We start from the raw sequence: 42,067 nt of genomic DNA, 5'->3' as shown, positions 1-42,067 counted from the left end.
CCCACGCCCGGGCCGCCGCGCTGGGCCGGGCCGAGCGGCACGGCGTGACCGTCGCCGCCGCGCGCGCCGCCGCCGAAGGCATCCGCTTCGGGAAGTGCGCCGAGGAGCAGGACGGCCCCGGCAGCCGTGAGTGCGGCACGGTGACGGTGCCGCTCGACTACGCGCAGCCCGACGGCAAGAAGATCAAGCTGACCGTCAGCCGCACGCGGGCGACCGGCAAGCACGGCAAAGACGACAAGGATGACAAGCGGCGGGTCCCGCGGCAGGGCTCGCTCGTCTTCAATCCGGGTGGCCCTGGCGTCTCCGGCATGCACTTCCCGCTGGTCGGCCTGCTCCCCGAGTGGAAGCGCATCGCGGCGGCGTACGACCTCATCGGCTACGCCCCACGCGGAGTGGGCCGCTCCGCGCCGCTGTCCTGCCAGGACCCGAAGCGGCTCCTCAACGGTCCGTCGCAGTCGCCGGCGAACCCTTCGGAGTCGTACAAGAAGAAGCGCATCGCGCAGGCGAAGGCGTACGCGCGCGGCTGTCTGAAGCGTTCCGGCAGCGGGCTGCGGCACTTCACATCGCTCAACAACGCGCGCGACCTGGACGTTCTGCGCGCCGCGCTCGGCGAGCGGAGGCTGACCTTCATGGGCGCCTCGTACGGCACGTACATCGGGGCCCTGTACGCGACGCTGTTCCCCTCGCACGTACGCCGGATGGTCTTCGACTCGGCCGTGAACCCGGACCCGGAGCGGATCTGGTACCGGAACAACCTCGATCAGTCGCGCGCCTTCGAGGGGCGTTGGGCGGACTTCCGCGTGTGGGTGGCCAAGCACGACAAGGTGTACGGGCTCGGCAGCACGCCCGAGGAGGTGCTGCGCAGCTACGAGAAGGTGCGGGCGCGGCTCGCCGCCGAGCCGGCGGGCGGGAAGGTCGGGCCGGGGGAACTGCAGAGCGCGTATCTGCAGGCCGGTTACTACGACGACTACTGGCCGCGGCGCGCGGAGGCGCTCTCCGCGTATCTGAAGGGCGATCCGAAGCCGTTGATCCAGCAGGCGGGGCCACAACCGGAGGCGGTGGCCGAGCAGGAGAACGGCGACGCCGCCTACACGGCCGTCGAGTGCAATGACGCGCCCTGGCCGACGGACTGGCGTACCTGGGACCGTGACAACACGCGGCTCGCGCGCGTGGCGCCCTTCGAGACGTGGGCCAACGTCTGGATGAACCTGCCGTGCGCGTACTGGCAGTTGCCGCGGCAGCAGCCCCTCGACGTACGAACGTCACCCGGCGAGCTGCCGCCGACGCTGATCCTGGCCGCCGAGCGGGACGCGGCCACGCCGTACAAGGGGGCGCTGGAGCTGCGGCGACGGCTGTCCGGCTCGGTGCTGGTGACCGAGCGGGCGGCGGGCGCGCACGGGATCGGGGGCGGGGCGAACCCGTGCGTCAACGGCCACCTCGACGCGTATCTGCTGGAGGGCAGGCTTCCGGCGCGGGGCGAAGAGTGCGGGCCGCATCCCGAGCCGAAGCCCGTCTCGCCGGGCGACCGCTTCCGGCCGAGGGCCGCCCAACATGCGAGCTAGTCCTGGCGTCCTGTCGTCAAGCCCAGGTCAGGCCAGCCCCGCGACCAGCTCGCCGATGTCCTTGCGACGGCCCGTGTAGAACGGGACCTCCTCGCGGACGTGCATCCGGGCCTCGGAGGCGCGCAGGTGGCGCATGAGGTCGACGATGCGGTACAGCTCGTCGGCCTCGAAGGCGAGGATCCACTCGTAGTCGCCGAGGGAGAACGAGGCGACTGTGTTGGCGCGCACGTCCGGGTAGCCGCGGGCCATCTTGCCGTGGTCGGCGAGCATGCGGCGGCGGTCCTCGTCGGGCAGCAGGTACCAGTCGTAGGAGCGCACGAAGGGGTAGACGCTGATGTAGTTGCGCGGCGTCTCGTCGGCGAGGAACGCCGGGATGTGCGAGCGGTTGAACTCCGCGGGGCGGTGCAGCGCCATGTTCGACCAGACCGGCTCCAGGGCGCGGCCCAGCTTCGTACGGCGGAAGAGGTTGTACGCCTCCTGGAGCTGGTCGGCGGTCTCCGCGTGCCACCAGATCATGAGGTCGGCGTCGGCGCGCAGTCCGGACACGTCGTACGTGCCGCGGATCGTGACGTCCTTGGCGGTGAGCTGGTCGAAGAGCTCCTGGACCTCGTCCGCGTAGCCGGCGCGGTCCTCGGGGAGGACGTCTCGCAGCTTGAAGACGGACCACAGGGTGTAGCGGATGACCTCGTTCAGGTCCTTGGCCAGCTTGCCCTTGTTCGGGATCTTGGCCGGGCCGGTGGTGGGGGCGTCGTCACTCATGGGGCTATTCTCCCGCTCCGCCGTGCGGACTCTGCACCGGGTTCTTGATCAGTTCGTCCAGTCCGCCGCGGTCGCCGCTCAGCTGGTCCACGGTGGCGTACGCGCTCGCGATGCACGCCGGGATACCCACTCCGTCGTACGCCGCTCCGCACACGGCGAGGCCCGGCAGCTTGCCGACGTGCTCCCGGATGCGGCTCACGCGCGCGTGGTGCCCGACGGGGTACTGGGGCAGGCCGTCGGTCCAGCGCGTGACGCTCGCCGCGACGGGTGCGGCGTCGAGCCCGGTGGCTTCCCGCAGGTCGTGCCTCGAGACGTCGACGAGTTCGCCGTCCTCGCGTCCGAGAATCTCGGTCTCTCCGTATCGCCCCACGGACGTGCGCAGGACCAGCAGGTCCGGGTTCTCCTCGTCGATCCACCCCCACTTCTGGGAAGCGAACGTGGACGCCTTGATGGTCCGCCCGTCAACAGGCGGCACCAGAAAACCGCTCCCTTCAGGGAGGCGGATTTCATCGCGTCGGTAGGCGAGCGTGACGAGCGCCATGGAGGCGTACTCGACACCGGCCAGCTCAGCCGCGGCAGCGGGCGCTTCGTCCCGCAGCAACGCGGCAGCCGCGCCGGCGGGAACGGCGACGACAACGCCGTCGGCATGGAGCACACGCCCTCCTGCGACGATGCGCCAGGCCGTGGGCAGCCCTTCGCCGCGCGGCCGCGCCTCTGCCGGCCCGCCCGCGGTCGCCGCCACCGAGGCCTCACCAGATCGCCCAGCCGCCTCCCCCGCGGCCCTGCGCAGCTCCGTCACCCGCGCCCCGGTGACGATCTCGCCGCCCCGCGCCCGTATCAACTCCGCTACCGCGAGCGGCAGTTGGCCGACGCCGCCCTCGATGCCCATGAAGACGGGGCCGGTCTGCTGGGCGGCAGCCGCACGGGCCTGGATTCCCCGGACCGCCTCCGTCAACGACGTGTGCGTACGAGCCGCCTCGAAGAGCTGGGGGACGGCCGAGCGCATGGAGATGCGGTAGGCGTCGCCCGCGTAGACGCCGCCCAGGAGCGGCTCGATCAGGCGGTCCACCACCTCGCGGCCCAGGCGGGCCGCCACGTACTCCCCCACCGCCACGTCGTCGCCGATCTCCGTGCGCGGCAGGTCGGCGTCGCGCTCGATGCGGTGGACGCCCTCCTCGGAGAGCAGTCCGGCGAGGGCGGACGCGGTGCCGGGCACACCCATGACGTGGCCCTTGGGCATGGGCCGCAGCGCGCCCCGCGTCCAGATCGACGCGCTCGCCGTCGCGGGCGGCCGGAGCCGGGCGTCGAGGCCCACCTCGCGGGCGAGCGCCACCGCCTCAGGGCGCCGGGCCAGCATCGACTCGGCGCCGAAGTCGACCCGCGCACCCGCGATCTCGCCGGGGAGCAGCTTGCCGCCGAGCCGGTCCGAGGCCTCCAGGACGGTCACCCGCGCACCGCTGTCCAGCAGCCGGTGCGCGGCGGCCAGACCGGCGATGCCGCCCCCGATGACGACGACGTGACCGGGTCCCGTACGAGTGTCTGCGTGCATGTCTCCACTGTCCCACTCCCCACTGACATCCCTTCGCCCCCCTTCGGGCCCTCCTTCGGCCCGCGGTGTCCATGACGAGTCCGGACCGTGACCTGTTCGGGACCGGATACGTCCAACGTCCCGCCCTGCTCCGGCGTCGAAGGAGCGTCAGTCATCACGACACTCTCGGGGGTATGCCGGCATGCAGACGCGTGGCACCACATCCAGGCACCGATCCATACGGTCCGTACGACCTGTCCAGACTCTCGCGGCGCTGTTGCTGGCCGCCGCCCTCGCGCTCGCGGGGTGCAGCGGTGCGGACGAGGCCGGCGGCTTTGAGTCCGGCAGCGGCGACAAAGCCGCCGCCCGCACCGAGGAGAGCGGGGCCGGCCACCAGGACAGCAGCAGCGACGGCAAGGGCCAACAGGCCGCCGCGCCGCCGAAGTTGAGCGCCACCCACATCATCCGTACCGCGTCCCTGACCGTGCAGGTCAAGGACGTACCCAAGGCGCTCGCCGAGGCCCGTACCGCCGTCGAGAACGCGGGCGGCATCGTCGGCAACGAGACCACCGACCGCGACTCCAAGGGCCGCGAGCGCTCGCGGGTCGTCCTGCGGGTGCCCACGGACCGGTACGAGGAGGTGCTCGAGGAGCTGGAGGGCGCCGGCAAGCTGATCGACCGGACGGCGAAGGCGGAGGACGTCACGGACCAGGTCGTCGACGTGGAGAGCCGCATCACGACGCAGCGCGCCAGCGTGATCCGGATCCGTGAGCTGATGGACCAGGCGACCAAGCTCAGCGATGTGGTCACGCTGGAAGGCGAGTTGAGCAGCCGTCAGGCCGACCTGGAGTCGCTGCTGGCCCAGCAGGCATCCCTGAAGGACCGTACGAGCCTGGCCACGATCACCCTGTCGCTGTCCGAGACGCCGGTGAAGGCGGCGGAGGACGAGGACCCGGGGCTCGCGGACGCGCTCGGGGGTGGCTGGGACGCGTTCGTCGCCACGTTCCACTGGATCGCGATGGCGTTCGCCGCGGTGCTCCCCTTCGTGGTGGGCGCGGCGCTGCTCCTGCTGCTGTGGATGCGTTTCCTGCGACACCGGCTGCCGCGCCGCCCGGCCACGGCAGGTGCGGGCGCGGGTACGGCGACGGCCGGCATGTCCCTGCCGGTCGCCCGGCCGGCGCCGGGTGAGGACGGCAAGGAGGACTGACAGGACTGAAATGCCGCACCCCCGTAGCGTGTTCGTATGAGCATGAGCCGTACGAGAGAACGCCTGGTGGTCGTCGGAGGGGACGCGGCGGGCATGTCCGCCGCGTCCCAGGCGCGCCGTATGAAGGGCCCCGACGAACTGGAGATCATCGCGTTCGAGCGCGGCCACTTCAGCTCGTACTCCGCATGCGGCATCCCGTACTGGGTGGGCGGCGACGTCGCGGACCGGGACCAGCTGATCGCGCGCAGCCCCGAGGAGCACCGGGAGCGCGGGATCGACCTGCGGATGCGTACGGAGGTGACGGCGCTGGATGTCGCGGGCGGCCGGGTCCGCGCCCGTGACCTGGAGGCCGGGGCCGAGGCGTGGACGTCGTACGACAAGCTCGTGATCGCGACGGGCGCCCGGCCGATCCGTCCGCCGCTGCCCGGCATCGACGCCCCGGGAGTGCACGGCGTGCAGACCCTCGACGACGGCCAGGCCTTGATCGACACGCTGGCCCGTACGTCCGGCCGGCGCGCGGTGGTGGTCGGCGCCGGCTACATCGGCGTGGAGATGGCCGAGGCGCTGATCAACCGCGGGTACGAGGTGACGGTGGTCAACCGCGGCAAGGAGCCGATGTCCACACTCGACCCCGACATGGGCCGGCTGGTGCACGAGGCCATGGAGGGCCTGGGCATCACGATGGTGAACGACGCCGAGGTCACCAAGATCCTCACCGGCGAGGACGGCCGGGTCCGCGCGGTCGCCACGGAGGACGCCGAGTACCCGGCGGACGTGGTGGTGCTCGGCATCGGCGTACGCCCGGAAACGACGCTCGCGCAGGCGGCGGGGCTGCCGCTGGGCGACCACGAGGGGCTGCTGACCGACCAGGCCATGCGGGTACGCGGCTACGAGAACATCTGGGCCGGCGGCGACTGCGTGGAGGTCCTCGACCTGGTCTCCGGCCGCGAACGGCACATCGCACTGGGCACGCACGCCAACAAACACGGCCAGGTGATCGGCGCGAACGCCGGCGGCGGCTACGCCACGTTCTCCGGCGTCGTCGGCACGGCGGTCAGCAAGGTCTGCGACCTGGAGATCGCCCGCACAGGCCTCCGCGAAAAGGACGCACGCAGGGCAGGCCTCCAGTACGAGAAGGTCACCATCGAGTCCACCAGCCGCTCCGGCTACTACCCGGGCGCCGCCCCGATGACGGTGAAGATGCTCGCCGAACGACGCACCGGCCGCCTGCTGGGCGTCCAGATCGTCGGCCGCGAGGGCGCGGGCAAACGAGTGGACATCGCAGCGGTAGCCCTGACGGCAGGCATGACGGTAGAACAACTGACATCCCTGGACCTGGGCTACGCGCCCCCGTTCTCTCCGGTCTGGGACCCGGTACAGGTGGCGGCCCGCAAGGCGGTAGGAGCAGTATTCGGCCGAGGGTAATCGTCTATCCGGGGGCCCACTGGAGGCGCCCCTTCAGGGACGCGGGGAACTGCGCGACCAGCCACAACGCACCCGCAGCTCAGATACAACCTCTGCTCAAACGAACCCCCTGCTCAACCAGCGGAGCGTACGCGTGGCCCTCCGCGCCGGCCACGCGCACGCGCTCACGGCCCAGGGCACCGAAGACGCCTGGGGGAGTCAGGGCTCCGGAGCCCCGACGACGTCTCAGGCACCCTGAGCCGCTCCAGGGGTGGTTCCGTTGATCTTCTCTATGGCCTGCCGAGCCTGCTCGCCAGGCGACCGCGGCAACGACGAGACCGGCGACACCTGCGGAGGCTGCGGCGCCGACTGGGGCCGCGCGTGCGAGCCGGGCTGGCGGCTGCGCAGCCGGTGGCTGGCCGCCTCGTCGAGGGTCACGGGGCGCTGCATGCTGGCGGCGAGCCGACCGGCTTCCTGGCCGAGCGCGGCCACGTCCTCCCACGACAGTCTGAGCACGAGGGCTACTTCCGCCTCGCCGTCCGGCGTGGCGATCATCGGCGGAGTGACTCGGTCGTTCATTGACCTGTTCCTCACGTGTTGCTGGGATCACGGCGGTTGCCGAAACATACGCAGACGCCCGCGCTCCCGTTCAGACCCGTTCAGAGCGGCCCGGTCGCGGGCAGAAGTTCCTTGTGGTCATCCCCGTCCATGATGTGAACCCGGCTCGCCGCACACCGTTCGTGACGTACGCGCTGATCGGTGCCAACGTCCTTGTCTTCCTGGCCACGCCGGGCGTGGCCGCCTCGCTGGTCGGCGAGAGCAGTCTCACGCAGCTGTGCCAGCTGCAGGCGTTCCTGGACCAGTGGGCAGCGGTGCCGCGCGAGATGATCCACGACCGGACGCCGGCCGTCGTGCCCACCGGCGACGTGGCCATGGGCCCACAGGGACCGGGCTGTGTGGTGGGCCCGCCCGACTACGACAAGTCGCCCCCGCTGTCGGTGTTCACCGCGATGTTCCTGCACGGCAGCTGGCTGCATCTGCTCGGCAACATGCTCTTCCTGCTGATCTTCGGAAACAACATCGAGGACCGCCTCGGCCACGTGCGCTACCTGCTGTTCTACGTGGCCTGCGGCTACGCGGCGGCGTACGCCTTCGCCCTCGTCAACGCCACCTCCGGCGACCCGCTGATCGGCGCGTCCGGTGCGATCGCCGGTGTCCTGGGCGCGTACCTGGTCCTCTATCCGAAGGCCCGGGTCTGGGTCCTCGTACCGTTCCTGATCTTCCTGCCGCTGCGGCTGCCCGCCTGGCTGGTACTGGGCTTCTGGTTCGGCCTCCAGGCGGTGTACTCGTCCGGCGTCGGCGTCTCCGAGGCCGGCACCGTCGCATACGTCGCCCATGTCGTCGGCTTCGTGGCAGGCATGCTCCTCGCCTGGCCCCTGCGCCCGGGCACCCCACCGCCACCGGAGCCGCGTGGCCTGCTGTTCGGCAGGCGGGCGCGGCCGGGACAGACTTGGAACCGGCGGTACTAAGCGGGTCCGGGGAAGTGCGGGTGCGTTCCCGCGTCGTTCGGTGCGTGCTCTGGGGGTCCCCCCGGCCGAAGGCTGGGGGAGTGCCGGACGAAGGCCCTCGATGGGGGTGCCCCCGGTCGAACGAAGTTGAGACTGGGGGAGGAGCTACTTGGGCCTTTGGCCGGTGCGGCGAGTGGGGGCACCTCCCACGCCCTTAAGGCAGTGGGGGCGCGTGCCGGGCGGCGTGGGGGCGTGCCTGAACTTCCCCGGGGTCGCTTAGCCGACAGTCCGCGTGTGGACGTACTCCGTGAGCCGGGTCAGCGCGTCCGGGTCCGTGCTCGGCAGGACGCCGTGGCCGAGGTTGAAGATGTGGCCCTCCAGGCCCGCGGCGGCGTCGAGGATCTCCTGCGTCTTGGTCTCGACGGCCTCGGTGGTGGAGAAGAGGACCGCCGGGTCGAGGTTGCCCTGGAGCGCCTTGCCCGGGCCGACGCGGCGCGCGGCCTCGTCGAGCGGGACGCGCCAGTCGACGCCGACGACGTCCGCGCCGGCCTCGCCCAGCAGGCCCAGCAGTTCACCGGTGCCGACCCCGAAGTGGATGCGCGGAACCCCGTACGACCGCACAGCCTCGAAGACCTTCGTGGAGGCGGGCATGACGGAGCGCCGGTAGTCGGCCGGTGCCAGGGCGCCGACCCACGAGTCGAAGAGCTGCACGGCCGAGGCGCCCGCCTCGATCTGCACCTTCAGGAAGGCGGCCGTGATCTCCGCGAGCCGGTCGAGGAGTTCGGCCCACAGCTGCGGATCGCCGTACATGAGGGCCTTGGTGTGCTCGTGGTTGCGGGACGGGCCGCCCTCCACGAGGTAGCTGGCGAGCGTGAACGGGGCGCCGGCGAAGCCGATGAGCGGGGTCTCGCCGAGCTCGGCGGTGAGCAGACCGATGGCCTCGGTGACGTACGCGACGTCCTCGGGCGTCAGGTCGCGCAGCTGCGCGAGGTCCGCGCGGGAGCGGATCGGCTTCTCGACGACCGGGCCGACGCCCGGCTTGATGTCGAGGTCGACGCCGATGGCCTTGAGGGGGACGACGATGTCGCTGAAGTAGATCGCCGCGTCCACGTTGTGCCTGCGCACCGGCTGCAGCGTGATCTCCGCGACCAGCTCGGGCCGCATGCACGACTCGAGCATGGGGATGCCCTCGCGCACCTTGCGGTACTCGGGCAGCGAACGCCCGGCCTGCCGCATGAACCACACCGGCGTATGCGGCACGGGTTCACGCCTGCACGCCTTGAGGAAGGTGGAGTCGTACGCGGCTGTCGGCTGCTGCTTGCCCATGGGGCGGTCGTTGGCGCTCACGCCAAAAAGTCTCGCACGCCGCACGGGGCGCCCCGTACCGCCCACGGCCACACCCCGTCACGGTCACAAACACAGCGAAACCGAGCCGTTCCCGCCCAACCGCCGGAGGCACGGGTGTCTCTCCCTGCGCGAAGCCGTCGTTCCCCTTAATCTTCCCCGCATGGCTGCGGCTCAAGGACGACTGTCGGACGGCACTGGCGGGATGGACGACGCCAAGGAAGCCGAGGAAGGGGAGCGGAAGGGCGCGGACGCGGCTCCGCTGCCCTTCCGCACGGCCGTCGACGCGTTCGGCACGGCCCGGCTGCGGCCGGAGATCGAGATCGAGCCGACCCCGCCACCGCAGCGGCTCGCCCCGTTCGCGTACGCGCTGGAGGCCGCGGTCGTCGACGGCGACGACGACCTGGCGGACGGCCGGCTCATCCTCCTCCACGACCCCGCCGGACACGAGGCCTGGCAGGGATCGTTCCGTCTGGTCACGCTCGTACGCGCGGAACTGGAACCGGAGATGGCCGCCGACCCACTGCTCCCCGACGTCTGCTGGTCCTGGCTGACCGGCGCGCTCCAGGCCCGCGGCCTGTCGTACGGCGAACCCAGCGGCACCGTCACCCGCGCGAGCTCCCACTACTTCGGCGGCCTCTCGGAACGCCGGCCCAACTCCCAGATCGAGATCCGCGCCTCCTGGACCCCCCGCGAGGGCCTCGGCGGCGTCCCGGACACGGCCTCCCACCTCGCCGCCTGGTGCGACCTGCTGTGCCAGATCGCGGGCCTGCCGCCGGTCACCCCGGGTGACCCCTCGGTCGTGACCCTCCCTCAGCGCCGCGGCCCCCAGCCCCGCTGAGCAATCCCTTTATCCATACGACCACTTTCAGCCGCGTAACGAAGCGGAGTGAACTCGTTCGATCTTCGGGCGATCGATAGCCCGTCCGAATTGCACGAATTATTACTCACCAAATCGTGATCATTCTCTAAAGGCAGACGGGTTTAGTGCCGAAGACCTCTGTGACCTTGAAAGCACGGTTCCCCCCGGCTCCCTCCCCAGAGCCGGCCCCGTCCCGCACCCCCCACCCCCAGGAGGCCTGGTGTCCGTTCTCCTCGAGCAGCCCGCAAGCCTGGTCGCCTATCGCCCGAACAAGCCCACCGCGATGGTGGTCGTGGCCGACCCGCGCGTGCGCTCCACCGTCACCCGCCATCTGTGGGCCCTCGGAGTACGCGATGTGATCGAGGCCTCGTCCGTCGCGGAGGCTCGTCCTCGCATCGGCAACCCCCGTGACATCTGCGTCGCGGAAGTCCATCTGCCGGATGGTTCCGGCCTCACCCTCCTCTCCGAAACCCGAGCCGCCGGCTGGCCCAACGGCCTGGCCCTCTCCGCCGCCGACGACATCGGCGCCGTACGCAACGCCCTGGCGGGCGGCGTGAAGGGATACGTCGTCACCGGTACGCGTACGAACATCGGACTCCCCACCCGCCCCGGCGTCGCCCCCATCGGTTCGGCCGCCGCCGCCCGTATGCATCGCCGCCACCCGGGTTCCCCGAGCCACCCGGGCGGCTACCGCGAACTGTCCGGCCGCGAGGTCGAGGTGCTCCGGCTGGTGGCGGAGGGTCAGTCGAACAAGGCCATCGGTGTCTCGATGGGCCTGTCCGCCCTGACCGTCAAGAGCCACCTCGCCCGTATCGCCCGCAAGCTCGGCACGGGCGACCGTGCCGGCATGGTGGCGGTGGCCCTGCGCACCGGCATCATCCACTGACCCGACTGCTTTACACCCTTCAGACGCCCGTCGACGGAACGTTCCGTCGACGGGCGTCGTGCATGTCCCCGACGCTGCTGCCCCTTGGTCGATCAGCGGCGTCGCAGTGACGGGTCGAGCAGCGCGGGCGGAGTGTCGTACTTCTCGTGCGGGGCGAGGTCGGTGCCGGGAGTGACGATGGCGTCGATCGCGTCGAGTACGTCGGCGGAGAGCACAGTGTCCGCGGCGGCGAGCTGTGAGTGCAGGTGGGCCGGCGTGCGGGGGCCGATGAGCGCGCTGGTCACGGCCGGGTGCGCGGTCACGAAACCGAGTGCGAGCTGGATCAGGGTCAGGCCGGCCTCGTCGGCGACCTTGGCCAGCTGCTCGACGGCGTCGAGCCGGGCCCGGTTGGCGGGGATGGCGGTGTCGAAGCGTTGCGGCATGAACGCGGAGCGGCTGGTGGTGATCTCCTGGCCCTCGCGGATCGCGCCCGACAGCCATCCCGAGGCCAGCGGGCTCCACACCAGCACTCCGAGCCCGTACTCCTCGGTCACGGGCAGTACGTGGGTCTCGATGCCGCGCTGCAGGATGGAGTAGCTGGGCTGTTCGGTGACGTAACGGCTCAGGTGATACTCGCGGGCGGCCCACTGGGCTTGCACGATGCGGTGGGCGGGGAAGGTGGAGGAGCCGAAGTAGCGGATCTTTCCCGCGCGTTGCAGGTCGGTCAGGGCCGACAGGGTCTCCTCGTCGCCGGTGCTCGGGTCCCACCGGTGGATCTGGTAGAGATCGACGTGGTCGACGCCGAGGCGGCGCAGGCTGTTGTCCAGCGCGGTGAACAGCCAGCGGCGTGAGCTGCCCCGGTGGTTGCGCTCGTCGCCCATCGGCATGCTCGCCTTCGTGGCCAGCACGATGTCCTCGCGGCGGCCGGCGATGGCCTTGCCGACCATCTGTTCCGACTCGCCGTCGCTGTACATGTCGGCGGTGTCGATGAGGTTGATCCCGCCCTCGAGGGCGGCGTCGACGAGGGCGGTGGCCTCGTCCTGGGTGGTGCGGCCGATCTTGCCGAAGTTCATCGCGCCGAGCGCGAGGGAGCTGACCTGCACACCGGTGCGGCCCAAGGTGCGGTACTGCATGACCGTGTTCCTCCGTTACGGAATGACGGGTGGAGCCTGGTGGCAGTGCACGGCTTGGTTGCCGGACCCTGCTCTGGCATCATGAGCAAACGGAACGATGTTCCGGAACGATGGGAAACGATACGGAACACTGTTCCGCTTGGCAAGCGCGGCAGTGACCCGGCAGTGGAGGGAGCAGCGCGGTGAACGACAGCGACGAGGGCGCGGGGCGCGCAGCCCCGTCCAAAACCCCGTCCCAGCGGAAGGACGCCCGGCGCAACAAGGAGGCTCTGCTCGACGCGGCCGCCTCGGTCTTCGTCACGTCAGGGGTGGAGGCACCCGTACGCGACATCGCGGCCAAGGCCGGTGTCGGCCTCGGCACGATCTACCGGCACTTCCCGACGCGGGCGGATCTCATCATCGCCGTCTACCGGCACCAGGTAGACGCCTGCGCCGAGGCCGGTCCGGCCCTGCTTGCGACCAGTGCGAGTCCGCACGCCGCACTGGGCCAGTGGATCAACCTCTTCGTCGATTTCCTGGTCACCAAGCACGGACTCGCCGCCGTGCTGAAGTCCGACAACGCCGGCTTCGAGGCGCTGCACACCTACTTCCTCGACCGCCTCGTGCCCGTCTGCACCCAGCTGCTCGAAGCCGCGGCCGACGTCGGCGAGATCCACTCCGACCTGGAGGCCTACGAGCTCATGCGCGGCGTCGGGAACCTCTGCATCGGCGCGGACAGCGATCCCCGCTACGACGCACGCCGACTGGTCGAGCTCCTCATCGCGGGACTGCGCCGACCGCACTGACATGCCAGGCACAAGTACCGGAAACCCATGAGCAGCACCGAGACCGGTTTTGGCCGGTCAGACCATGCGTCGATCGACAGTGCGGGTCAGGCGATGGCCCGTACAGATACCCTTGACACGTGACCGACGCCCAAGAGACCGCAGCAGACAGTTCACTGCGAACCACCGGAGGCGCCCCTCCGGACGACGGCGGATCCTCTGAAGCAGAGGTGCCGATTCCGTTGCTGGAGCCCCGGGACGGGATTCCGCCCGTGATCGCCGACGAGGCGTCGCTCGCGGAGATGATCGCCGCGTTCGCCGCGGGCAGCGGTCCCGTCGCCGTCGACGCCGAGCGGGCTTCCGGTTACCGGTACGGTCAGCGGGCCTACCTCGTGCAGTTGCGCCGCGAGGGTGCGGGCAGCGCGCTCATCGACCCCATCGCGTGTCCCGATCTGTCGGGTCTCGGCGAGGCGCTGGCCGGGGTGGAGTGGGTGCTGCACGCCGCCACGCAGGATCTGCCGTGTCTGCGCGAAATAGGCATGGTCCCCAGCCGCCTCTTCGACACCGAGCTGGCCGGCCGGCTCGCCGGGTTCCCGCGCGTCGGCCTCGGCGCGATGGTCGAGGGCGTCCTGGGCTTCGTACTCGAGAAGGGGCACTCCGCGGTCGACTGGTCGACGCGTCCGCTGCCCGAGCCGTGGCTGCGTTATGCCGCGCTCGATGTGGAGCTGCTCGTGGACCTCAGGGACGCGCTGGAGAAGGAGCTCGACCGGCAGGGCAAGCTGGAGTGGGCCCAGCAGGAGTTCGACGCGATCGCCTCGGCGCCCGCGCCCGAGCCGCGCAGGGATCCGTGGCGGCGTACGTCCGGAATGCACAAGGTGCGCCGACGGCGGCAGATGGCGGTCGTACGGGAGTTGTGGCAGGCCCGGGACAAGGTCGCGCGACGCCGCGACATCTCGCCGGGCAAGGTGCTCGGCGACGCGGCGATCGTCGAGGCCGCCCTCTCCCTGCCGGTCAATGTGCAGGCGCTCGCCGCGCTGAACGGCTTCGGGCACCGCATGGGCCGGCGTCAGCTGGAGCAGTGGCAGTCGGCCGTGGACCGCGCGAAGGCGCTGCCGGACCACGAATTGCCGCAGCCAGGGCAGCCGGTGACCGGCCCCCCGCCGCCGCGTGCCTGGGCCGAGAAGGACCCGGTGGCCGCGGCCCGGCTGACCGCCGCGCGTACGGCGGTGTCGGCGCTCGCGGAGGCCCTGGCCATGCCTCAGGAGAACCTGATCACCCCGGACACGGTGCGCCGCGTGTGCTGGGAGCCGCCTGCCGAAGTGGACGCCGAGTCCGTCGCGGCCGCGCTCGTCGGGTACGGGGCGCGGCCGTGGCAGGTCGAGCAGGTCACCCCGGTCCTGCTGCCGGCGCTCACTTCGTCGCCCCGCGAGTGAAGCCGTTGTAGATGTACCGCTGAAGGAACAGGAAGACGACGAGCGTCGGGAGAATGACGAGGACCGCACCGGCCGAGATGTTCTCCCAATGCGCTCCGAACGGTCCCTTGAAGCGGAACAGCGACGTCGAGATCACGCCAAGCTCTTCGGACGGCATGTACAGGAACGGGATGTAGAAGTCGTTGTAGACCGTGATCCCCTTGACGATCACCACCGTCGCGATCGCGGGCTTCAGCAGCGGGAAGATGATCTTTCGGTAGATGGTGAAGGCGTTCGCGCCGTCCAGTCGTGCCGATTCGTCCAGGGAGACCGGGATCGAGCGGACGAACTGCAGGAAGATGTAGATCGAGACGATGTCGGTGCCCATGTAGAGGGCGATCGGCGCCCAGCGGGTGTCGAACATGCCAAAGCTGTCGACGATCTGGAAGGTCGCGACCTGGGTCGTCACCCCGGGGACGAGTGTGGCGACCAGGAAGAGCGCCACCACCAGCTTCCGGAAGCGGAAGGTGAAGCGGTCGATCGCGTACGCCGCCATCGAGCCGATGATGACCGTGCCGGTGATGGCGAAGAGCAGGATGAACGCGGTGTTCCCGAACGCCGCGAGCATTCGGCCGTCCTGAAAGGCCGTCACATAGTTCTCGAAGTTCAGCGGGTTGTCGGGCAGTTGGAGCGCGCCACTGTCGTTCGCCATCTCGTCCGAGGACTTGAGGGAGGTCAGGAAGACCACGAGGAGCGGCAGCAGGACGACGACACTGGCAGCGACCAGGGACAGATACGTGAGCGTGCGAGCGACACCACCACGGGTCATACGAGATCCACCTTCTCGTCCGGGACGAGGCGCCGCTGCACCCACGTCACCGCCAGGATGATCAGCAGCAGCACGACCGCCGCCGCCGAGGCGAGCCCCGTCTTGTTGAACTGGAAGGCCAGCTTCACCGTCTGGATCACAAAGGTCTCCGTGCCGGTCGCGCCGCCGGTCATGATGTACGGGATCTCGAAGACCGCGAGCGAGCCGGAGATCGAGAGGATCACGCTCAGGCTCAGTACGGGCCGTATGCCGGGCGCGATGATGTACCGGAACTGCTGCCAGCGATTCGCGCCGTCCAGCTCGGCCGCCTCGTACAACTCCCCCGGGATGGACTGGATCGCGCCGAGGAAGAGCACGAAGTTCAGGCCCATGTAGCGCCAGACGGAGACCCCGGCCAGCGAGACGTTCGCGGACGTGGACGTGCCCAGCCAGGCCTTGTCGGACTCGACGCCGAACAGGCGCAGCACCGAGTCCAGGGTGCCGCCGTCCTGGAAGAAGTAGAGGAAGACGAAGCCGATCGCGACCCCGTTGATCAGATACGGGAAGAAGAGCACGCCCTTGAAGAAGTTCCGGAAGCGGACGTTGAAGCTCAGGATCGTCGCGAAGTAGAGCGCGGCAGCGATCTGGACCACCGAGGCGGCGAGGTAGTAGCCGCTGACGAAGAAGACCTCGAACAGCTCGGGGCGGGTGAAGAGTTCGACGTAGTTGTCGGCGCCCGTGTAGCTGAGTTCGGGGCTGACACCGTCCCAGTCGGTGAAGCTGTACGCGACCATGTTGGCGACCGGCGCGTAGGTGAAGGTGATCAGCAGGACCAGCGGGGCGGCCAGGAAGAGCCAGGGCGTGAGGCCCCGCCACAGGCGGACCTTGCGCGGGGCCGCGGACTTGAGGGCGGGTGGCGCGGCCGGCTTCGGCCGCGCCACCTTCTCGGTGGTGTCCGTCATCACGACCCCGCGGTCTTCGCCGCCTCGTTCCAGCGCTTGCCGAGATCGTCCAGGAAGCCGTCGAGGCTGCCGTCCTTGGCGCCGCGTGCGAGGTCGACGAGGTCCTGGCGGTAGTCGGGCTTGTAGATGCCGACCTCCGACTGGTTGTCGATCTCCTTGACCTGCGCGCCCTTGGCGTCGTCGAGCTCCATGAGCTGCACGCCCGCGTCCTCGAACGGCTTCAGTACGTCGGGCAGCGGGGCGCCCTTGACCGGCGAGAGGGCCAGATTGTCGTCCGCGTAGCCGGACTTGTCGGTGAACCAGTCGATCCAGGCGCGGGCCGCCTCCTTGTGGTCGGAGTTGATGTTGACGGCCTGGTTGTAGTCGGGCGACATGGTCGCGCAGAACTTTCCGTCCACCTGGGCCGGGAAGGGCATGAAGCCGATGTCGTCGGGGTTGCTGCCGGCCTGCTTCGCCGCCGCCTGGAACTGGGTGATCGCCCAGGAGCCGAGCCACATCGTGGCGATCTCGCCCTTCGCCAACTTGGGCTTGGAACCTTCCCAGTTGGTGGTCGTCGGATCTTTCTCGATCAGCCCTTCGCGCACGATGTCGTGCAGCAGCGTGTCACCCACCCGCAGATCGGCGCCCTCCGCCCAGGGATTGCCCTCCGCGAGCCGCGTGGTCGCCTGCTCGTCGCAACTCGGCGAGCCGTTGATGTATGTCCACTGGGTCAGCGGCCACATGTCCTTGAAGTTCGTGTAGTACGGGACCGCGTCGGTCTTCGACTTGACGGCCTTGAGGTCGGCGATGAACTCGGCGGGCGTGGTGGGCCAGTCGGTGATCCCGGCCTCCTCCCAGACCCGCTTGTTGTAGACGAACCCGGGGACCGCGCCCATCGGAGACTGCCCGTAGACCTTGTCGTCGACCGTGGTGAAGTCGGTGAAGAGGTACTTCTTGCTGCGCTCGGCCACCGTGCCCAGCGAGGCGAAGAACTTGGGGTAGTCGTTCTTCTTGATCACGCCGGGGATCATCAGCACGTCGCCGTAGTTCTCCGTGTTCATACGGATCTTGACCTCGCCCTCGTAGTCGGTGAGGGCCTCGAACTCCACCTTGACCTTCGGATAGGTCTTGTTGAACTCGGCGGCGTACTCCTTCATCGTGCCGTCCTGCACGAGGTCCGTCCGGTGGGTGAGGACCTTGATCGTGCCGGAGACCTTGTCGGGGTCGTCGGCGGCCTTGGCGTCCTCGCCCTGCGACGCGCCTCCGCTTCCGGTGCAGCCCGCGGCCAGCAGCACGGCGGCGAGAAGCGTTCCGGCGAGTGTCGTGCGGTGGGTCGTGCGGCGGTTCATCTGCACCAGCTCCGTTCAGGGACGGATGAGCACGAGTCGGTTGGCTGGTTCCGCACTCTGACAGTGGTTACTGAACCGGTAAAGTCCCAATTCCGCCAACGATGCCAAAATGTTTCGCGGGCCCGTCGCACACTGGCCTATATCGGTTTAGGGAGTACGCGCATGCTGGACGCCACACCGCTCTCCGAGGGCTGGACACTTCGCCATGACGGGGCCGCCTTCCCCGCGGCGGTACCGGGCTGTGTGCACACGGACCTGCTGGCCGCCGGGGTCATCCCGGACCCGTTCCTGAGCCAGGTCGAGACCGAGGTGGCGTGGGTGGGGCGGCGCGACTGGACGTACGAGACGACACTCGATGCGTCCCCCGGCGAGCATGAGCAGACCGACCTCGTCTTCGACGGACTGGACACCGCCGCCGAGATCCGGGTGGCAGGCCAACTCCTCGGCCGGGTACGGAACATGCACCGCTCGCACCGCTTCGACGTCACGGGTCTCCAAGGCCCGCTCTCTGTGCGCTTCACCTCCGCGTACGCCGAGGCCGAGGCGGTGCGGGAGCGGCTCGGCGAGCGGCCGAACGCGTATCCCGAGCCCTTCCAGTACATCCGCAAGATGGCCTGCTCCTTCGGCTGGGACTGGGGGCCGACGCTGGTGACGGCCGGCATCTGGAAGCCGGTGCGCCTTGAGCGGTGGTCGACGGCCCGTATCGCCCGCGTAAGGCCGCTTGTGACGGTCAAAGAGGGCCTGGGACGCGTCGAGTTGTACGTCGATGTCGAGCGGACCAGGATCGAGGCGGCGCTCTCCGTGACGGCCCGGGTCGGCGGCGCACGGGCGTCTGCAGAGATCGACGGCACCAGTGGGGTCGTACGCCTCGAAGTCCCGGACCCCGCGCTGTGGTGGCCGCGCGGCTACGGCGAACAGCAGCTGTACGAACTGGAGTTGGAGCTGCACAGCGAGGCAGGCCCGCTCGACACCTGGCGCCGCCGCATCGGCTTCCGAACCCTCGAGTTGGACCGGAGCCCCGACGCGCACGGCTCCGGCTTCACCTTCGTCGTCAACGACGAACGCCTCTTCGCTCGAGGCGTCAACTGGATCCCGGACGACGTCTTCCCGTCCCGGATCACCCGCGAGCGCTACCGCACCCGGCTCACCCAGGCGGCCGAGGCCGGCGTGGATCTCGTACGCATCTGGGGCGGGGGGATCTACGAGAGCGAGGACTTCTACGAGGCCTGCGACGAGCTGGGGCTGATGGTGTGGCAGGACTTCCCCTTCGCCTGCGCCGCCTACCCCGAGGAACAGCCTCTGCGCGGCGAGGTGGAGGCCGAGGCCCGCGAGAACGTCGTCCGGCTGATGCCGCATCCCTCGCTCGTGCTGTGGAACGGCAACAACGAGAACCTGTGGGGCTTCCGCGACTGGGAGTGGGAGCCGCGACTGGCCGGGGACTCCTGGGGCGAGGGCTACTACCTGGGCGTACTGCCTCGCGTGGTGGCCGAGTTGGACCCGACGCGGCCGTATACGGCGGGCAGCCCCTGGTCGGGTTCCTGGGACCACCACCCGAACGACCCGGCGCACGGCACACACCACTCCTGGGAGGTGTGGAACCGCCTCGACTACGCCGCGTACCGCTCCGAAGTCCCGCGTTTCGTGGCCGAGTTCGGCTGGCAGGCACCGCCCGTGTACGCCACGCTGCGGCGCGCGCTGCCGGGTGAGCGGCTCGCCCCCGACTCCCCCGGCATGCTGCACCACCAGAAGGCGGACGACGGGAACGGGAAGCTGGCGCGCGGGCTCGCGCATCACTTCGCGATGCCCGAAGGAGGCTTCTCCGAGCGGGACTTCGACCGCTGGCACTACCTCACCCAGGTCAACCAGGCGCGGGCCGTGGCCGCCGGGATCGAGCACTGGCGCTCGCACTGGCCGGTGTGCGCGGGCACGATCGTCTGGCAGCTCAACGACTGCTGGCCAGTGACCTCTTGGGCGGCGATCGACGGCGACGGCCGGGAGAAACCGCTGTACCACGAGCTGAAGCGGCTGTACGCGGACCGGCTGCTCACGCTTCAACTCCGGGACGGAGAACTGGTGGTGGCCGCCGTCAACCAGTCCGCCGACTCGTGGTCCTCGTCGCTGACGCTGCGTCGGATGTCCGTCGAGGGAGGCGTCGTGGCCGAGACGAGCGCGGAGCTCGCGGCCGAGGCGCGAAGCGTCGCCCTCATGCGCGTACCCAGGGACCTGGGACCCGTCGGCCCGAAGGAGTTCCTCGTGGCGGACACGGATGCGGACGGGCTGCGGGCGCTGCACTTTCCCGTGCCGGACCGCGAAGTCCCGTATCCGCAGCCCCGGTTCGATGTGACCGTCGCGCCGGGCGAGGTGACCGTCACGGCCCACACGCTCGTACGGGATCTGCTGCTCCAGGCCGACCGGCTGGCGCCCACCGCCGCGGCCGACCGAGGGCTGGTCACGCTGCTGCCCGGTGAACAGGTGACCCTCGCGGTGCGCGGCTGGGAGACTCCCGATGCCGGCGCCGCACGAGCTGCGCTGTACTGCATGGAGCCCACCCGATGACCACTTCCCGCGTCACCATCAAGGACGTCGCCGCGCGCGCCGGTGTCTCCAAGGGGGCCGTGTCGCTCGCCTTCAACCACAAGCCGGGGCTGTCCGAGGCGACGCGGGACCGGATCTTCGAGGCGGCGCGGGAGCTGGGCTGGGTGCCGAACCTCACGGCCCGGTCGCTGTCCAGCTCGCGCGTCGACGTGGTCGGGCTCGCCATCTGCCGGCCCGCGCAGCTGCTCGGGCTCGAACCGTTCTACATGGAGTTCATCTCCGGCGTGGAGAGCGTTCTGACGGAGCACTCCTGTTCACTGCTGCTGCGGCTCGTCCGGAGCGTGGAGGAGGAGGTGGGGCTGCAGGACGCGTGGTGGAGGGGGAAGCAAGTCAGCGGATCGATCCTCGTCGACTTCCGCGCGGATGATCCGCGCGTGCCCGCGACGGAGCGCCTCGGACTGCCGGTCGTGGCCGTCGGGCATCCGTCCCTGACCGGCAGCCTCACCTCTGTGTGGACCGACGACGCCACGGCCGTGACGGAAGCCGTGCGCTATCTCGCGGCGCTCGGGCATCGGCGTGTCGCCCGCGTGGGCGGCGCGGCGGCGCTCGGGCACACGTCGATCCGTACGGCCGCGTTCGACGAAGCGGTACGGGTCCTCCAGCTCGCCGGGGCCCAGCAGGTCGCCACCGACTTCTCGGGGGAGGCGGGGGCGCGGGCGACTCGGTCGCTGCTGAGCGCCGCGCCCCCGGACCGGCCTACGGCGATCGTGTACGACAACGACATCATGGCGGTGGCGGGGTTGTCGGTGGCCGCCGAGATGGGGTTGAGCGTGCCCGGGGACGTGTCGTTGCTGGCGTGGGACGACTCCCAGCTGTGCCGGTTGACGCACCCGACCTTGTCCGCGATGAGTCATGACGTGCAGGGGTTCGGGGCGGATGTGGCACGGACGTTGTTCGGGGTGATCACCGGGGAGGGGCCGGGGTCGCATCCCGTTCCGACGCCGGTACTGACACCGCGGGGGTCCACCGCGCCCCCTCGGTGAGCGCCGTACGGAGGGGGCGCGGGCACCGTAACGGAGTAAAAACTCGTGTGACCTTCGCCGCTCCCGGCGTCGGGACTGGGCAGCATGGTTACCCGTAAGTAGCATGGGAGTGAGCGCGCGCTCAGGCGTGTGTGCCGCGCAGCAGTGCCTACCCCGCATCTGGAGGAGAGCCATCGTGCCTCGTACCGTCAGGGATGTCGTCTTCGTCGACGGCGTCCGTACCCCGTTCGGCAAGGCGGGCCCGAAGGGCATCTACCACGAGACCCGCGCCGACGATCTCGTCGTGAAGGCGATCCGGGAGCTGCTGCGCCGCAACCCGGGTCTCGACCCGAAGAAGGTCGACGAGGTCGCCATCGCCGCGACCACGCAGATCGGCGACCAGGGCCTGACCATCGGCCGCACCGCCGGCATCCTCGCCGGGCTGCCGCAGTCCGTGCCCGGCTACTCCATCGACCGCATGTGCGCCGGTGCGCTCACGGCCGTCACAACCACCGCCGGCTCCATCGCCTTCGGTGCGTACGACGCCGTCATCGCCGGTGGTGTCGAGCACATGGGCCGCCACCCTATGGGCGAGGGCGTGGACCCGAACCCGCGGTTCGTGAGCGAGAAGCTGGTCGACGAGTCCGCCCTGTTCATGGGCATGACCGCGGAGAACCTGCACGACCGCTACCCGCACATCACCAAGCAGCGCGCCGACGAGTACGCCGTGCGCTCGCAGGAGAAGGCGGCGAAGGCGTACGCCAACGGCAAGATCCAGGCCGACCTGGTGCCGATCTCCGTACGCCGTACCAATGAGGAGGCGGGTGAGACGGGCTGGGGCCTGGTCACCGCCGACGAGCCGATGCGGCCGGGGACCACGCTGGAGAACCTGGCCGGTCTGAAGACGCCGTTCCGCGTCCACGGCCGGGTCACGGCCGGTAACGCGGCCGGTCTGAACGACGGCGCCACCGCCTCGATCATCGCGTCCGAGGACTTCGCGCGCGAGAACAACCTGCCGGTGAAGATGCGCCTGGTCTCGTACGCCTTCGCGGGTGTCGAGCCCGAGGTGATGGGTTACGGCCCGATCCCGGCGACCGAGAAGGCCCTCGCCAAGGCGGGCCTGTCGATCGAGGACATCAACCTCTTCGAGATCAACGAGGCGTTCGCCGTCCAGGTCCTGGCCTTCCTGGACCACTACGGCATCGCGGACGACGACGCGCGCGTCAACCAGTACGGCGGCGCCATCGCCTACGGCCACCCGCTGGCCTCCTCCGGCGTCCGTCTGATGACGCAGCTGGCCCGCCAGTTCGAGGAGCAGCCGGAGGTCCGCTACGGCCTGACCACCATGTGCGTCGGCTTCGGCATGGGCGCGACGGTCATCTGGGAGAACCCGCACTTCGAGAACGCCGGAGGCGACAAGTGAGCACCACCACTGAGCTGTTGAAGGGTGCGGCCGAGCTGTTCCCGGACGAGGTCGTCACCCAGGCACACGTACGCCACTTCGACCTGCCCGCGGGCGCAGGCCGGTTCGCGCTCATCACGCTCGACAACGGCCTCGACCACACCAAGCCGACCACCTTCGGCCCGCAGTCCCTGGCGAACCTCAGCACCGCCATCGACCAGGTCGAGAAGGAGGCCGCGGCCGGCGAGATCGTCGGTGTCGGCATCACGGGCAAGCCGTTCATCTTCGCGGTCGGTGCCGACCTCAAGGGCGTCGAGCTGCTCAAGAAGCACGAGGACGCGCTGGCCATCGGCAAGGGCGGCCACGAGGTCTTCAAGCGCCTCGCGGCCCTCGCGGTGCCGACCTTCGCGTACTACAACGGCGCGGCGATGGGCGGCGGCGTCGAGGTCGGCCTGCACTGCAAGTACCGGACCGTCTCGAAGGCCATCGCGGCCTTCTCCCTCCCCGAGGTCTTCCTCGGCCTGGTCCCCGGCTGGGGCGGCTGCACGCTGCTGCCGAACCTCATCGGCGCCGACAAGGCCGTCTCGGTGATCATCGAGAACTCGCTCAACCAGAACAAGCAGCTCAAGGGCCAGCAGGTCTACGAACTCGGCATCGCGGACGCGATCTTCGAGGGCGCGGACTTCCTGGAGCAGTCGCTGATCTGGACGGCGTCCGTCCTCAAGGGCGAGATCGTCGTGGACCGCCCGGTGATCGACCGCGGTGAGGCCTGGGACCAGGCCGTCGCCAAGGGCCGCTTCATCGCGGACAGCAAGGTGCACGGGGCGGCCCCGGCCGCGTACCGCGCGCTGGACATCATCGCCGCGGCCAAGAACGGCGACCTCCAGCAGGGCTACGACGCCGAGGACGTGGCCCTCGCCGACCTGATCATGGGTGGCGAACTGCGCGCCGGGATCTACGCGTTCAACCTCGTCCAGAAGCGCGCCAAGCGCCCGGCGGGCGCCCCGGACAAGAACCTGGCACGTCCGGTCACCAAGGTGGGCGTGGTCGGCGCCGGTCTGATGGCCAGCCAGCTCGCCCTGCTGTTCCTGCGCCGCCTGGAGGTGCCGGTCGTGCTGACCGACATCGACCAGGAGCGCGTCGACAAGGGTGTCGGTTACGTCCACGCCGAGATCGACAAGCTGCTGGGCAAGGGCCGTATCAACCAGGACAAGGCCAACCGGCTGAAGGCCCTGGTCACCGGTGTCCTGGACAAGGCCGAGGGCTTCTCGGACGCGGACTTCGTCATCGAGGCCGTCTTCGAGGAGATCGGCGTCAAGCAGCAGGTGTTCGCGGAGGTCGAGGCGGTCGCCCCGGCGCACGCGATCCTCGCCACCAACACCTCGTCCCTGTCCGTGTCGGAGATGGCGTCGAAGCTCAAGAACCCCGAGCGGGTCGTGGGCTTCCACTTCTTCAACCCGGTCGCCGTCCTGCCGCTCCTGGAGATCGTGCGCGGCGAGCAGACCGACGACGCCTCGCTGGCCACGGCCTTCGCCGTCGCCAAGAAGCTGAAGAAGACCGCGGTCCTGGTGAAGGACGCCCCGGCGTTCGTCGTGAACCGCATCCTCACCCGCTTCATGGGCGAGATCCAGAACGTCATCGACGAGGGCACGCCCGTCGAGACGGCGGAGAAGGCGGTCGAGCCCCTGGGCCTGCCGATGTCTCCCCTGGTCCTCCTGGAGTTGGTCGGCCCGGCGATCGGTCTGCACGTCTCGGAGACCCTCAACAAGGCGTTCCCGGACCGCTTCACGGTCTCCCCGAACCTCAAGGCGGTCGTCGAGGCGGGCAAGCGCGGCTTCTACGTGTACGACTCCGGGAAGCCGGAGCTGGACCCGGAGGTCGCCGCGCTGCTGAAGCAGGGCGACACGGTTCTGACGGAGGACCAGGTCCGTGCCCGCGTCCTGGACGCGGTCGCCCAGGAGATCGGCATCATGCTCGACGAGGGCGTCGTCGCCGAGGCCCAGGACATCGACCTGTGCCTGATCACAGGCGCCGGCTGGCCCTTCCACCTGGGCGGCATCACGCCGTACCTGGACCGCGAGGGCGTCTCCGAGCGCGTGAACGGCAAGAAGTTCCTGGAGGCGGGGGTCGCGAGCGTCCCGGCGTAACCGCTTGACGCGACTGAGGGCCTCCGCCACGGCGGAGGCCCTCAGTCATGCGTCGGTCTGTACCGCGGCTTCCACCCTGGCCCTCAGCTCGGCGTTCTCCGCCTCCAGGACGGCGATGCGTTTGCGGGCGAAGTACAGCTCCATGACGGCGTCGTGGAACTCGGCGACGAGTTCTTCGGGGGTCAGTTGCATCTCAACGCCCTTTACGTCGGTGCGACCTGGGTGACGGTGCCGTTGCCGCCCTTCCAGTACAGGGCGCCGTTCTGGGCGTAGAGGGAGCCGCCGCCGGCCGAGGCGGGCGCGTTGATCGGCGCCGACTCGACGTCCGCGAGCCGCACCGCGCCCTCGGCGAGCAGGGCGGACGGGGCGCCGGCCGACTGGACCACGTGGAGCTGCGACTGCGGCGTGGCGCCACGGGCGATGCCAATACCGGTCCGGCCGGTGCCCTTGACCACGAAGTCGTCCAGGCCGTCGTTGTTGCGCAGGACCAGCAGGGCGCCCTTGGTCGGGCCGTCGGTCGCGGTCAGGTAGATGCCCTGAGCGGCGGTACCGCTGGCCTTGAGGTCGATCGACAGGGCGGAGGCGTTCGCGTCGGAGCCGTCGGCGTACCCGTTGTGGGAGATCTTCAGCGTCCCCCGGCCGGTCTCCTTGCCGCTCAGGTACATGGCCGAGGTGTCCGGGTTGGCCGAGGTCACGTTCAGTGCCACCGCCTCCCCCGACGTCGCCTTCTGGTTGATGGTGACGGTGTGGGCCGTCGTCGAGGTGCTGAGGAAGTTGGCCGGCGCCGTGTAGTCCGTGTACTCGCCGATCGCCACCGCTTCCGTACCGCCGGCGGCGACGGTCACCGCCCCCGCCGTGAAGCCCCCCAAGAACAATCTGCGTGCCAGTGGCATGCGTCCTCCCCTGTTCGTATCGAATGTACGTCCGATGCTGGACGTACGCGGCTGATCATCGCGTACTGGACGCCCGCAGGCCACCCTCACCGCCACGGCCCGAGCGGACTGCCCACCGCCGGTGACAGCCGACGGCGCACCCGCAGCCCGCCGTCCGTGCCGATGACCGCGACCGTCACGGCGCCCGCCGCGTCGTACGCCATCGCCGGGGCGTGGGTGAGCATGTCGCCGGACTCGTGCCAGTGGGTGCCGGAGGCGTTCTTGTCGCGGTCGGGAGCGAGACGACCAGGCGGCCCCGGTTGCCGCGGTGGGCCAAGCAGGCCTCGCGGGCGCCGCGTTCGGGGGCCCACAGGGCGGCGACGGGGCCGGTGCCGCCGTGGCCCGCGCCGGAGCCGGGCCGGGCTCCCGCGGATCGAGGTTCGGACGCAGCGTGAACGGCGTGGACCCCGGCACCATGGAGACGATCATGCTGCCGGTGGCGTACGACAGGACCGACCCCAACCGCGTGGTTGCCGCGGAGCCGCAGGCCACGACTTTGTGGAAGGCGATCCGCAGCGATCTGGAAATCCCCGAGTCGGCGAAGAAGTCCCCGGCGACCAGCGGGAGTTCGTCGGCTTCCTGACGGTTCGGATTTCTTGACGGGGGCTTCGTTCAGATTCCTGACGGTTCGGATTCCTGATTGCCCTTCAGACCTTCTGCCAGGCCGCCAGTGCCAGACCCGGCTCGTCCTTCCTGCGGCTCATCAGCAGCTCCCCGGTGCCCCGCTGGAGCGTGGCCGCCACGAGCCGGCCCTGGTGGTCCTTGCTCAGCGATACCTGGGTGTCCGGGGGGAGTTGGGGGCCCGACTCCGTCCACCAGGCGCCCGCGGACTCCTGCTCGGTCGGGTAGGCGGCGAAGGCGACCCGGCCGCTTCTGGAGCGTTGGGCGAGGAGGGTGCAGTCGACTCCGTCGAGCGTGAAGCGGATGGCGGAGACGGGCCCGGGGCCGGCGCAGGGCAGGAGCGCGGCGGGCTCGGCGCCGGGGCGCCAGGCGCACAGGGTGTCCGACTCGTCCGTGAAGAAGACGGTCACGTGCTCATCGGAGGTGGCGAGGGCGCACAGCGTGCCAGGCCGGGCCGCCGCCTTCAGCGGCTCGTCGTCGAGCGCGGGTATGTGGCCTGACCCGGCCTGCGTCCAGCGCAGGATCCCTTCCGGCGAGGTCGCGTACAGCTCGACGCGGCCCGACACCCGTGTGACGGCGGCCAGTTCGCCCTCCACCTCACGGCCCTTCAGATCGCGCCACGGGCCCCAGCCGCCGCGTTCCTTCTGGCCGCGCATGCTGACGCCGCCCCCCGCGTTGGGCACGAAGACATGGGCGCGGCCCTCCGCGTCGACCGCGACGGCCGGAACGCCGGTCTGCGCACCCGCCTTGTTGGGGTGCCCGAGCCGGTTCCAGTCGAGCGCCGCGAGATGCGGGCGGAAGTGCGTGGTGTGGACGAGTCCCGCCTCCTGCGGGCCGGTGGGACGCCAGGCCACCAAGTGGGCGTAACCGTCGGTTCCCTGACCCACGGCGAGCACGGGATGCAGACGCTGGTCGCCGCCCACCGTACGGGGCGCGATCCACGAACCGCCCGGGGTTCGCTGAGCCCAGCACCACACCGCCTCGTCCCGCGGAGCGTAGGCGCTGAGCCGGCCGTCCCGGCCGCGTATGAACCAGGCGCCGTTCACAGTACGGACCATTGACACTCCCCCACTGTAGTCGGGCCCACCAGGACCGCCCCGTGCGACCCTGGCCTCATGAACGCCCCTCTCCTCATGATCGTCGACGCCGCCAACGTGGTCGGCTCGGTGCCCGACGGCTGGTGGCGGGACCGCCGTGGGGCGGCGGAGCGCCTACGGGACCTGCTGGTGCCGTACGCCGACGAAGGGCTGCCCGGCTTCCCGGGTCCCCTGGAGGTGGTGCTCGTGGTCGAGGGAGCCGCCCGCGGAGTGCCATCGGTTACGGGCGTACGGGTCGACTCGGCGCCCGGCAGCGGCGACGACCGCATAGTTGAGCTGGCCGCCGAGGCCGCGGGGCGCCGCTGCCTGGTGGTCACGGCCGATCGCGAACTGCGGGACAGGGTGGGCGCGTTGGGGGCGGAGGTCACCGGTCCGCGGACCGTCCGCCCCTGAACCGCCTTTCGTCCCTGAACCGCCTACGGCACGCTCGGTGCTACGGAGTTTCTCCGCCCGGCGGCGGCTTGAGCACGTCGTCGACCGTGGTCTCCCTGTGCCGGCCGAGGAGGCTGTGGGAGCGGCCGTAGAGGAAGTAGACGAGGAAGCCGGCCGCCATCCAGATGCCGAAGCGGATCCAGGTCTCGGCGGGCAGGTTCAGCATCAGCCACAGCGAGGCGCACACCGACAGGATCGGGATGAACGGCACCCATGGGGTGCGGAAGGCCCGGTGCAGGTCGGGGCGCGTCCTGCGGAGGATGAGCACGCCGATCGCGACGACCACGAAGGCGAAGAGGGTGCCGATGTTCACCAGCGCGGCGAGTTCCTCGAGTGGGGTGAAGCCCGCGAGGACCGCGATGACCACGCCGAGCAGGATGGTCGGCCGGTGCGGGGTCCTGAACCGAGGGTGGACGCGCGAGAAGAAGCGGGGCAGGAGGCCGTCGCGGCTCATCGCGAAGAAGACACGGGTCTGGCCCAGGAGAAGGATCATGCAGACCGTCGTCAGGCCGACCGCCGCGCCGAAGCTGATGAAGCCCGCGTACCAGGGGTGCCCGGTGGCCTTGAACGCGTCGGCGAGCGGGGCGTCGACGGACAGTTGACTGTAGTGCTGCATGCCGGTCACGACGATCGACACGGCGACATACAGGGCCGTGCAGATGAAGAGGGAGCCGAGGATGCCGCGCGGCATGTCGCGCTGCGGGTTCCTGGTCTCCTCGGCGGCCGTGGCCACGACGTCGAAGCCGATGAAGGCGAAGAAGACGACGGAGGCGGCGGTGAAGATGCCCATCACACCGAAGTTGGAGGGCGCCCAGCCGAAGATGAGTTGGATCAGCGGCGCTTCGAGGCTCTCACCCGGCGGCACGTCCTGCGCCTTCGGGATGAACGGGTCGTAGTTGTCGCCCTTGATGAAGAAGGCGCCCGCGATGATCACGACGAGGACGACCGTCACCTTGATGGCGACGACGAGCGAGGTGATCCGCGCGGAGAGCTTCATGCCGAGGACGAGGATGGCGGTGAGTACCAGGACCAGGGCGGCGGCGAGGATGTCGAAGCCGAAGCCGTCGGCGCCCTGTCGGCTGCCCAGCGCCGCGGGCATCTCCCAACCCGCGTTGTCCATGAGCGACTGGACATAGCCGGACCAGCCGACGGCGACCACCGCCGTGCCCAGCGCGAACTCCAGGACCAGGTCCCAGCCGATGATCCAGGCGGGCAGTTCACCGAGGGAGGCGTACGAGAAGGTGTAGGCGGAGCCCGCCACCGGGACGGTGGAGGCGAACTCTGCGTAACAGAGCGCGGCGAGCGCGCAGACGACGCCGGCCGCGGCGAAGGCCAGGGCGACGGAGGGGCCGGCGTTGTTCCTGGCCACCGTGCCGGTGAGGACGAAGATGCCGGTGCCGATGATGACGCCGACGCCGAAGACGGTCAGATCCAGGGCTGACAGGGATTTCTTGAGCGCGTGCTCCGGCTCCTCGGTATCGAGGATGGATTGCTCGACTTTCTTGGTCCTGAAGAGGGTGCTGCTCACGGGCTTACCTCCCACGCTTGCCGATCTCGACATGATCGAGAGGGGGCGTGGTGCGGGTATCCCGGCGCGGGCGGTTTCACGCGAATGGGCCGGTTTCACCACCGTAAAGAATGGGTGAAACCGGCCCATTCAGAGCCCGTCATGCAGCCGTCAGTCGCGGGCCGGCTCCGCCGAGTCGATGCGGGTGGTCGGGCGCTCGCTGGGACCGTCAAGCTTGGCGACCAGGCCGGTGACCTGGCGGGCGATGTCCGGGGCGGTCAGGCCGATCTCCGCCAGGACCTCCTTGCGGGAGGCGTGGTCGAGGAAGCGCGGCGGGATGCCGAAGTCGCGCAGCGGGAGGTCGACGCCCGCGTCGCGCAGGGCCTGCGCGATCGTCGAACCGACGCCGCCGACGCGGGAGTTGTCCTCGACGGTGACGACCACGCGGTGCTGCTCGGCGAGCGGGGCCATGGCCTCGTCGACGGGCTTGACCCAGCGCGGGTCGACGACGGTCGTGGAGATGCCCTGCTTGTCGAGCAGGTCGGCGATCTCCAGGCACATGGGTGCGAGCGCGCCTACGGAGACGAGCAGCACGTCCGGGGCGTCGGTGCCGGGAGCGCGTAGTACGTCCATGCCGCCGATACGGCCCACGGCGGGTACGGCGGGACCCACCGCGCCCTTGGAGAAGCGGACCACGGTCGGCGCGTCGTCGACGTCGACGGCCTCGCGGAGCTGGGCGCGGACCTGGTCGGCGTCGCGGGGCGCGGCGAGCCTGAGGCCGGGGACGACCTGGAGGATCGACATGTCCCACATGCCGTTGTGGGAGGCGCCGTCTGTGCCGGTGATGCCCGCGCGGTCGAGGACGAAGGTGACACCGCACTTGTGCAGGGCCACGTCCATCAGGACCTGGTCGAAGGCACGGTTGAGGAACGTCGCGTACACGGCGAAGACGGGGTGCAGGCCACCGGTCGCCAGGCCCGCGGCGGAGACGGCGCCGTGCTGCTCGGCGATGCCGACGTCGTAGACGCGGTCGGGGTACGTCTTGGCGAACTTGTCGAGGCCGACCGGCTGGAGCATCGCGGCCGTGATCGCGACGATGTCCTCGCGCTCCTTGCCGAGCTTGACCATCTCCTCGCCGAAGACGGAGGTCCAGTCGGCGCCGGAGGAGGCGATCGGCAGGCCCGTGTCGGGGTGGATCTTGCCGACGGCGTGGAAGCGGTCGGCCTCGTCCTGGAGGGCGGGCTGGTAGCCGCGGCCCTTCTCGGTGAGGCAGTGCACGATGACCGGGCCGCCGAAGCGTTTGGCGCGGGCCAGCGCGGACTCCAGTGCCTCGATGTCGTGACCGTCGATGGGGCCGACGTACTTCAGGCCGAGGTCCTCGAACATGCCCTGCGGGGCGATGAAGTCTTTGAGGCCCTTCTTGGCACCGTGCAGCGTCTCGTAGAGGGGCCTGCCGACGACGGGCGTGCGCTCCAGCAGGTCCTTCCCGCGGGCCAGGAAGCGCTCGTAGCCGTCCGTGGTGCGCAGGGTGGCGAGGTGGTTGGCGAGGCCGCCGATGGTGGGGGCGTACGAGCGCTCGTTGTCGTTGACGACGATGACCAGGGGGCGGTCCTTGGCGTCGGCGATGTTGTTGAGCGCTTCCCAGGCCATGCCGCCGGTGAGGGCGCCGTCGCCGATGACCGCGACGACGTGGTCGTCCGTCTTCAGGACCTGGTTCGCCTTCGCGAGGCCGTCGGCCCAGCCGAGGACCGTGGAGGCGTGCGAGTTCTCGATGATGTCGTGCTCGGACTCGGCCTGTGAGGGGTAGCCGGACAGGCCGCCCTTCATCTTCAGTCTGGAGAAGTCCTGACGGCCGGTGAGCAGTTTGTGGACGTAGGACTGGTGGCCCGTGTCCCACAGCACCTTGTCCTTCGGGGATTCGAAGACACGGTGCAGAGCGATGGTGAGCTCGACGACGCCGAGGTTGGGGCCGAGGTGGCCGCCGGTCTTGGAGACCGCGTCGACGAGGAAGGTCCGGATCTCCTCGGCCAGCTGGTCCAGCTGCTCCAGGCTGAGCCGGTCCAGATCGCGCGGTCCCGTGATACGGGTCAGCAGCGGCACCCGTGCCTCCTTGCATTAGAGCTGTTCGAGCTTTCGCCGGGCTCGTCGAGTGTAATGTTCCGCCTTTCATGAAAGTGCCCGGCACCACCATTGGTGCCGGGCACTTGTCTAAAGGAGACCGCGCCGACCCGCGCCCGTAAGGGGCGCGGGGCCGTGTCGATTTGCGGCTCCGCCGCGATGGGGGTCCCCCCGCTCTGGGGGTCCCCCCAGGCCCTTAAGGCACTGGGGGAGAAGCCGAGAGTGGGGGAGCGACCGGCCACAGTCAACCCGCAGCCGCCGAACGACTGGTCCGGCCGTGCTCTTGGGCGCCCCCGTTCCCAGCGGAGCGCTTACGCGCGACCCGCCGTCCTCTGCGTCTTGCGGGTGACGGAGTCGATCACGACCGTGGCCAGCAGGACGCTGCCCGTGATCATGTACTGGATCGGCGTGGCGATGCCCTCGAGGGCGAGCCCGTACTGGATCGAGGTGATCACCATGACACCGAGCAGCGCGTTCCAGGTACGGCCGCGACCGCCGAAGAGGCTGGTGCCGCCGATGACGGCCGCCGCGATGACGTTCATCAGCAGGTCACCGGCGCCCGCGCTCTGGTTGGCCGCGGCGATCTTCGAGGCCCAGAACAGACCGCCCACCGCCGCGAAGAATCCCGCGATGGCAAAGACCGAGATCCGTACCGCCGTGACGTTGATACCCGCACGCCGGGACGCCTCGACGCTGCCGCCGAGCGCGAAGATCTTGCGGCCGTAGCCCGTGCGGCGCAGCACGAAGTCGGTCATCACCAGGACCACCAGGAACAGCAGCAGCGCCAGGGGCAGGCCCTTGTACTGGTTGAACATGATCGCGGCGGCGTACGCGACGATCGCCAGCAGGCCCGTGCGCAGCAGGATGTCGACGAGCGGCCGGGACGGGATGCCCGCGGCCTCGCGACGGCGGCTGTCCAGGAAGGACGTGACGAAGAAGACGGCGACCGCGATCGTGGCGAGCCCGTAGGCGGCCGCGATGTCCGAGAAGTAGTACGTCGTCAGCTTGCCGATCAGACCATCGCCGTCGAGGTTGATCGTGCCGTTCTCGCCCAGGAGCTGGAGCATGAAGCCGAGCCAGAACAGCAGGCCGGCCAGGGTGACCGCGAACGCCGGCGCACCGATCCTCGCGAAGAAGAAGCCGTGGATAGCGCCCGCGACCGCGCCACCGCCGAGGGCCATGAGCACGGCCAGCCACTCGTTCATGCCGTGCGTGACGCTGAGTACGGCCGCGATGGCACCCGCGACACCGCTGACGGAGCCGACCGAGAGGTCGATCTCACCGAGCAGCAGCACGAAGACGATGCCGACGGACATCATGCCGGTGGCGACCATCGCCACGGCGATGTTGTTGAGGTTCTCGGCGGACAGGAAGTTCGAGTTCAGGCTCTGGAAGATGACGGCGATGGCGATCAGGCCGATGACGACCGGGAGCGAGCCCAGGTCACCACCGCGGATCTTGCGCTTGAACTCGATGACGTAGCCGGCGAAGCCGCGCTCACGCACCAGCAGCCGAGGGTCGACGGCGACATCCGCGCCGGCGGCCGCCTCCGGGTTCTCGACCGCTACGTCGGTGGTCTTCGGGGCGGCGTCCTGTGTCTTGTCGATGCTCACTTCTGTACCTCCCCGTTGCTGCGCGCCGCACGACGGGTCACGGCGTTGTCCGTGGCGCCCGTGATGGCGGAGATGATCTCCTCCTGCGAGGTCGCCTTGACCTCGAACACGCCGTTGTTGCGGCCCAGGCGCAGTACGGCGACCTTGTCGGCGACGGCCTTCACATCGGCCATGTTGTGGCTGATGAGGAGCACCGCGTGGCCGCGCTCGCGCAGCCGCTCCACCAGGTCGAGGACCTGCGCGGTCTGCTCGACACCGAGGGCCGCGGTGGGCTCGTCGAGGATGACCAGCTTCGGCTCGCCGAGCATGGAGCGGGCGATGGCCACGGTCTGCCGCTGGCCACCTGAGAGTGAGGCGATCGGGATGCGCACACTGGGAATGCGGATCGACAGCGTCTGCAGCAGCTCGCGGGAGCGGCGCTCCATCTCGACCTCGTCGAGCACGCCGCGCCTCTTCAGCTCGCGGCCCAGATAGAGATTGCCTACGACGTCGATGTTGTCGCACAGCGCGAGGTCCTGGTAGACGGTCGCGATGCCCAGGTTCTGAGCGTCGTGCGGCTTGTTGATCTGGACGGACCTGCCGTCCCACTCGATGACGCCCTCATCGATGGGGTGCACGCCGGCGATCGTCTTGACCAGCGTGGATTTTCCGGCACCGTTGTCACCCACCAGGGCGACCACCTCACCGGCGTGGACCTCGAGCTCTACGTCGGTGAGCGCCTGGACGGCACCGAACCGCTTGGAGACCCCGCGCAACGCCAGCACAGGCGTAGCGGACACGTAAACCATCTCCTTCGCCGCCTGACCCGGCGGAGAGGTCGTATAGAAGTTTGGGGAGCTGTTCCGTCCGGCGCCCCGCGCGAGCTTGCGGGGCTGTTGGTGGCGGGGCGCCGGAGGGGCTTTGAGTACGCGAGTCCCGTACAGGAATTCACCAGTCCCGTACGGGATTCAACGTAGCGAATTCCCGTACGCGGAAAGGGACTCGTGCGTACTTGATCGAGGACTTAACTGAGGCCGATCTGGCCGCAGGCGGCCTTGAACTTGGCCGTGCAGATCTCGTCGACCGTGTAGATGCCGTCCTTGATGACCGTGTCGTTGATGTTGTCCTTGGTCAGCGAGACGACCGGGACGAGGACCGACGGGACGCCCTTGGTGGTCGGGCTGTCGACCTCGGTCTTGGCGATGGAGTCGAGCTTCTCGCCCTGGGCGAGCGCGACGGCCATCTCCGCGGCGACGTCCGCCTCCTGCGGGTAGGGCTTGTACACGCTCATGTACTGCTCACCCGCGACGATGCGCTGCACGCCCGCGAGTTCGGCATCCTGGCCGGTGACCGGCGGGATCGGGTTGACCCCGGCGGCCTTCAGGGCGGTGATGATGCCGCCCGCCATGCCGTCGTTGGCGGAGTAGACGCCGACGATGTTGTTCTTGCCGATCGCGGAGATCGCGCCCTCCATGTTGGCGTTGGCGTTCTCCGCCTTCCACTCCTTGGTGTCGTACGACTTGGCGATGTCGACCTTGCCCTCGAGCTGGGACAGCGCGCCCTTCTTGAAGAAGGCGGCGTTCGGGTCGGTGATCGCGCCGTTCATCATGACGATCTTGGCGGAGGGCGTGGCTTTGTCTCCGAGGGCCTCCAGGAGCGCCTTGCCCTGGACGCGGCCGACCTCTTCGTTGTCGAACGAGACGTAGCCGTCGATGTCGCCCTGGGCGAGGCGGTCGTACGCGACGACCGGGATGTCCGCTTCCTTGGCCCTGTTGACGGAGTTCTCGATGGCCTTGGAGTCCACCGCGTCCACGATCAGCACGTCCACCTTGTTGGTGATCATCGTGTCGACCTGCTGGTTCTGCGTGGTGGCGTCCTGCTTGGCGTTGGCGTAGACGACCTCGCCCTTGTTGTTCGTGAGCTCCTTGACCTTCTTCTCGATCAAGGGCTTGTCGAACTTCTCGTAACGCGCGGTCTGGTTCTCCGGAAGGAGCAGACCGACCTTGATCGCGTCACCCTTGGCGGCGCCAGTCTCATCATTGTCGCCGCCGGCTTCCTCGGCGCTGCCACAGGCGGCCAGCGAGATGGCCATCGCACCTGCGGCAACGGCATAGGCAGCACGACGCATACGCGTGTTCACTTCAGAAACCTCCCTGACGTGGCCGCGACGGTGCGGCCGAGGTGACTGGCAGTCAACTCGGCCATTAGTACGACGTCAAGAAGTAAATCCTTAACGAGATGGCAACGGTGCCATCCGTTCTCTAAGTGAAGGCGGGAGTAGCCGTAGCGAGGGTTCCGTCCAAAAGGGTTGAATCCCCCATCTCGCTGAGTGCGAGAGCGAGAGCCCCGAGAACCTCCGCCCGGCCACCGAGCGCCCCTGGAAGAACGGACAGCTGGCGCGCCGCACTGGGGATCGCATAGCGGCCGACCGACTCCCTTATGGGCCCGAGCACCAGCTCACCGGCCTCGGCGAGATCACCGCCGAGGACCACCCGGCTCGGGTTGAGCAGGTTGCAGAGATTGGCGACTCCACTGCCGATGTGTCGGCCGACGTCGGCGATCACACGACGGCAGCCAGGGTCGCCGTCCCGCGCCAGCCGTACGACGCCTTCCATGGTCAGATCCGTGCCGTGGCTGGACTGGAGCAGCGGCAGTACGTAGCGCGCGGCCGCGAAGGTTTCCAGGCAGCCCCGGTTTCCGCAGCGGCAGACGGGGCCGGATTCATCAAGAGTAATATGACCGATTTCTCCGGCCGTGCCACCCGGGCCGCGGTAGATCCGGCCGTTGATGACCAGGCCGGCACCGACACCGCTCGCGACCTTGATGTACGCCAGGTCCCTGACCCCCCGGCCACTCCCCCACACCAGCTCACCGAGGGCGCCGAGGTTGGCGTCGTTGTCCACGTGCACCGGTACGCCGAGCCGCCCCCGCAGCTCCTCGGCGGGCTTGGTGCCGGTCCAGCCCGGCAGGATGGCGGTCGAGCCGAGGGTGCCGGACTCCACGTCGATCGGGCCTGGCACACCGAGGCCGACACCCGCGATCTTGCTGCGGTCGACGTCGGTGGCCGCGATCAGCCTGCTGACCAGCTGTTCGGCCCGGTCGAGGCCCTGTGCGGCGGAGGCGTCCACGTCCAGGGGTTCGGATTCCTCGGCGAGTACCTGATGCGCGAGGTTCCCTATTGCGACGCGCAAATGCGTGTGCCCGAAGTCGACCCCTATCACGATGCCGGCGTCGCCGCTCAAGCTGACGCTACGGGCCCGCCTGCCGCCCGCCGATGTGGGCGTGACCTCGACCGTTCCGCCTTCTTTGAGTTCGCGGACGATGTTGGAGACCGTCGCCGCGGACAGGCCCGTCGTCCTCGCGATCTCCGCCTGTGTGAGCGATCCGGCCAGGCGCACAGCACGTACGACCCGTTCGAGATTTGCTCGGTGCAGCGACGACTGCGACCCCGGAGTCTCCACGACGACCTCCTGCGTACGGGGTCACCTCGGTGAGACCCCGTCTATGTGCAACTAGTGAACTCTAAGCTGAGCCGTTGGGGCTGCCTTCCGTCAAGAGGTTGAGCAGAGGGGTGCATACCCGCACCCGCAAACGCGAGGGTGGCCCCGGCACCAATCCGGGACCACCCTCGCAAACCGAACCGCTACTTGAGGGCGCCCGCCGTCAAGCCCGCGACCACCTGCCGCTGGAAGATGATGTACGCGGCGAGGACCGGCAGCATCGCCATGACCAGGCCCGCGAACAGGCCGGACCAGTCGCCCTTGTAGCCCTGGCTCACGGCGAGCTGGACGAGGCCCTGGGTGAGGACCTTGCGGTCCGGCTCGGTGTTCAGCACCGTCGGCAGCATGTACTGGTTCCACTGGCCCAGGAAGTTGAAGATGCTGATGCTGATCAGACCGGGCTTGGCCATCGGCAACATCACCTGGAAGAACGTCCGGGTGTGCGAGGCCCCGTCCACGAAGGCCGCCTCCGCCACCGAGGTCGGCAGCGTACGGAAGAAGGCCGTCATGAAGAACACGGTGAACGGCAGCGAGTACGCGATGTAGACCAGGATCAGCCCGGGCAGCGTGTTCAGCAGCGACAGGTTCTGCATGACGTAGAACAGCGGAACCAGCGCCAGCATGATCGGGAAGCTCATTCCTCCGATGAAGAGGAAGTAGATGAAGCGGTTCCCGGGGAATTCGAAACGCGCGAGGACGTACGCCGCCATCGAACCCAACAGCATCGTGCCGACGAGCGAGAACCCCACCACGATCACCGTGTTGAGGAAGTAGTCGCTCATGTTCGCCTCGGTCCAGGCCCGCGACCAGTTCTCGAAATGCAACGAGTCCGGCAGCGCCCAGGGCGAACTGAAGATGTCCCGGTCCGTCTTGAACGAGGTCATCACCGCCCACAACAGCGGCATCACGACCATGAACGCCCAGAGAATGAGCATGCCGTGCGAGAAGAAGTTGAGGGTCCTGCCCTCGGAGGGCTTCTCCAGCGGCCCGGGCGCGGCCGTCGTCTTGGTGACGGGCGGCCGCTCGTCCTGAGGGGTGTCGGCGGGAGGGGTGTCGGTCGTCTTCATAGGTCAGTACTCCAACCGCTCGCGCCGGCCCAGCCTCATCACAACCGCAACGAACAGCAGCGTCACGATGAGCAGGGCGACACCGATCGTCGTCGCGTACGCGGCCTGGCCGTCCCGGAACGCCTTTTGGTACACGTACAGCGGCAATACCGTCGTCGAATAGTCGGGGCCACCGCCGTTCGGCCCCACGGTCATGATCTGCACGACCGCGAAGGACTCGGCGCCCAGCGCCAGGATGCCCATATACGCCCAGCCGGACTGCACGGTGTCCCAGAGCAGGGGCAGGGTGATCCTGAAGAACGTGGTGATGCGGTTCGCGCCGTCAAGGAGTGCCGCCTCGTAATAGTCCTTGGGAATGGACGCCATTCCGGCGGAGAAGAGCACCACGAAGAATCCGACAGTGACCCAGACGAGAACCGCGAAGACACACCACAGCGCGAGATCGGGATCGCCGAGCCAGTTGGGCTGGACATTGTCCAGACCGACCGCCTTGAGCGCGGAGTTGAGCGCACCGCTGTTGGGGTTGTACGCGAACTGGAACAACAGCGCCACGATCGCGATCGACAGCACCTGCGGGAAGAAGTAGACGACCTTGTAGAAGGCCGAGCCGCGTACGCCCGCGATCGCGGCGTTCTTCCTGCGTCGTCCGCCCACATTCAGCATGAAGGCGAAGAACAACGCCAGTGCCAGCGTCACCAGCGGCAGCAGCACCACGAACATCACGCTGTGCTGGAACGACTTCCAGAAGACGTCGTCGTCCAGCATTCTCGTGAAGTTGTCGAAGCCCACCATCTTGAACTCGGGGCTCAGACCGCTCCAGTCCGTGAACGAATAGTAGATGGACTGGATGAAGGGCCAGATGACGAAAAGGGTGTAAATCGCCAGAGGGGCCGTCAAGAACCCCACGATGAAACGGTATTTACCGTGTTGCATTCCTACCGACCCGATCTTCCCGCGGGCGCTGCCGCCGACGCCACGACCATCGAGAGCGGGGGACCCCGGTCACGCCCCGGAGCCCCCCGCCGCGCTCACTGGTGCTTGTAGTGCTGGATGGAGTCGTCCTTGGCCGCCTCGTCGGCGTAACCCTGGATCTTCTTGATCGCCTCGGCCGGGGTGAGCCGCCCGGCCATCATCTCGCCGAGGCCACCCACGCCGATCTTCTCCTTCTGCAGCGCCACGTACCAGTCCTGGAGGCGCGGGTTGACCACGTTCTCGCCGGCCTTCTCCAGCGCCGCCACACCGGACTTCAGGCCCGGGGTCAGCTCGATACCGTCGGTGCCGCCGTTGAACGCGGACAGCGACTTGACGGACGTGGTGAAGTTCTTCGACGACTCCTCGCTGAGCATGATGCGCAGCTGCTCCATGCCGCCGTCGGGGTTCTTGGCCTTGGCGGGGACGATGAAGGGCTCGCCGCCGGACGCCCAGATGGTGCCGAACGGCATCTTGTCCGAACTGTCGATGCCGGACGGCGCGGACACCGCGAGGTCGAAGTCCTTCGGCATTGTCTTCGCCGCCTCGTTCTCCACCCAGGAGCCGTTCGGGATGAAGAGCGCCTTGCCCTCGGTCCAGGCCGTCTGCGACTGGATGTGGTCCAGGCCCGGCGTGCCCTCGAGGATGTAGCCCTTCTTGTAGAGCTCGTAGTAGGCCTCGAAGCAGGTCTTGACCGCGGGGTGCTTCCAGGCGTTCGGCTCAAGGTTGTCGATGGCGTCGAGAGTCTCCGGGCCGCCGACCTTGGCGATCATCGGGTAGAGCGAGAAGGGGATGTAGTACGGGTGCTTACCGGCGTACGTCCAGCCCGCGATGCCCTTCTTCTTCGCCTTCTCGCAGACCGCGAGCATGTCGTCCCAGGTCTCCGGGTACGTGGCGTCGAGCGAGTCCAGGGCCTTCTGGGAGTACCACACGCCGTACACGGTGTACGCGTAGTACATGATCCAGACCGGGTCGCCGTCGAACTGGCCCATCTCGACGATGCCGGGGCGCAGGGTGTCCCGGACCTTCTTGTTCGGGTCGTCGACGGACGGCGCGTCCAGCAGCGGGGTGAGGTCGGCGAGCTGCTTCTTGCCGACGAGGACGCCCATGTCCATCTGCTCGGCACCGGAGTTGTCGATCAGATCCGGCGGGGAGCCCTGGTTGAACCGCGGCTGGAGGACCGACTGGATCTTCTGGGTCGAGGAGAACTTGACCTTCGCGTCGGGGAACTTCTTCTCGTAGACCGCCTTGGCGTCCTCGGCGTACTTCGTGCCGAAACCGCCGTCGAAGATGACGATCTCCAGCGGCGCGGTCTCATTGACGGCAAGCGGGTTCTCCGCGGTCTTCTTGCCCTTCTCGACCTTCTCCTCGCTGCCGCTGTCACCACCGCTGGCGCACGCGGACAGGAAGCTCATCGTGGGCACGGCGATCAGGCCGAGCGCTGCGGACCGCTTGATCAGATCGCGGCGGCCGACACCTTCACGGCCGCTGTGGGCGGAAGTGGATCCCATGCTCAAGTCCTCGCCTTCTCCAGGACTCAGGCGGTGAACCGGATCCTCCCGGGCACCGCGATGATGTGCTGTGTTTTCCCGGCGACACATGGCCGAAAGCGGCTGCGTCGCGGGCCGGACCCCCGGCCCTGAGACCGGGTAGGACGACGTACTCGGTGCGCCCCTGCGAGGGGTTTCGACTGAACTCGGATCATGCCGGGCCGCCCGCGGACGGACGAGCGACCGTGCGGACGCTGACAGGTATAGTCCACTTCCCGAGGCGGGGGCAAGATCGAATGCAGGTTCGGTCGGCAGTCTTTCCCGAGTTGAGATCTCGCGGATATATGACACGCCCTTGGATTCCCCGTGCGCCTACCGAACCTCTCCTGACCTCGGCCAATTGAGTGATCCCGGCAACTTGCGACTCATCACATCGCATACACCTCTTTCAACACCCTTGACACCACTGACCACTTGACGCCCTACTAGACCCCGCACAGCGAATTGACAACGTTGTCCGCTTCGCAGGGGAGGGTGCTGCCAGATGCGGCGCAGATCTCGGCACAGACGGGGTTCCACGGCAATTCTGGGAGCGACGGCATTAGCGCTGGTGGTGGCCTCGCAGGGCGCCGCCGTCGCCCGGCCCGGCCAAGCGGCGGCGGCCGAGGGGGAGTTCGCGTCCTCCTTCGAGACGGACGATCCGGCTCCCGACTGGCTCAACACGGTCGATACGACACCTGACGGCACGAAACGCTCCTCGGGCGTCGACGGCGGCTACAGCAGCGGCATCCCCGGCAATGTCACCGACCATGTCACCGACGTCCGGGCGAGCAGCGAGAACACCGGCGGCGGCGAGGTGAAGGAGAACCTCGTCGACGTCGAGCCCAGCACCAAATGGCTGACCTTCGCGCCCACCGGCTGGGTCGAGTTCGACCTGGACGCCCCCATCAAGCTGGTCACCTACGCGCTGACGTCGGCCAACGACCACGACGAGCGCGACCCCGTGGACTGGACCCTGCAGGGCTCCACGGACGGCAAGGACTGGAAGACCCTCGACACCCGCACCGGCGAATCCTTCGGCGAGCGGTTCCAGACGAAGTCGTACGACCTCACCGAGCCGGCCGAGTACCAGCACTTCCGGCTCGACATCACCAAGAACAACGGCGCCTCCGACGCCTTACAGCTCGCCGACGTGCAGTTCTCGACCGGCGACGAGGAAGAGCCCGCGCCCAAGGACATGCTCTCCCTCGTGGACCGCGGCCCGAGCGGCTCCCCGACCGCCAAGGCGGGCGCCGGCTTCACCGGCAAGCGGGCCCTGCGGTACGCGGGCACACACAAGACGGACGGCCGCGCCTACTCGTACAACAAGGTCTTCGACGTGAACGTCCGCGTCGGGCGGAACACCCAGCTGGCGTACCGGATCTTCCCGTCGATGGCGGACGGCGACCGCGACTACGACGCCACGAACGCGTCCGTGGACCTGGCCTTCACGGACGGCACCTATCTGAGCGACCTGCGCGCCACCGACCAGCACGGATTCGCGCTCACACCACAGGGACAGGGCGCCGCCAAGATCCTCTACGTCAACCAGTGGAACAACGTCGCCTCACGGATCGGCTCGGTCGCGGCCGGCAAGACGGTGGACCGGATCCTGGTCGCGTACGACTCCCCCAAGGGCCCCGCGAAGTTCCGCGGCTGGCTGGACGATGTCGCACTGAGGTCCGTAGCTCCCGAGAAGCCCAAGGCGCATCTGTCCGACTACGCGCTGACGACCCGCGGCACCAACTCCAGCGGCGGCTTCTCCCGCGGCAACAACTTCCCCGCCACGGCCGTGCCGCACGGCTTCAACTTCTGGACGCCGGTCACCAACGCGGGTTCGCTCAGATGGCTGTACGACTACGCGCGTGCCAACAACGCGGACAACCTGCCCACCATCCAGGCGTTCAGCGCCAGCCATGAGCCCAGCCCCTGGATGGGCGACCGGCAGACCTTCCAGGTGATGCCGTCGGCCGCCACCGGCACCCCGGACACGGGACGTGAGGCCCGGGAGCTCGCCTTCAAGCACGAGAACGAGACGGCGCGCCCGTACTACTACGGAGTGCGCTTCGAGAACGGCCTCAAGGCGGAGATGACGCCCACGGATCACGCGGCCGCTCTGCGCTTCACCTATCCCGGTGACGACGCGAGCGT

At 69.0% G+C, this 42,067-nt stretch carries 35 protein-coding genes and 1 pseudogene (1 of these 36 cut by a window edge); 15 read left to right on the top strand and 21 right to left on the bottom strand.

Features of this window, described 5'->3' with window-relative positions; translation table 11 throughout:
* Positions 1–20 precede the first annotated feature (20 nt).
* Positions 21–1,562 (top strand): alpha/beta hydrolase, encoded by a 1,542-nt coding sequence (locus tag ACYVO6_RS25075; RefSeq protein ID WP_461064890.1) that lies wholly within the window; start codon positions 21–23, stop codon positions 1,560–1,562.
* 27 nt (positions 1,563–1,589) lie between these two features.
* On the opposite strand, the gene hemQ is transcribed toward ACYVO6_RS25075, so the two are convergent.
* On the bottom strand, positions 1,590–2,321 hold the full coding sequence (gene hemQ / locus ACYVO6_RS25070; RefSeq protein ID WP_461064728.1) for a hydrogen peroxide-dependent heme synthase: 732 nt from the start codon (positions 2,319–2,321) through the stop codon (positions 1,590–1,592).
* Positions 2,322–2,325: 4 nt separating this feature from the next.
* Positions 2,326–3,870, bottom strand: a complete 1,545-nt coding sequence (gene hemG / locus ACYVO6_RS25065) for a protoporphyrinogen oxidase (RefSeq protein ID WP_461064726.1) — start codon at positions 3,868–3,870, stop codon at positions 2,326–2,328.
* A 181-nt stretch (positions 3,871–4,051) separates the two neighbouring features.
* Between hemG and ACYVO6_RS25060 the strand changes: the two genes are divergently transcribed.
* Together ACYVO6_RS25060 and ACYVO6_RS25055 are read left to right on the top strand one after the other, a co-directional pair.
* Positions 4,052–5,056 carry a DUF4349 domain-containing protein gene (locus tag ACYVO6_RS25060; RefSeq protein WP_461064724.1) on the top strand — a complete coding sequence of 335 codons (1,005 nt, stop codon included), beginning with the start codon at positions 4,052–4,054 and terminating at the stop codon, positions 5,054–5,056.
* Between the two features lie 36 nt (positions 5,057–5,092).
* Entirely contained in the window at positions 5,093–6,481 is a 1,389-nt protein-coding gene (locus ACYVO6_RS25055) for an FAD-dependent oxidoreductase (RefSeq protein ID WP_461064722.1), read from the top strand.
* A gap of 225 nt (positions 6,482–6,706) precedes the next feature.
* Here ACYVO6_RS25055 and ACYVO6_RS25050 read toward each other — a convergent pair whose 3' ends face one another.
* Entirely contained in the window at positions 6,707–7,039 is a 333-nt protein-coding gene (locus tag ACYVO6_RS25050; RefSeq protein WP_461064720.1) for a hypothetical protein, read from the bottom strand.
* A 113-nt stretch (positions 7,040–7,152) separates the two neighbouring features.
* Here ACYVO6_RS25050 and ACYVO6_RS25045 point away from each other — a divergent pair, with 113 nt between their 5' ends.
* Positions 7,153–7,989, top strand: coding sequence for a rhomboid family intramembrane serine protease (locus tag ACYVO6_RS25045; protein WP_461064718.1), 837 nt, complete (start codon positions 7,153–7,155; stop codon positions 7,987–7,989).
* A 255-nt stretch (positions 7,990–8,244) separates the two neighbouring features.
* Here ACYVO6_RS25045 and hemE read toward each other — a convergent pair whose 3' ends face one another.
* The gene (gene hemE / locus ACYVO6_RS25040) at positions 8,245–9,315 is read right to left on the bottom strand and encodes a uroporphyrinogen decarboxylase (RefSeq protein WP_461064716.1); all 1,071 of its coding nucleotides are present in this window, start codon (positions 9,313–9,315) and stop codon (positions 8,245–8,247) included.
* Between the two features lie 160 nt (positions 9,316–9,475).
* Between hemE and ACYVO6_RS25035 the strand changes: the two genes are divergently transcribed.
* Both ACYVO6_RS25035 and ACYVO6_RS25030 read left to right on the top strand, forming a co-directional pair.
* Entirely contained in the window at positions 9,476–10,153 is a 678-nt protein-coding gene (locus ACYVO6_RS25035) for a DUF3000 domain-containing protein (RefSeq protein WP_461064714.1), read from the top strand.
* A 241-nt stretch (positions 10,154–10,394) separates the two neighbouring features.
* A complete protein-coding gene (locus ACYVO6_RS25030; RefSeq protein WP_461064712.1) occupies positions 10,395–11,060 on the top strand; it encodes a helix-turn-helix transcriptional regulator in 666 nt (221 codons plus the stop codon).
* Between the two features lie 92 nt (positions 11,061–11,152).
* Here ACYVO6_RS25030 and ACYVO6_RS25025 read toward each other — a convergent pair whose 3' ends face one another.
* On the bottom strand, positions 11,153–12,172 hold the full coding sequence (locus ACYVO6_RS25025; protein ID WP_461064710.1) for an aldo/keto reductase: 1,020 nt from the start codon (positions 12,170–12,172) through the stop codon (positions 11,153–11,155).
* 182 nt (positions 12,173–12,354) lie between these two features.
* Between ACYVO6_RS25025 and ACYVO6_RS25020 the strand changes: the two genes are divergently transcribed.
* Both ACYVO6_RS25020 and ACYVO6_RS25015 read left to right on the top strand, forming a co-directional pair.
* Positions 12,355–12,957, top strand: coding sequence for a TetR/AcrR family transcriptional regulator (locus ACYVO6_RS25020; RefSeq protein ID WP_461064708.1), 603 nt, complete (start codon positions 12,355–12,357; stop codon positions 12,955–12,957).
* 119 nt (positions 12,958–13,076) lie between these two features.
* Positions 13,077–14,369, top strand: coding sequence for a ribonuclease D (locus tag ACYVO6_RS25015; RefSeq protein ID WP_461064706.1), 1,293 nt, complete (start codon positions 13,077–13,079; stop codon positions 14,367–14,369).
* On the opposite strand, the gene ACYVO6_RS25010 is transcribed toward ACYVO6_RS25015, so the two are convergent.
* The 3 genes from ACYVO6_RS25010 to ACYVO6_RS25000 are packed head-to-tail and all read right to left on the bottom strand — an operon-like array spanning position 14,347 to position 17,446.
* Positions 14,347–15,177, bottom strand: coding sequence for a carbohydrate ABC transporter permease (locus tag ACYVO6_RS25010; RefSeq protein WP_461064704.1), 831 nt, complete (start codon positions 15,175–15,177; stop codon positions 14,347–14,349). The two genes, ACYVO6_RS25015 and ACYVO6_RS25010, sit on opposite strands and share 23 nt — an antisense overlap.
* On the bottom strand, positions 15,174–16,118 hold the full coding sequence (locus tag ACYVO6_RS25005) for a carbohydrate ABC transporter permease (RefSeq protein WP_461064702.1): 945 nt from the start codon (positions 16,116–16,118) through the stop codon (positions 15,174–15,176). The genes ACYVO6_RS25010 and ACYVO6_RS25005 overlap by 4 nt, the downstream gene beginning before the upstream one ends.
* A complete protein-coding gene (locus ACYVO6_RS25000; RefSeq protein WP_461064700.1) occupies positions 16,118–17,446 on the bottom strand; it encodes an ABC transporter substrate-binding protein in 1,329 nt (442 codons plus the stop codon). The genes ACYVO6_RS25005 and ACYVO6_RS25000 overlap by 1 nt, the downstream gene beginning before the upstream one ends.
* Before the next feature lie 162 nt (positions 17,447–17,608).
* Here ACYVO6_RS25000 and ACYVO6_RS24995 point away from each other — a divergent pair, with 162 nt between their 5' ends.
* The 4 genes from ACYVO6_RS24995 (at position 17,609) to ACYVO6_RS24980 (ending at position 24,552) form a co-directional block, all read left to right on the top strand.
* Entirely contained in the window at positions 17,609–20,002 is a 2,394-nt protein-coding gene (locus ACYVO6_RS24995) for a glycoside hydrolase family 2 protein (RefSeq protein ID WP_461064698.1), read from the top strand.
* The gene (locus tag ACYVO6_RS24990) at positions 19,999–21,024 is read left to right on the top strand and encodes a LacI family DNA-binding transcriptional regulator (RefSeq protein ID WP_461064696.1); all 1,026 of its coding nucleotides are present in this window, start codon (positions 19,999–20,001) and stop codon (positions 21,022–21,024) included. Before ACYVO6_RS24995 ends, ACYVO6_RS24990 begins: the two co-directional genes overlap by 4 nt.
* A gap of 175 nt (positions 21,025–21,199) precedes the next feature.
* Positions 21,200–22,426, top strand: a complete 1,227-nt coding sequence (locus ACYVO6_RS24985; RefSeq protein ID WP_033325831.1) for a thiolase family protein — start codon at positions 21,200–21,202, stop codon at positions 22,424–22,426.
* Positions 22,423–24,552, top strand: coding sequence for a 3-hydroxyacyl-CoA dehydrogenase NAD-binding domain-containing protein (locus tag ACYVO6_RS24980; RefSeq protein WP_461064694.1), 2,130 nt, complete (start codon positions 22,423–22,425; stop codon positions 24,550–24,552). Before ACYVO6_RS24985 ends, ACYVO6_RS24980 begins: the two co-directional genes overlap by 4 nt.
* 45 nt (positions 24,553–24,597) lie before the next feature.
* Here ACYVO6_RS24980 and ACYVO6_RS24975 read toward each other — a convergent pair whose 3' ends face one another.
* From ACYVO6_RS24975 to ACYVO6_RS24965, 3 genes are all read right to left on the bottom strand, one after another.
* Positions 24,598–24,744 (bottom strand): hypothetical protein, encoded by a 147-nt coding sequence (locus ACYVO6_RS24975; protein WP_461064692.1) that lies wholly within the window; start codon positions 24,742–24,744, stop codon positions 24,598–24,600.
* An 11-nt stretch (positions 24,745–24,755) separates the two neighbouring features.
* On the bottom strand, positions 24,756–25,445 hold the full coding sequence (locus ACYVO6_RS24970; RefSeq protein WP_461064690.1) for a hyaluronoglucosaminidase: 690 nt from the start codon (positions 25,443–25,445) through the stop codon (positions 24,756–24,758).
* Between the two features lie 86 nt (positions 25,446–25,531).
* Positions 25,532–25,669, bottom strand: coding sequence for a hypothetical protein (locus tag ACYVO6_RS24965; protein ID WP_461064688.1), 138 nt, complete (start codon positions 25,667–25,669; stop codon positions 25,532–25,534).
* A gap of 191 nt (positions 25,670–25,860) precedes the next feature.
* Between ACYVO6_RS24965 and ACYVO6_RS24960 the strand changes: the two are divergent.
* Positions 25,861–26,067, top strand: a pseudogene (locus ACYVO6_RS24960) (LCP family protein); the annotation flags it as partial.
* A 64-nt stretch (positions 26,068–26,131) separates the two neighbouring features.
* On the opposite strand, the gene ACYVO6_RS24955 reads toward ACYVO6_RS24960, so the two are convergent.
* Positions 26,132–27,163, bottom strand: coding sequence for a PLL family lectin (locus tag ACYVO6_RS24955; RefSeq protein ID WP_461064686.1), 1,032 nt, complete (start codon positions 27,161–27,163; stop codon positions 26,132–26,134).
* A 57-nt stretch (positions 27,164–27,220) separates the two neighbouring features.
* Here ACYVO6_RS24955 and ACYVO6_RS24950 point away from each other — a divergent pair, with 57 nt between their 5' ends.
* A complete protein-coding gene (locus ACYVO6_RS24950; protein ID WP_461064684.1) occupies positions 27,221–27,595 on the top strand; it encodes an NYN domain-containing protein in 375 nt (124 codons plus the stop codon).
* A 40-nt stretch (positions 27,596–27,635) separates the two neighbouring features.
* Here ACYVO6_RS24950 and ACYVO6_RS24945 read toward each other — a convergent pair whose 3' ends face one another.
* The 9 genes from ACYVO6_RS24945 to ngcE form a co-directional block, all read right to left on the bottom strand.
* Positions 27,636–29,162 carry an amino acid permease gene (locus tag ACYVO6_RS24945; RefSeq protein ID WP_461064682.1) on the bottom strand — a complete coding sequence of 509 codons (1,527 nt, stop codon included), beginning with the start codon at positions 29,160–29,162 and terminating at the stop codon, positions 27,636–27,638.
* A gap of 150 nt (positions 29,163–29,312) precedes the next feature.
* Complete coding sequence (dxs, locus tag ACYVO6_RS24940; RefSeq protein ID WP_461064680.1) at positions 29,313–31,241, bottom strand: 1-deoxy-D-xylulose-5-phosphate synthase; 1,929 nt, start codon at positions 31,239–31,241, stop codon at positions 29,313–29,315.
* 329 nt (positions 31,242–31,570) lie between these two features.
* Positions 31,571–32,872: a sugar ABC transporter permease gene (locus ACYVO6_RS24935; RefSeq protein ID WP_461064678.1), complete on the bottom strand. Its 1,302-nt coding sequence runs from the start codon at positions 32,870–32,872 to the stop codon at positions 31,571–31,573.
* The gene (locus ACYVO6_RS24930; RefSeq protein ID WP_461064676.1) at positions 32,869–33,660 is read right to left on the bottom strand and encodes an ATP-binding cassette domain-containing protein; all 792 of its coding nucleotides are present in this window, start codon (positions 33,658–33,660) and stop codon (positions 32,869–32,871) included. The genes ACYVO6_RS24935 and ACYVO6_RS24930 overlap by 4 nt, the downstream gene beginning before the upstream one ends.
* Positions 33,661–33,875: 215 nt before the next feature.
* A complete protein-coding gene (locus ACYVO6_RS24925) occupies positions 33,876–34,979 on the bottom strand; it encodes a substrate-binding domain-containing protein (protein WP_461064888.1) in 1,104 nt (367 codons plus the stop codon).
* 133 nt (positions 34,980–35,112) lie between these two features.
* Positions 35,113–36,312: an ROK family transcriptional regulator gene (locus ACYVO6_RS24920; RefSeq protein WP_461064674.1), complete on the bottom strand. Its 1,200-nt coding sequence runs from the start codon at positions 36,310–36,312 to the stop codon at positions 35,113–35,115.
* A gap of 182 nt (positions 36,313–36,494) precedes the next feature.
* Complete coding sequence (locus ACYVO6_RS24915) at positions 36,495–37,418, bottom strand: carbohydrate ABC transporter permease (RefSeq protein WP_461064672.1); 924 nt, start codon at positions 37,416–37,418, stop codon at positions 36,495–36,497.
* Positions 37,419–37,421: 3 nt separating this feature from the next.
* Complete coding sequence (locus ACYVO6_RS24910) at positions 37,422–38,351, bottom strand: carbohydrate ABC transporter permease (protein ID WP_461064670.1); 930 nt, start codon at positions 38,349–38,351, stop codon at positions 37,422–37,424.
* Positions 38,352–38,446: 95 nt separating this feature from the next.
* A complete protein-coding gene (gene ngcE, locus ACYVO6_RS24905) occupies positions 38,447–39,898 on the bottom strand; it encodes an N-acetylglucosamine/diacetylchitobiose ABC transporter substrate-binding protein (RefSeq protein ID WP_461064668.1) in 1,452 nt (483 codons plus the stop codon).
* A 523-nt stretch (positions 39,899–40,421) separates the two neighbouring features.
* Between ngcE and ACYVO6_RS24900 the strand changes: the two genes are divergently transcribed.
* Positions 40,422–42,067, top strand: the 5' portion of a protein-coding gene (locus ACYVO6_RS24900; RefSeq protein WP_461064666.1) for a GH92 family glycosyl hydrolase. Its footprint extends 2,161 nt past the window's final position; the window shows 1,646 of its 3,807 coding nt (coding positions 1–1,646); it begins with the start codon at positions 40,422–40,424; the stop codon falls past the right edge of the window.

Source organism: Streptomyces pseudoechinosporeus (assembly GCF_054783935.1).
The sequence above is the reverse complement of the archived record's forward strand: the minus strand, read 5'-3'. Positions and strand labels throughout refer to the sequence as shown.

Bases quoted from the DNA above. Each gene is read 5' to 3' on its own strand.
- hemQ (WP_461064728.1), bottom strand. From the start codon at position 2,321: ATGAGTGACGACGCCCCCACCACCGGCCCGGCCAAGATCCCGAACAAG.
- hemG (WP_461064726.1), bottom strand. From the start codon at position 3,870: ATGCACGCAGACACTCGTACGGGACCCGGTCACGTCGTCGTCATCGGG.
- ACYVO6_RS25060 (WP_461064724.1), top strand. From the start codon at position 4,052: ATGCAGACGCGTGGCACCACATCCAGGCACCGATCCATACGGTCCGTA.
- ACYVO6_RS25055 (WP_461064722.1), top strand. From the start codon at position 5,093: ATGAGCATGAGCCGTACGAGAGAACGCCTGGTGGTCGTCGGAGGGGAC.
- ACYVO6_RS25050 (WP_461064720.1), bottom strand. From the start codon at position 7,039: ATGAACGACCGAGTCACTCCGCCGATGATCGCCACGCCGGACGGCGAG.
- ACYVO6_RS25035 (WP_461064714.1), top strand. From the start codon at position 9,476: ATGGCTGCGGCTCAAGGACGACTGTCGGACGGCACTGGCGGGATGGAC.
- ACYVO6_RS25025 (WP_461064710.1), bottom strand. From the start codon at position 12,172: ATGCAGTACCGCACCTTGGGCCGCACCGGTGTGCAGGTCAGCTCCCTC.
- ACYVO6_RS25010 (WP_461064704.1), bottom strand. From the start codon at position 15,177: ATGACCCGTGGTGGTGTCGCTCGCACGCTCACGTATCTGTCCCTGGTC.
- ACYVO6_RS25005 (WP_461064702.1), bottom strand. From the start codon at position 16,118: ATGACGGACACCACCGAGAAGGTGGCGCGGCCGAAGCCGGCCGCGCCA.
- ACYVO6_RS25000 (WP_461064700.1), bottom strand. From the start codon at position 17,446: ATGAACCGCCGCACGACCCACCGCACGACACTCGCCGGAACGCTTCTC.
- ACYVO6_RS24995 (WP_461064698.1), top strand. From the start codon at position 17,609: ATGCTGGACGCCACACCGCTCTCCGAGGGCTGGACACTTCGCCATGAC.
- ACYVO6_RS24990 (WP_461064696.1), top strand. From the start codon at position 19,999: ATGACCACTTCCCGCGTCACCATCAAGGACGTCGCCGCGCGCGCCGGT.
- ACYVO6_RS24975 (WP_461064692.1), bottom strand. From the start codon at position 24,744: ATGCAACTGACCCCCGAAGAACTCGTCGCCGAGTTCCACGACGCCGTC.
- ACYVO6_RS24970 (WP_461064690.1), bottom strand. From the start codon at position 25,445: ATGCCACTGGCACGCAGATTGTTCTTGGGGGGCTTCACGGCGGGGGCG.
- ACYVO6_RS24965 (WP_461064688.1), bottom strand. From the start codon at position 25,669: ATGCTCACCCACGCCCCGGCGATGGCGTACGACGCGGCGGGCGCCGTG.
- ACYVO6_RS24955 (WP_461064686.1), bottom strand. From the start codon at position 27,163: ATGGTCCGTACTGTGAACGGCGCCTGGTTCATACGCGGCCGGGACGGC.
- ACYVO6_RS24950 (WP_461064684.1), top strand. From the start codon at position 27,221: ATGAACGCCCCTCTCCTCATGATCGTCGACGCCGCCAACGTGGTCGGC.
- ACYVO6_RS24930 (WP_461064676.1), bottom strand. From the start codon at position 33,660: ATGGTTTACGTGTCCGCTACGCCTGTGCTGGCGTTGCGCGGGGTCTCC.
- ACYVO6_RS24925 (WP_461064888.1), bottom strand. From the start codon at position 34,979: ATGCGTCGTGCTGCCTATGCCGTTGCCGCAGGTGCGATGGCCATCTCG.
- ACYVO6_RS24915 (WP_461064672.1), bottom strand. From the start codon at position 37,418: ATGAAGACGACCGACACCCCTCCCGCCGACACCCCTCAGGACGAGCGG.
- ACYVO6_RS24910 (WP_461064670.1), bottom strand. From the start codon at position 38,351: ATGCAACACGGTAAATACCGTTTCATCGTGGGGTTCTTGACGGCCCCT.
- ngcE (WP_461064668.1), bottom strand. From the start codon at position 39,898: ATGGGATCCACTTCCGCCCACAGCGGCCGTGAAGGTGTCGGCCGCCGC.